This is a genomic window from Enterobacter sp. KB-221C9, from assembly GCF_041320715.1.
GTDB classification, from domain to species: Bacteria; Pseudomonadota; Gammaproteobacteria; order Enterobacterales; family Enterobacteriaceae; genus Enterobacter; species Enterobacter asburiae_D.
In genome coordinates this window covers 173,015-230,172 of record NZ_JBGIWG010000008.1, presented here as the reverse complement: position 1 = coordinate 230,172, position 57,158 = coordinate 173,015, and the positions used below count along the sequence as shown (strand labels likewise).

The 57,158-nt window shown below is 55.0% G+C and carries 51 protein-coding genes, 1 pseudogene and 1 riboswitch (2 of these 53 running past the window's edge); of the genes and pseudogenes, 21 read left to right on the top strand and 31 right to left on the bottom strand.

Annotated features, from left to right (window positions below; all coding sequences use genetic code 11):
* Window positions 1-519: the 5' portion of a hydroxyethylthiazole kinase gene (gene thiM / locus AB8846_RS14350; protein WP_370732989.1), read on the bottom strand. Its footprint begins 252 nt before the window's first position; 519 of the gene's 771 nt are visible here — the first part of the coding sequence; the start codon lies at window positions 517-519; its stop codon lies beyond the left edge, outside the window.
* 35 nt (window positions 520-554) lie between these two features.
* Window positions 555-651, bottom strand: a riboswitch (TPP riboswitch).
* Between the two features lie 677 nt (window positions 652-1,328).
* On the opposite strand from thiM, the gene AB8846_RS14345 reads away from it, so the two are divergent.
* The 4 genes from AB8846_RS14345 (at window position 1,329) to AB8846_RS14330 (ending at window position 4,189) form a co-directional block, all read left to right on the top strand.
* Complete coding sequence (locus tag AB8846_RS14345; protein WP_370732988.1) at window positions 1,329-2,405, top strand: YadA-like family protein; 1,077 nt, start codon at window positions 1,329-1,331, stop codon at window positions 2,403-2,405.
* Between the two features lie 532 nt (window positions 2,406-2,937).
* Window positions 2,938-3,363, top strand: a complete 426-nt coding sequence (locus tag AB8846_RS14340; protein ID WP_370732987.1) for a hypothetical protein — start codon at window positions 2,938-2,940, stop codon at window positions 3,361-3,363.
* A 147-nt stretch (window positions 3,364-3,510) separates the two neighbouring features.
* Window positions 3,511-3,774, top strand: coding sequence for a hypothetical protein (locus tag AB8846_RS14335; RefSeq protein ID WP_370732986.1), 264 nt, complete (start codon window positions 3,511-3,513; stop codon window positions 3,772-3,774).
* A gap of 160 nt (window positions 3,775-3,934) precedes the next feature.
* A complete protein-coding gene (locus AB8846_RS14330; RefSeq protein WP_370732985.1) occupies window positions 3,935-4,189 on the top strand; it encodes a hypothetical protein in 255 nt (84 codons plus the stop codon).
* Here the strand turns inward: AB8846_RS14330 and AB8846_RS14325 are convergent.
* Window positions 4,181-5,614, bottom strand: coding sequence for a glycoside hydrolase family 32 protein (locus tag AB8846_RS14325; protein ID WP_370732984.1), 1,434 nt, complete (start codon window positions 5,612-5,614; stop codon window positions 4,181-4,183). The two genes, AB8846_RS14330 and AB8846_RS14325, sit on opposite strands and share 9 nt — an antisense overlap.
* A gap of 17 nt (window positions 5,615-5,631) precedes the next feature.
* A complete protein-coding gene (locus AB8846_RS14320) occupies window positions 5,632-6,873 on the bottom strand; it encodes an MFS transporter (protein ID WP_370732983.1) in 1,242 nt (413 codons plus the stop codon).
* Between the two features lie 238 nt (window positions 6,874-7,111).
* Here AB8846_RS14320 and AB8846_RS14315 point away from each other — a divergent pair, with 238 nt between their 5' ends.
* From AB8846_RS14315 to AB8846_RS14305, 3 genes are all read left to right on the top strand, one after another.
* Window positions 7,112-8,119 (top strand): LacI family DNA-binding transcriptional regulator, encoded by a 1,008-nt coding sequence (locus AB8846_RS14315; RefSeq protein WP_370732982.1) that lies wholly within the window; start codon window positions 7,112-7,114, stop codon window positions 8,117-8,119.
* A gap of 332 nt (window positions 8,120-8,451) precedes the next feature.
* A complete protein-coding gene (locus tag AB8846_RS14310; protein WP_014884533.1) occupies window positions 8,452-9,828 on the top strand; it encodes a diaminobutyrate--2-oxoglutarate transaminase in 1,377 nt (458 codons plus the stop codon).
* 18 nt (window positions 9,829-9,846) lie between these two features.
* Complete coding sequence (locus AB8846_RS14305) at window positions 9,847-11,313, top strand: aspartate aminotransferase family protein (protein ID WP_023312433.1); 1,467 nt, start codon at window positions 9,847-9,849, stop codon at window positions 11,311-11,313.
* A 37-nt stretch (window positions 11,314-11,350) separates the two neighbouring features.
* Here AB8846_RS14305 and AB8846_RS14300 read toward each other — a convergent pair whose 3' ends face one another.
* The 4 genes from AB8846_RS14300 to AB8846_RS14285 all read right to left on the bottom strand — a co-directional run bounded on the left by AB8846_RS14300 (window position 11,351) and on the right by AB8846_RS14285 (window position 15,711).
* The gene (locus AB8846_RS14300) at window positions 11,351-11,866 is read right to left on the bottom strand and encodes a protein disulfide oxidoreductase (protein ID WP_370732981.1); all 516 of its coding nucleotides are present in this window, start codon (window positions 11,864-11,866) and stop codon (window positions 11,351-11,353) included.
* A 76-nt stretch (window positions 11,867-11,942) separates the two neighbouring features.
* Window positions 11,943-14,123, bottom strand: a complete 2,181-nt coding sequence (locus AB8846_RS14295) for a polysaccharide biosynthesis tyrosine autokinase (RefSeq protein ID WP_370732980.1) — start codon at window positions 14,121-14,123, stop codon at window positions 11,943-11,945.
* Window positions 14,123-14,572, bottom strand: coding sequence for a protein tyrosine phosphatase (locus AB8846_RS14290; protein ID WP_370732978.1), 450 nt, complete (start codon window positions 14,570-14,572; stop codon window positions 14,123-14,125). The genes AB8846_RS14295 and AB8846_RS14290 overlap by 1 nt, the downstream gene beginning before the upstream one ends.
* On the bottom strand, window positions 14,572-15,711 hold the full coding sequence (locus AB8846_RS14285) for a polysaccharide export protein (RefSeq protein WP_063143805.1): 1,140 nt from the start codon (window positions 15,709-15,711) through the stop codon (window positions 14,572-14,574). The genes AB8846_RS14290 and AB8846_RS14285 overlap by 1 nt, the downstream gene beginning before the upstream one ends.
* A gap of 476 nt (window positions 15,712-16,187) precedes the next feature.
* On the opposite strand from AB8846_RS14285, the gene AB8846_RS14280 reads away from it, so the two are divergent.
* Together AB8846_RS14280 and AB8846_RS14275 are read left to right on the top strand one after the other, a co-directional pair.
* Entirely contained in the window at window positions 16,188-16,520 is a 333-nt protein-coding gene (locus tag AB8846_RS14280; protein WP_023336316.1) for an RcnB family protein, read from the top strand.
* Complete coding sequence (locus AB8846_RS14275) at window positions 16,471-16,950, top strand: GNAT family N-acetyltransferase (RefSeq protein ID WP_370732977.1); 480 nt, start codon at window positions 16,471-16,473, stop codon at window positions 16,948-16,950. Before AB8846_RS14280 ends, AB8846_RS14275 begins: the two co-directional genes overlap by 50 nt.
* Before the next feature lie 95 nt (window positions 16,951-17,045).
* Here the strand turns inward: AB8846_RS14275 and apbC are convergent, their stop codons facing one another.
* Window positions 17,046-18,155 (bottom strand): iron-sulfur cluster carrier protein ApbC, encoded by a 1,110-nt coding sequence (apbC, locus tag AB8846_RS14270; protein ID WP_029740176.1) that lies wholly within the window; start codon window positions 18,153-18,155, stop codon window positions 17,046-17,048.
* A gap of 137 nt (window positions 18,156-18,292) precedes the next feature.
* On the opposite strand from apbC, the gene metG reads away from it, so the two are divergent.
* Entirely contained in the window at window positions 18,293-20,326 is a 2,034-nt protein-coding gene (gene metG / locus AB8846_RS14265) for a methionine--tRNA ligase (RefSeq protein WP_370732976.1), read from the top strand.
* Window positions 20,327-20,433: 107 nt separating this feature from the next.
* On the opposite strand, the gene AB8846_RS14260 is transcribed toward metG, so the two are convergent.
* The 3 genes from AB8846_RS14260 to AB8846_RS14250 are packed head-to-tail and all read right to left on the bottom strand — an operon-like array spanning window position 20,434 to window position 23,350.
* Window positions 20,434-20,904, bottom strand: coding sequence for a DUF1456 family protein (locus AB8846_RS14260; RefSeq protein WP_370732975.1), 471 nt, complete (start codon window positions 20,902-20,904; stop codon window positions 20,434-20,436).
* Window positions 20,905-20,951: 47 nt separating this feature from the next.
* Window positions 20,952-21,671, bottom strand: coding sequence for a two-component system response regulator BtsR (gene btsR / locus AB8846_RS14255; RefSeq protein ID WP_032658907.1), 720 nt, complete (start codon window positions 21,669-21,671; stop codon window positions 20,952-20,954).
* Window positions 21,665-23,350, bottom strand: a complete 1,686-nt coding sequence (locus AB8846_RS14250; RefSeq protein WP_370732974.1) for a LytS/YhcK type 5TM receptor domain-containing protein — start codon at window positions 23,348-23,350, stop codon at window positions 21,665-21,667. Before AB8846_RS14250 ends, btsR begins: the two co-directional genes overlap by 7 nt.
* Window positions 23,351-23,567: 217 nt before the next feature.
* Between AB8846_RS14250 and mlrA the strand changes: the two genes are divergently transcribed.
* Together mlrA and AB8846_RS14240 are read left to right on the top strand one after the other, a co-directional pair.
* A complete protein-coding gene (gene mlrA, locus AB8846_RS14245) occupies window positions 23,568-24,308 on the top strand; it encodes an HTH-type transcriptional regulator MlrA (RefSeq protein WP_063143802.1) in 741 nt (246 codons plus the stop codon).
* A 69-nt stretch (window positions 24,309-24,377) separates the two neighbouring features.
* Window positions 24,378-24,491 (top strand): protein YohO, encoded by a 114-nt coding sequence (locus AB8846_RS14240; RefSeq protein WP_008500895.1) that lies wholly within the window; start codon window positions 24,378-24,380, stop codon window positions 24,489-24,491.
* Here the strand turns inward: AB8846_RS14240 and AB8846_RS14235 are convergent.
* The 5 genes from AB8846_RS14235 to bglX form a co-directional block, all read right to left on the bottom strand.
* Window positions 24,466-25,203, bottom strand: coding sequence for an ABC transporter permease (locus AB8846_RS14235; RefSeq protein WP_370732973.1), 738 nt, complete (start codon window positions 25,201-25,203; stop codon window positions 24,466-24,468). The genes AB8846_RS14240 and AB8846_RS14235 overlap by 26 nt on opposite strands.
* Entirely contained in the window at window positions 25,187-26,137 is a 951-nt protein-coding gene (locus AB8846_RS14230) for an ABC transporter ATP-binding protein (RefSeq protein ID WP_370732972.1), read from the bottom strand. The genes AB8846_RS14235 and AB8846_RS14230 overlap by 17 nt, the downstream gene beginning before the upstream one ends.
* A complete protein-coding gene (locus tag AB8846_RS14225) occupies window positions 26,130-27,287 on the bottom strand; it encodes an ABC transporter permease (RefSeq protein WP_370732971.1) in 1,158 nt (385 codons plus the stop codon). The genes AB8846_RS14230 and AB8846_RS14225 overlap by 8 nt, the downstream gene beginning before the upstream one ends.
* Before the next feature lie 12 nt (window positions 27,288-27,299).
* Window positions 27,300-28,217, bottom strand: a complete 918-nt coding sequence (locus AB8846_RS14220; RefSeq protein WP_370732970.1) for an ABC transporter substrate-binding protein — start codon at window positions 28,215-28,217, stop codon at window positions 27,300-27,302.
* A 147-nt stretch (window positions 28,218-28,364) separates the two neighbouring features.
* Window positions 28,365-30,662 (bottom strand): beta-glucosidase BglX, encoded by a 2,298-nt coding sequence (gene bglX / locus AB8846_RS14215; protein ID WP_370732969.1) that lies wholly within the window; start codon window positions 30,660-30,662, stop codon window positions 28,365-28,367.
* A 189-nt stretch (window positions 30,663-30,851) separates the two neighbouring features.
* Between bglX and dld the strand changes: the two genes are divergently transcribed.
* A complete protein-coding gene (gene dld / locus AB8846_RS14210) occupies window positions 30,852-32,600 on the top strand; it encodes a D-lactate dehydrogenase (protein WP_370732968.1) in 1,749 nt (582 codons plus the stop codon).
* A gap of 112 nt (window positions 32,601-32,712) precedes the next feature.
* Complete coding sequence (locus AB8846_RS14205) at window positions 32,713-33,267, top strand: N-acetyltransferase family protein (protein WP_331411894.1); 555 nt, start codon at window positions 32,713-32,715, stop codon at window positions 33,265-33,267.
* Between the two features lie 97 nt (window positions 33,268-33,364).
* Here the strand turns inward: AB8846_RS14205 and pbpG are convergent, their stop codons facing one another.
* Together pbpG and AB8846_RS14195 are read right to left on the bottom strand one after the other, a co-directional pair.
* Window positions 33,365-34,288, bottom strand: a complete 924-nt coding sequence (gene pbpG, locus AB8846_RS14200; RefSeq protein WP_023312453.1) for a D-alanyl-D-alanine endopeptidase — start codon at window positions 34,286-34,288, stop codon at window positions 33,365-33,367.
* Between the two features lie 167 nt (window positions 34,289-34,455).
* On the bottom strand, window positions 34,456-35,043 hold the full coding sequence (locus AB8846_RS14195; protein WP_033146018.1) for a Yip1 family protein: 588 nt from the start codon (window positions 35,041-35,043) through the stop codon (window positions 34,456-34,458).
* Between the two features lie 157 nt (window positions 35,044-35,200).
* Here AB8846_RS14195 and AB8846_RS14190 point away from each other — a divergent pair, with 157 nt between their 5' ends.
* On the top strand, window positions 35,201-35,773 hold the full coding sequence (locus tag AB8846_RS14190; protein WP_063143794.1) for a DedA family protein: 573 nt from the start codon (window positions 35,201-35,203) through the stop codon (window positions 35,771-35,773).
* 60 nt (window positions 35,774-35,833) lie between these two features.
* On the opposite strand, the gene AB8846_RS14185 is transcribed toward AB8846_RS14190, so the two are convergent.
* The 8 genes and pseudogenes from AB8846_RS14185 to AB8846_RS14150 form a co-directional block, all read right to left on the bottom strand.
* Complete coding sequence (locus AB8846_RS14185; protein WP_074147240.1) at window positions 35,834-36,598, bottom strand: SDR family oxidoreductase; 765 nt, start codon at window positions 36,596-36,598, stop codon at window positions 35,834-35,836.
* Window positions 36,599-36,648: 50 nt separating this feature from the next.
* Window positions 36,649-38,067, bottom strand: a complete 1,419-nt coding sequence (gene mdtQ / locus AB8846_RS14180; protein ID WP_370732967.1) for a multidrug resistance outer membrane protein MdtQ — start codon at window positions 38,065-38,067, stop codon at window positions 36,649-36,651.
* A gap of 326 nt (window positions 38,068-38,393) precedes the next feature.
* A complete protein-coding gene (locus AB8846_RS14175) occupies window positions 38,394-39,788 on the bottom strand; it encodes a glycoside hydrolase family 1 protein (protein ID WP_370732966.1) in 1,395 nt (464 codons plus the stop codon).
* Window positions 39,789-39,800: 12 nt separating this feature from the next.
* Window positions 39,801-41,767, bottom strand: a pseudogene (bglF, locus tag AB8846_RS14170) (PTS beta-glucoside transporter subunit IIABC).
* A gap of 24 nt (window positions 41,768-41,791) precedes the next feature.
* Window positions 41,792-42,625: a BglG family transcription antiterminator LicT gene (gene licT / locus AB8846_RS14165; RefSeq protein WP_023336336.1), complete on the bottom strand. Its 834-nt coding sequence runs from the start codon at window positions 42,623-42,625 to the stop codon at window positions 41,792-41,794.
* A 166-nt stretch (window positions 42,626-42,791) separates the two neighbouring features.
* Complete coding sequence (locus AB8846_RS14160; RefSeq protein WP_331414101.1) at window positions 42,792-44,081, bottom strand: carbohydrate porin; 1,290 nt, start codon at window positions 44,079-44,081, stop codon at window positions 42,792-42,794.
* Between the two features lie 357 nt (window positions 44,082-44,438).
* Window positions 44,439-45,371, bottom strand: coding sequence for a tRNA dihydrouridine(16) synthase DusC (dusC, locus tag AB8846_RS14155; RefSeq protein WP_063143788.1), 933 nt, complete (start codon window positions 45,369-45,371; stop codon window positions 44,439-44,441).
* A gap of 41 nt (window positions 45,372-45,412) precedes the next feature.
* A complete protein-coding gene (locus tag AB8846_RS14150; RefSeq protein ID WP_063143787.1) occupies window positions 45,413-46,210 on the bottom strand; it encodes a helix-turn-helix domain-containing protein in 798 nt (265 codons plus the stop codon).
* Between the two features lie 59 nt (window positions 46,211-46,269).
* Between AB8846_RS14150 and AB8846_RS14145 the strand changes: the two genes are divergently transcribed.
* The 6 genes from AB8846_RS14145 (at window position 46,270) to AB8846_RS14120 (ending at window position 51,635) form a co-directional block, all read left to right on the top strand.
* Window positions 46,270-46,986 carry a type 1 glutamine amidotransferase gene (locus AB8846_RS14145; protein WP_370732965.1) on the top strand — a complete coding sequence of 239 codons (717 nt, stop codon included), beginning with the start codon at window positions 46,270-46,272 and terminating at the stop codon, window positions 46,984-46,986.
* A gap of 191 nt (window positions 46,987-47,177) precedes the next feature.
* Entirely contained in the window at window positions 47,178-47,573 is a 396-nt protein-coding gene (locus AB8846_RS14140) for a CidA/LrgA family protein (protein WP_023312463.1), read from the top strand.
* Window positions 47,570-48,265 carry a CidB/LrgB family autolysis modulator gene (locus AB8846_RS14135; protein WP_063143785.1) on the top strand — a complete coding sequence of 232 codons (696 nt, stop codon included), beginning with the start codon at window positions 47,570-47,572 and terminating at the stop codon, window positions 48,263-48,265. The genes AB8846_RS14140 and AB8846_RS14135 overlap by 4 nt, the downstream gene beginning before the upstream one ends.
* A 129-nt stretch (window positions 48,266-48,394) precedes the next feature.
* Complete coding sequence (gene cdd / locus AB8846_RS14130) at window positions 48,395-49,279, top strand: cytidine deaminase (protein ID WP_370732964.1); 885 nt, start codon at window positions 48,395-48,397, stop codon at window positions 49,277-49,279.
* Window positions 49,280-49,405: 126 nt separating this feature from the next.
* Complete coding sequence (gene sanA / locus AB8846_RS14125; RefSeq protein ID WP_008500918.1) at window positions 49,406-50,122, top strand: outer membrane permeability protein SanA; 717 nt, start codon at window positions 49,406-49,408, stop codon at window positions 50,120-50,122.
* Window positions 50,123-50,246: 124 nt separating this feature from the next.
* Window positions 50,247-51,635: a glutamine synthetase family protein gene (locus AB8846_RS14120; protein ID WP_370733000.1), complete on the top strand. Its 1,389-nt coding sequence runs from the start codon at window positions 50,247-50,249 to the stop codon at window positions 51,633-51,635.
* Between the two features lie 50 nt (window positions 51,636-51,685).
* Here AB8846_RS14120 and mglC read toward each other — a convergent pair whose 3' ends face one another.
* The 5 genes from mglC to yeiB all read right to left on the bottom strand — a co-directional run.
* Window positions 51,686-52,696, bottom strand: a complete 1,011-nt coding sequence (mglC, locus tag AB8846_RS14115; protein WP_029740401.1) for a galactose/methyl galactoside ABC transporter permease MglC — start codon at window positions 52,694-52,696, stop codon at window positions 51,686-51,688.
* 15 nt (window positions 52,697-52,711) lie between these two features.
* The gene (gene mglA / locus AB8846_RS14110) at window positions 52,712-54,232 is read right to left on the bottom strand and encodes a galactose/methyl galactoside ABC transporter ATP-binding protein MglA (protein WP_032658961.1); all 1,521 of its coding nucleotides are present in this window, start codon (window positions 54,230-54,232) and stop codon (window positions 52,712-52,714) included.
* A 79-nt stretch (window positions 54,233-54,311) separates the two neighbouring features.
* Window positions 54,312-55,310, bottom strand: coding sequence for a galactose/glucose ABC transporter substrate-binding protein MglB (mglB, locus tag AB8846_RS14105; RefSeq protein ID WP_063143782.1), 999 nt, complete (start codon window positions 55,308-55,310; stop codon window positions 54,312-54,314).
* 295 nt (window positions 55,311-55,605) lie between these two features.
* Window positions 55,606-56,628: an HTH-type transcriptional regulator GalS gene (gene galS, locus AB8846_RS14100; protein WP_331411885.1), complete on the bottom strand. Its 1,023-nt coding sequence runs from the start codon at window positions 56,626-56,628 to the stop codon at window positions 55,606-55,608.
* A 155-nt stretch (window positions 56,629-56,783) separates the two neighbouring features.
* Window positions 56,784-57,158: the final stretch of a DUF418 domain-containing protein YeiB gene (gene yeiB / locus AB8846_RS14095; RefSeq protein ID WP_370732963.1), read on the bottom strand. 783 nt of this gene lie beyond the right edge of the window; 375 of the gene's 1,158 nt are visible here — the last part of the coding sequence; the start codon falls outside the window, past its right edge; its stop codon occupies window positions 56,784-56,786.

The window sequence follows — 57,158 nt, the reverse complement described above, 5'->3', positions numbered from 1 at the left end:
GATGTAATCCACCTCGCCGGTGACGACCACAACGGCATTAGTCTGGCGAGCCAGCGCCTGTGCGGCGGGCACCGCGCTGGCTGCGGTATCGGTCGTATCGACGCCGCGCCCGCCCGCGCTCATTCCGGCAAGGGCAAGGATTTCGGAGGCATTGCCGCGAATGGCGGCCGGTTTCAGGGCAAGGATTTGATGGCAAAAGCGGGTGCGGAACGTCAGTGCGCCCACGGCAACCGGGTCCAGCGTCCAGGGCTTGCCTGCCGCCACCGCGCTTTCTATTGCCCGACGCATCGACTGGGCGCGCGGTGAAGTCAGCGTGCCAACGTTAATCAGCAGCGCATCGGCAATTCCGGCAAACTGTTCGGCCTCTTCGGCCTCAATCACCATCGCGGGGGATGCGCCAAGCGCCAGCAAAACGTTGGCCGTAAAGGTCTGTACGACATCGTTGGTCATACAGTGAGTCAGCGGAGAACGGGTTCGGAAGTGGTGTAAAACGTGTAAATCGAGCAGGTCAGGCTGCATGGGTTCGCTCCTGCCTTGCGTGAAGAAGCGATGACCGGGAAGGCATCTGACTTCCCTACGCTGGCATTATCCAGATCAGGTAATACGGGTATTTCTCAGCCTTCACAAAGAAGGGCACCCCGAGTCAAAGCTATATAAAACAATCATTTATACAGAAACAAATTGTAGGTGTTTAGTGTAACCGGGTGCATGGATCAGGCGCAAGGATTTTCGATTTATCACAGTATTTATCACACCTTGAAGAGTTTAATCACGTAATGGATTCATGCACCATCTGCCCGCTATGAGGCCAACTAAACCCAAGTCTGCCGCAAGAGTTTTAGGCTCTATATGAATTAATATTACAACTTTGTGAAATTTAGTCCCAGAATTGTTATGTGGTTGTTATTTTATAAAAAATAAGAGAAATTTTTCTGATTATTTTAATTCTGTTTCGATTCTTTTATTAAATACTCATACTTCTTTCACTCGAAACAAAAAGTATGTAACTACCCCTACCCCACTCATCAACCATCTACATCTATTTCAACGATTTAACCAACGAACAAGCATTAACCACATCTCTTATAAGTTAATGTATACATTGATAAAATACCTTGCATATCACATCCAACCACTGTTGCAATTCGTGCTTTATGTGATCTGGGTCAACAATTATTTAAGTGCAATACTAGATAGTTATTTCACGAAAACAAAAAAGATTTGAACAAGATTTAACCTCTCAAACTACCGGGTTAATCTGCGCTTCAACAAAACAAAGCAATGCTGCTTTCGTTAAATAGATCAATGTATTTGTGAGAAATTATCAAATGAAATCAATCAATAAATCTCTGGTTGCTGTTGCTGTTTTTGGTGCTTTGTTTGTTGGTGTTATCGGCAATACTCACGCCGTTACCCCTGCTTCTGATGTGCAATTTGCTAATGGTTGGGATCTGGAAACAGTAAACCAGCAACAAAACGCTGTAACTCAAGATCATGAATCACGTATTAGTGAAAACCATTCAGATATTATTAAGCTGAATCAAGAAAACCTGTTGCGTGATGATGCTATCCAAACTGCTGGAGACAAAGCAGATCAGGCGCTCCAACAAACCGCTAAAAATGGTAATGACATTATCAACCTTCAAAACCAGGCTAGCACCTTTGTTACTGCTCCTGAATTGGATCAGGTGAAGCAGGATCAGAAAGTTGTAGATGCAAACCAGAATCTTGACATTATCAATCATGAATCACGCATTCATGCGCTTGAAACAGCGCCAACACCTAAAGACGGGATTAACGGTAAAGATGGCGTAGATGGTAAAGACGGTGCTACAGGTGCAACGGGTGCGCAAGGCTTACAAGGTGTTGCGGGTGTAGCTGGTGCTAACGGCGCTGATGGTAAAGATGGTGCTAATGGGCGTGATGGTGTCGATGGTAAAGACGGGATTAACGGGAAAGATGGCTCTAATGGAGTTACTACCACCGTTAATAAAGTGCAAGTAGATACAGCTACACAAGATAAAGTAGCTGCTAACAGTCAGGCTATCACCGCTACAGCTACTCAATCTGCTAGCGTGGCTCAAGATCTGCAAGATGCTAAGAAGGTGTTTAGCCAACAACAAGCCAATACTAACGCACAATTCAAATCTCTTCGTGATGAAGTAGACGGTAACAAGAAAGAAGCCCGTTCAGGTGCTGCTAGCGCCGTTGCTATTGCTTCTATGCCACAAGTTGAAGCAGGTCAAAAAGTGATGTTCTCCGCTGGCGTAGGTAGCTTTAAAGACGAGCAAGCAATTAGTGTAGGGGCTTCTTTCCATGCTGGAGCGGCTACGGTGAAAGCGGGAGTATCATCAAGCACTAATAACGATTTCGCTATGGGCGCTGGTGTAGGTATCGGCTTTTAATTAAATAACAAAAGAGATAATAAAAAATTAAAAAATCAATATATGCTATGCTGCTTTGTTTATTGTCCACATCCGTTTTAGCTCAAACTTCATGTATGAGAGATCCGGCGGGCAATATCCAACACACTGTTTTTTATAACAATGGTGGAATGGTTCAAAGCACTACAACATAATTACCTAATGGCAATTATCAAACCAATGGCGTTTATGGTGATGGTAGTATGTATAGTGAAATGTGTTATACAACACCTAGCGGATCATTAATCTGTAATTAATACCTTTAATTCTGCTCCCTTCTCAACGGAGGGAGTTTTATTAAGAGTTTTGAAAAGAAGCCAGTTAACCGCAGTTAAAAGCAACAAACTCACCCTATGAATTTTAGTTAACTGGCTATGTTTGATTATACAGATGATAGCAAGTATGGCAAAAGTTATTGTTTTATCTACCGCTCTATACATCACCTTAATCATGATAGGTGTTTGGATCGGTATAATGTATGAATCTTATTATCTATGTGGTCTGAGGTGATTTAATGAAGAAAGTGATGCTAGTTATGATAGGTGTTGCTCTGCTTGCTGGATGTTCCTCACAAGCTGAACGTTTAGCAAAGTGTGAAGCTCAGGGTGTTAGCAGTGATGCTTGCTATGTTGCAGATCAGAACCGCCAATCAGCTATTAATGCCGCTGCTGAGAAACAGGCTCTTGAGAATACTGCTAACGCCGTACAACATGCACAAGCCGCTAAGAAAGAACGTCTTTACGATCTTGAAGGTGTTCAGGTAGCGATTAAAGCTGATGGTAACGTTACAGTTAACCAGCACTTAGCCGCATTAGATGAAAATACCCCGAAAGCTAAAGTTTATTCATCGGGGTTATATACCGTGATTGTGTATTCATCCGGTAGAGTGGCGCTTAACAAAAATGGAGTTTTTCAAGACTACATGAAGAAAGTTAAATAATTCTTCATCTAACAAAATAGATACAATTCCGTGATTAGAAGTCTTTAGTGTATTGCTAAAGCCGCCCTTTAACAGATAGGGCGTTTTTTCAATTATACTTGAAGTGATGAAATGTTTATACCTATGTGATTAATAGTGGTGCTTGTAGTGGTTGCTATAGGTTATGTAGTTGGCGAAAAGCATAAACATAATGAAAACGTTCAACGTGTAGATGCTCATTTAGAACGTTTGAAAAACGAGGCATCCTGGGCTGAAGCTAATCTAGCTAATGATTTATACCGTTTAACCTATCACTTTCTAAAGCACAAAGAAGAGCACGCTAAAGAAGTAATTTATCTTCTTAAACGATATAGAGATCAAACTTCTGTAGATCGTGCTGAATGGTTCCTTTATGAGCCAAACAGATTTTAAGAAGAATTTGATGAATGTATAAATGACATTCATAATATGACAGAATTTGATTTAACTGAAAGCCGTTATAATCAACAAGGGTATTAATGGTTTAAGAATGAAGAACAAAAATATGAAGATCTACAAGAAGAGATTAAACAGTTAGTAAGTGAAATTAAAGATGAACTTTATTGATAAGCAACATTTTATTACTTTGTTAGCTTCTATTGCTGGTTTATTATTTAGCAAATATGTATCACCTGAATTATGGACTTATACTAAGTTGTATTTTATTCAAATTTGGGGAGTTGGAGAGGTAAATAGATTGTACACACTAAGCATGAAAGAAAGATTAAATAATAATAAAGGCGACACCCGTCGCCTTTATTATTCCCGAACCTTACTGGATTTTTCTGATGTAACCCATTTACTCTAATAGCCACGCCCCGGCATCAATGAGCGACGCACTTCCCGTCCAGGCAAACAGCGCCAGCTCGCGAGCCCCTACTTCAGGATAAATGCGGCTGCTGAGGCACGCTTCCCCCTCATTGACAAACACCTCCACCGACGAGTTGTCAAAAAACAGGCGCAGGTTTAGCGTGTCGCTCAGGTTAAGCGCGACGCTTCGGGTCCCACACAAGCCATACTGCGGATAGTGACGCTCCAGCACCAGTCGCTGCATCTGCGCATCAACATAGACGCGTAGCCCGGCGCCAAGACGGATGCCGTATTGTTCCGCAGAGCTGTTGACGCAATCCCACTGCAGAATGACCTCCAGCGCGTCGCAGCTTTCCACCTGAGCGATCTGCTGATTGTTAAGCGTGCTCACCGGCCAGGGGAACCACGCCCTGCGCAGGCTTTCGACTTCTCTGGCCGGGCGCATTTGCAGACGGTTATTCGCACTCAGCGTCAGCTCGCGCGGTAAAGAGAGCATACCCGCCCAGCCATCCTGCTGTTCCGGCAGGGGCGATTCCCACATGTCCAGCCAGCCGAGAACGATGCGGCGGCCGTCGGGAGTCAGGAAGCTTTGTGGCGCGTAGAAATCATGCCCGCGATCCATCTCCACAAATTCCCCTTCACGCACGAAAGGCTGACCGGGCTGCCACTCGCCCAGCAGGTAGCCGCTCTGGAAAAGATTACGATTTTTGAATCCGTTTGCCGCCAACCCCTGTGGCGAAAACATCAGCACGCGTTTACCCTTGAGGGTGAAAAAGTCCGGGCATTCCCACATGTAGCCCATCTCTTTTTCAGCCACCGCAAGCACGCCCATATCCTGCCACGCGTGCAGATCGGCAGAACGGTATACGCGCACCTGGCCCGTCTCACCGTCCCGCGCGCCGACAACCATGTACCAGCTCTCCCCTTCACGCCACACTTTCGGATCGCGGAAGTGATGCAGGCCTGGCGGCGTGTCAACAATCATTCCCTGCCGGGCAAAATGAATACCGTCACGGCTGGTCGCCAGACACTGCACCTGGTAGAGATTAGCCTCATCATCAGGGTCGCCGTGGAATTTATGTCCGGTGTAAATCAGCGCCAGCGTATCGCCATCGACTACCGCCGATCCGGAAAAACAGCCATCCTTGTCTTCTGGCCCTTCCGGCGCCAGTGCAACCGGGAGGTGCTCCCAGTGAACTAAGTCCCTGCTGCGTGCATGGCCCCAGTGCATCGGCCCCCACTGGGTCGAGTATGGATGATGCTGGTAAAACGCGTGATACCAGCCGTCAAACCACACCAAGCCATTCGGGTCGTTCATCCAGCCGGCACGCGCGGCGAGGTGGTAACGCGGATACCAGCGCAGGTTAAGACTGCCTTCTCTGGCCTGCAGTTCCTGTTCAGCTTTGGCAATGGAATATGTCATTTGTCTACTCTTTTCAGTCAGATAGTGGAGGGTTGCGGCATTAACGGGTCAGAAGAGGACTTACCCGAGCGCAACAGGAAGATGGAGATGAGCGTGGTGCTGAAAACTAACAGCCCCATAATGAGATAGGACTGGGCAAAGCCGTATTTCTCATAGCTGTAACCGGCCAGCGGCGACAGAACCGAGGCAATCACCGAGCTTGTACAGGCAAAGCCCACCAGATAGAGGGTGGAAGAGAGCCGCTTATCAAAATGCAGGCTGTTGTATTTAAAGATTGAGACCAGCAAAACGGGCAGCTCTACCGCGTGCAATAGCTTGGTAATGGAGATCAATACCGGCCCCTCAACCAGGCCCGATGCCACCATACGCATCGCCATCACCATTCCCGCGAAAATCAGGCCATTTTTCGCACCGAGGCGATTCACCAGCCACGGGGCACAGAACATACCGGCCGCCTCCAGGAAAACCTGGAAGGAGTTGAGATAGCCATACATGGCGTTCCCTTCCTGTAACGTCGGGAACTGGGAGGAGAAATAGACCGGGAACTGCTGGTCATAAACGCCATAAATACAGGTGCCGATAACGAAAAACACCAGCGCCCAGAACCGCGGCAGCGTCAGCAGCCGCAAGGCATCTTCCAGCGTGACCTTACCGCCGGACACCGCTTCCTGCATGGCGTGCGGGGCGGAAGAGACCTTGAGACGCGCCAGCAAAACAAAAAACACCAGCCCTGCGCAGCTTGCGACTGCGAAGTTGAGTTTCGGGTTAATGTTAAACAGGAGTCCGGCGAAAAAGGTTGCCACCGCCCAGCCAAGCGATCCCCACATCCTCGCCTTGCCGAACTCAAACTGGCTCTGGCGGGCCACGCGCTCGGTATAGGACTCGAGCACTCCTATCCCGCCGTTAAAGGTCAGGCCAATAAAAATCCCGCCGAAAATGCTGCCGAGCAACACGTTAATCTGCAGCAGATAGCCAAACAGCAAAAAGGCAGGACCAGAGAGAACGAGCAGGCTGGTCAGAAACCAGAGCAGGTTTTTGCGCAGGCCGAGTTTATCCTGAATAAATCCATAGCAGATTTGAGCAAAAAGCGCGGAGACGGAAAGCACGGCATAGATAACGCCGGTATCCCCCGCTTTTAAGCCCACCTCCTGATGAAGCCAGATCGAGAGTAACGAGCCGGAAGATGACCAGGTGACAAAAAAGAAAAACAGTAATGCGCTCAGTAAAGGGTAGCTGTGAGAGCGATGCGTTTTCATCATGACATTCTCATGTTGGAGTAATGACGCAATGGTAACGTTAACATTGCTTCTTTCTCATGCTGTTTGGCTAAAATTTAAGATGTTAATCACGAAAGTTAACGTTAACATTGAGAAAGTGAGATCGCGATCAAATATTCATCACTGAGGTCAGCTTGACCTAATCCGGGCATCAGCCTTCCTTTTACATCAGCGACTTAGTTGTATACCCTCTCATACTGAGCATTAACGGAGTAACAAAATGGCTTCCCTGAAGGACGTCGCAAAACTGGCTAACGTATCGCTGATGACGGTTTCCCGCGCGCTTAACAGCCCGGAGCGCCTTAAACCGGAAACGCTGGCGCGCGTTCAGCTGGCTATCGAGCAGACCAGCTACGTTCCTGACCTGTCCGCCAAGAAAATACGCGGCGCGCATGCCTCGCCGAAAACCATAGGCGTACTGGCGCTCGATACGGTGACGACACCTTTCTCGGTGGACATCACGCTGTCTATTGAAGAGACGGCTAGAATGCACGGCTGGAACAGCTTCGTGATGAATATGTTTACCGATGACAACCCGGACGCCATTGTCGACCTTCTCCTCTCTCATCGGCCTGACGGAATTATCTACACCACCATGGGGTTACGTCAGGTGCCTCTCCCGGCCAAACTCCTCACCCTTCCCTGCGTGCTGGCCAACTGCGAAAGTGACGGTGAAAAGGTCGCCAGCTATATTCCCGATGATGAACAGGGGCAATATACCGCCGTGCGGGCGTTACTCGCACAGGGGTATCGACGAGCTCTCTGCCTGCATTTACCTGCGGGACACCTGGCCACAACCCGACGCCGTCAGGGGCTGGAACGCGCATGCCGTGAAGCGGGGCTCGACCCGCACAGCCTGGCGCACAGCTATATGGCGTTAGGGGACGAGCACTATCGTGATATCCCGTCAGTGCTGCTGGCGCACATGCAGGATGGTATTCCCCAGTTCGACTCCGTCATCTGCGGCAATGACCGTATTGCGTTTATGGTGTACCAGACGCTGCTGGCGCAAGGGCTTCGCATACCGGAGGATGTCGCGGTTATCGGCTATGACAATATGGTGGGTATTGGGGAGTTGTTCCTGCCTCCCCTCACTACGGTTCAACTGCCGCACTATGAAATTGGTCGCCTGAGCGCCTTGCATATAATTAACGGTGAAGAGCATCAGAACACCACGCGCGTTGAAAGCCCTTTTTTAATGCGTGATTCCATTGTGCATGCATCATGAGCACCGCTTTTTGCGCATGACAAAGGAATAGAGAGAGCCAGCCTCCTTTTTGCCATTCGATGGCACGTTTTGTCACACTCTTTTCTGCGACTTTACATACCGAACAAATAGCCTGTAACAGGCTGTTTTTATTTGGCATAAAACGCAATTTTCATTTTAAAAATGGGGATATTTTCTCCCCATAGCCCCGTGTCACAAAACAGTAAACAAATTAACCATTGAGCCCCGTGGCAAAAGGCTCTATATTGGCGGCGTTTTTTTCAGGCCCCCATCTGTTTTTTAACTTTTTATTCAATCGTGGCTCATAACGAAGCGGCGGTTGTAGGAGTGATATGATGACGGATAAAGTCCGTATTGACACCGTAGATGCCCACAAAAGCAACGAAACCTATCTGGCCCGTCAGGCCGAGTTTGAATCTAACGTCAGGAGTTATCCGCGCAAACTGCCTTTAGCCATCACTAAAGCAGAAGGCGTGTGGATCACCGATGCAGACAATAAAGAATACCTTGACTGTTTAGCAGGCGCAGGGACCCTTGCGCTTGGCCATAACCATCCTGATGTGCTGAAAAGCATCCAAAATGTCATTACCAGCGGCTTGCCGTTACATACTCTGGATCTGACTACGCCTCTGAAAGACGCGTTTTCCGAATACTTGCTCTCTCTGCTGCCTGGTCAGGGCAAAGAGTACTGCCTGCAGTTCACCGGTCCATCCGGTGCTGACGCCGTTGAAGCGGCGCTGAAGCTGGCGAAAAAAGTGACCGGTCGTAGCGGTATCATCAGCTTCTCTGGTGGTTACCACGGTATGACCCACGGCGCACTGTCCGTGACCGGCAACCTGTCTCCGAAAGAAGCGGTTGACGGTATGATGCCAGAAGTGCAGTTCATGCCTTACCCGCACGAGTACCGTTGCCCGCTGGGTATCGGTGGTGAAGCGGGCGTGAAAGCGCTGACTTACTACTTCGATAACCTGATCAACGACGTTGAAAGCGGCGTGCGTAAACCTGCTGCGGTGATTCTGGAAGCGGTTCAGGGCGAAGGCGGCGTGAATCCGGCTCCGGCTGAGTGGCTGCAGCGCATCCGTAAAGTGACTCAGGAACACGGCATTCTGCTGATCCTGGACGAAGTTCAGGCTGGCTTTGCCCGTACCGGTAAATTCTTCGCCTTCGAACACGCTGGTATTGAGCCAGACATCATCGTGATGTCTAAAGCAGTGGGCGGCGGTCTGCCGCTGGCCGTGCTCGGTATCAAAAAGCAGTTCGATGCATGGGCGCCAGGTCACCACACCGGCACCTTCCGCGGCAACCAGCTGGCGATGGCAACCGGTCTGACGACGCTGAAAATCCTGAAAGACCAGAACATCGCAGGAAAAGTGGCAGCTCAAGGCGAATGGCTGAAAGGCCAGCTCAAAGAGATGGCGAAACGTTATCCAGTTATCGGCCACGTGCGCGGTCTGGGCATGATGATCGGTATTGAGATCGTTAAGCCACACGAAGCCGCTGACCACATGGGCTGCTTCCCGGGCGACGGCGAGCTGTCTGCACTGATTCAGAAGAAGTGCTTCGAAGCCGGTCTGATTCTGGAGCGCGGTGGCCGTAACGGTATCGTTCTGCGTCTGCTGCCGTCTCTGCTGATCAGCGACGAAGAGCTGAAAATCTTCCTGGATAAATTTGAGCAGGCGCTGCTTGCTGCGGGCGTTCGCCCGGCGTAACCGGAGTTATTGATTACGATGTCTGATTCAAACCCAATTTTGTTCTCCTCTGCGCAGAGCATTGAAGCTTACCAGCAGGCGATTGAGCAAAGCACTCAGGCTGTGATGCAGTGGCTGAAACAGCCTGAGATGTACCAGGGCAAAACGGTCGCGGAACTGCGCGACCGTATTAAGCTGGATTTCAACCCGAAAGGGCTGGGCAACGAAGCGGCGATTGAACGCGCCGTGGAGTTCTTCCTGAAAGACAGCTTGTCCGTTCATCACCCACAGTGTGTGGCGCACCTGCACTGCCCAAGCCTGGTGGTAAGCCAGGCGGCGGAAGTGCTGATTAACGCCACTAACCAGAGTATGGACTCCTGGGATCAAAGCCCGTCCGCAACCATCATCGAGATCAAACTGATTGAGTGGCTGCGTACCCGCGTGGGTTATCAGGCCGGCGACGCAGGTGTCTTCACCAGCGGCGGTACTCAGAGCAACCTGATGGGCCTGATGCTGGCTCGCGATGCGTTCTTCGCGCGTCAGGGTCACTCCGTTCAGCAGGACGGTCTGGTGGGCGATCTGCGTAAGATCCGCGTACTGTGCTCCGAAAACGCCCACTTCTCCGTGCAGAAAAACATGGCGCTGATGGGTCTGGGCTACCAGTCCGTGGTGCAGGTGAAAACGGACGAATTCTCCCGCATGGATCTCACCGATCTGGCGGCGAAAATTGAGCAGTGCAATGCGAACGGCGAGCAGATTCTGGCGATCGTCGCGACGGCAGGTACCACCGATGCCGGTGCTATCGACCCGCTGCGTGCCATTGCAGAGCTGGCCGCGAAGCAGAACATCTGGGTACACGTTGATGCGGCCTGGGGCGGCGCGCTGCTGATGTCTGAGCAGTATCGTCACTACCTGGACGGCATCGAGCTGGTGGATTCCGTCACCCTGGACTTCCACAAGCAGTTCTTCCAGACCATCAGCTGCGGCGCGTTCCTGCTGAAAGAAGCGCGCCACTATGAGCTGATGCGCTATCAGGCGGCCTATCTGAACTCTGAGTTCGACGAAGAAGCGGGCGTGCCTAACCTGGTGTCCAAATCTCTGCAGACCACCCGTCGTTTCGACGCGCTGAAGCTGTGGATGAGCCTGGAAGCGCTGGGTCAGGAGCAGTACGCGGCAATCATCGATCACGGCGTGACGCTAGCGCAGCAGGTTGCGGCCTACGTGAAAGAGCAGCCTGCTCTGGAACTGGTTATGCAGCCACAGCTGGCAAGCGTTCTGTTCCGCTTCCGTGGTCAGGTCCAGATGGACGACGCGGGCATTGCCCTTCTGAACCAGAAAATTGGTGATGCGCTGCTGGAATCCGGCCGTGCGAACGTCGGCGTGACCGAGCATAACGGCGTCACCTGCCTGAAGCTGACGCTGCTGAACCCAACCGTGACGCTGGAGGATATTAAAATCCTGCTGTCGCTGGTTGAGCGCACCGCGCAGGAAGTTCTGGCTAAGTAATACAAAACCCCTCTTCCGCCGGAAGAGGGGTTTATCTTTATACGCCTGCCCACCACATCCTGATTTTTAATCCCCAGTAGCTCGTCCAGCCCGTCGTGGTACTGACCACCTTTCCCTTCGACACAACCACAAGCGTTGGCGTGACGCTCACCTGCCACTGTTGCGACAAGTCACCGTTTGCATCGTTAATCACTGGCATACTCAGCTTTTTCTTTTCAACCCAGCGCGCAAGCTTTGCGTTATCTCCGGAACGCATGGCAATACTCACCACGTTTCCACCCTCTTCTGCCAGCTGATTAACCGAAGGCGTCGTATAACGGCATATGCTGCACCAGGTGGCCCAGACGTATATCAGCAGCGGGCGCTCCTGGCTGAGCGCCGCGATATCGTGAATAGTGCCGTCGATGCTCTGCATCGGTGTTGCAATAAAGCTGGCGGGGAGTTGCGGTTTTCGGTACTGATCAACACCCCACACCACGGCCAGCGTCAGCAGAATGAGTATGATCCCTTCCCTCGCCCAGCGACGCAGTCGACTGATTTTGCGGTTATCCATTGTGACCTCATGTTTTAACGAAGGTCATCTTAACGGGCAATACGCCATCACGCTGTAAAGAAGTGTCGCGCCAGGTTTACTCCTGGGTATAGCCGTAGTCGTAATGGCTATATCCCGAGTTGTAATAGAGCGCAGCCGATTTCAGGATATCATTGAGGATCGCGCCATTTACCTTCACGCCCATCCGTTCCATACGCTTCAGGCTAGTCGCGATCTCTTTAACGCTGGTTTTACCAAAGCGGGCGACCAGCAGCGTGGTGGCTGCAGCTCTGGCTATCAGCAAGGCATCCGTCACGGCAAGCACAGGCGGAGTGTCGACAATCACGATGTCATACTGCTTTTCAATCTGCGATATCACCCCCTGGAAGCGTTCACTCATGAGCAGCTCAACGGGATGCGAAGGTTGGGGTCCGCAGGTCAGTACATCAATTCCACCTTTCTCGAAGCGTTGAATCGCCTCCTGCCACTCAACGGCGCCTCCGAGCACGCTGGATAATCCCCGATGATTGCTCAGTTTGAAAACATTGTGGACATAGCCCTTGCGCATATCCGCATCAATAAACAGCACTCGCTGTCCGGCCTGAGCGGCAATCGACGCCAGTGAAGTACTGACCAGCGTCTTTCCGCAGTCCTGCGTGGGGCCAGACACCACGACGATCCGGTTTGTGGCATCCATCATGGTAAAATGCAGACTGGTGCGCAGCCCGCGTACCGCCTCGACGAACATATCTGCCGGACGGTGAACGGGCAGAAAAGGTATGTTCGACGTCCTGTGCTTCCAGTGGGAAGCAAACAGGTTTTTCCTGCGCAGGTGCGTTTTTTTCCAGAGCCACACCGAGCGCGGGAGCGTCGCCAGAAGCGGTATCCCCTGCGCTTCCAGTTGTTCAGACGAGGTAATACCCCGCTTAAAGGCTGAACGCACCAGGACCGTCCCTGCAGAGAGCATCAACCCCATCAGCATACCAAATGCGATAATGAGCCCTTTGCGCGGTTTGATTGGGTCTGGCTGCGTCACCGCTGGATCAATAATCCGCACGTTTCCAATAGCGCTGGAGCGCGAGATACTCAGCTCTTGCTGACGCGTCAGCAACTGTAGATATATGGTACGCCCGGATTCAACGTCACGACTCAGGCGTAATATTTCCTGCTGCGTGGAAGGCATAGATGAGACGCGGTTATTCAGACGCGCGCGCTCCCGCTCAAGCGTTTGTTTCTTCTCGCGTAAAGCACGGTAGGTGGGATGGTCCTTTTTGAAAAGCTGGGAAACCTCCGCTTCGCGGAACGTCAGCTCGTTAAGCTGATTCTCCACGTTAACCACCTGATCAAGGACTGACTTCGCCTCGAGAGATAAATCGACAGAATCACGCTGCTCTCTATAGGCATTCAGTCGCGCTTCGGCTTCATCCAGTTCATGGCTGATCTTAGGTAGTTGATCCTGTAAGAACGTAAGGCTGCGCGAATCTTTCGCTTCCTGGCGCGCAATATTCTGACTGAGATAATATTCAGCAATCGTATTAAGCACCGCGGCGATCTTGCCGGGATCTTCACCCGTTAACGTTAATGCGATCATACCGCTCTGTTTCGCCGACTCAACTACCGTAAGCCTGTTCTGAATGGCGTTGATCGCATCAAGCCTGGTGACGGTTTCGAGGGTAAACTGGGTGCCGGGTTCTGCGCTGAGGGATGTCACCAGAAGCGATATTCCATCTTTAACCAGCGTTTTCCCCACAACGCCGTCGGCTTCAAACGTATTTCCCTCAAGACGATACCGCCCTTGCTCCCGTACGGTGAGTAAAAGCGTTTGCGGCTTACCTTCCAGAAGAGGAATAGCCAACGCGCCAATCGTTATTTTATCGGATTTACGTCCCAGCACGTTTTCCCATAACGCCCCGATGACAGGGAACACGCGCCGCTTAACGCGGTACGTCATCCCTAACCGATCGACGGTTTCTCCCAGGATCATCCGTGATTTAAGGAGTAAAAGTTCTGGCGCAACATCTGGTGAGAGATCGGACCCGAAAGAGGCCAGGTCCTTGAGCAGCGAGTTATTCTGTTTCGCTTCAACCTGAACCAGAGCATCAGCCTGATAAACTGGCGTGGCGCTGAAGGCGTAGATCCCCGCACATAACGTGATCAGGAGCGTGACGCACGCGATCATCATCCGGTGATCAAACATCTCAGCAAGCAGCTGAAGTAGATCGATCTCATTATTCTGCGGCGTCGCAGCACTATATTTTTCTAATTTTGAAGACGACATTACTGCTTCATTCCTTGTTGACTCAAACGACGAGCCCATTCCTGACTGGCTTTTCCCAATTGCTCGAAAACATATTCGAAGGCTTCACGACTTTTATGATACGGGTCGGGAATATCCCTGGTTTCCAGCCATTGTCCAAAGAGCAGCGATTTACCCCGGTTCTCGGGGGACATAGTGGCAATGAAACGGAGGTGTTCTGGCTCCATCACCAGAATCAAATCGGACTTTTGCAACAGGCTGCGCGTCACCTTGCGGGCAACATGCCCTTCCAGCGAAACGCCATGACGCCTGGCGACAGCCTGCGCAGCCGCATCCGCCGGGCGTCCTTCCAGTCCAAAAATACCAGCCGAGGTCACCTGCTTGCCGGGTAATAACTGCCGCAACAGCCGCTCACCAATCGGTGAACGACAAATATTGGCGGTGCACACCACTAAGATTGACTGGAACATTACTGCGGCCACGATCTGATGTAACGAACGGTTTCGGTCAGGTCATGGACGCCGCTGATGGTAGGCACCAGCTGGGTGATCACGCGATTCCAGCGCGATAACGGTGCAGTGGTGACGTAGACAATGTCATACGGTTCCAGCTGGAATTCCGTCCCCAGCACCATGGCTGACGCATCTTCCGCATTCAGTTGATAGATATTGGCAATTTTGTCCGTGTCGCCTTTTTTAGATACCTGCCGAATAACAAAAATGCCGGTTGCATCGGCCATGTTTTGGTTAAGCCCTCCGGCATTCCCCAGGGCTTCGGCCAGCGTCATGCCGCTGCGATCCATCTTAAGCGTGCTTTGCTTAACTACCTCGCCCATCACGAACACTTTCAGGGCGTCGTTACGGGGAATAAACAGGATATCGCCCGGATAAAGCAGCTTGTTTTGAGTCAAATCGCCATGCTGCATCAGCGCATAGAGCGAAAGGCGGGAGTCCTGGCCACCATGCGTCAGCACAACGTTACGCCAGTCGGCATCCGCAGAAAGACCGCCAGCGGCGTTGACCGCATCCATCACCGTCAGCGGAATATTAGTGATGGGCTGCTGGCCCGATTTTTCGACCTCTCCGGTGACATAGGCTTTTTGGGAACGGAAGGCGGCAATGCTGACGTCCACCTGCGGGCTCTCAATGACCTTATCCAGCCGAGCTGTAATTTCTTCACGGACCTGTGAAACCGTTTTACCCGCCACCCGCAGTTTACCAACGTAGGGATAGAAGAGCGTACCATCGGCGTTGACCCAGTTGCCGGCATCGCTCGCACTACGATATTGTCCCGCGGGCGTCGTTAATTCTGGGTGATCCCATACGGTGACCGTAAGGATGTCGCCTGTGCCAATACGGTATTCCCAGTTTTTGATCTGCTCATCCAGATTAGGATTTGCCTGAGATTTCGATACGGTCGGGCGTAGCTTTTCAATCAACCCCGGCGTCAGAGGAAAAATTTCGACGCGCTTATCAAGCTGATAATTAGCGTCTTCCACAGCAATGACTTTTTTTCCGGATACACTCAAACTCTGGCCGGGGGAAAATACACACCCTGTCAACTGACTGACAGTAAGAAATAATAGCGAAAATGCAGTTGTAGTTTTCATTTATATAAATATTTCTTTTTAACGTTGCGTTTATCGTCAAGCCTGCAAAGAGGATCAACATAAATCATTGAAATTTAATTAATTATTATTCTGCAATATTGAGTTCTGGCATGATAAAACGCACCCTATCCGGTCTCTTAAAAAACAACGGTCTTGTAAAAAACGGAAGTAAGCGCGCTTCATCCGAAGACGATATTAAATCTTCTTAAGTGGGAAAGCATTCGCATAGCAGTGTAATTTTGACGCGGGAAGTTATTTTCAGAATTGATTAATGAAATTATAAATTTTAAAAATATAAAACACATACAATATTCACCATGCCGATAAATATCATCCCATTCGACTACACAAAACCGTCCACTTTTGTTACATTTTTTTTCAAACATCACCTGCGTTGATACTTAAAATGGACTGTCTGCTCCGCTTTGCACGACCCGCAGACGAAAAGTATCTGTAACGATATCACTGGAGAAAAAATGGCTAAGCGTAAATTGCTGCTTCTGGGTGTATTACTGTCTCTGGCGGGATCCGCATTCGCAGCCCCGCAAACGGCCGCTGCGCCATCTGGCATCAAGGCCTATGAAGAACAAGAGTTCATCGCTGACTTTACGAAATTCAAGATTGGCGACACGGCACCGGCGCAGTATCAAACGCCGGAGTACACTATCAAACAGTACCAGCTGCGTAACCTGCCGGCTCCGGATGCCGGAACCCACTGGACCTACATGGGTGAGAACTACGTGCTGATTGGCGATGCTGATGGCAAGATCTACAAAGCCTACAATGGAGATATTTTCTATCACCGCTAACGCAATTCTGATTCGCCCCTGGCAGGAAAGTGACCGCCCTTTCCTGCGCACGCTCTACCTCCACGCCCGGCGCGTTGCCTGGCCATGGCTGGACAGTTCTGACTGGCAGCTTGAAGATTTTGACGCGGCAACCCGTGACGAAGTGATTTGGGTTGCTGTTCAGAACGGCCATCGCCTGGGGTTTGCCTCCGTCTGGGCGAACGATAATTTCCTGCACAACCTGTTTGTTGACCCGGGGTATCAAAGCCTCGGAGTCGGGCATGTGCTCCTGGAGCAGGTTCAGAAAACGTTTACCAGTACGGGCTCGCTTAAGTGTCTGGTGAAGAATGCGCGGGCTATTGCGTTTTACCAGCGACACGGCTGGCACATTGAGGCGACGGGTAATTCTCCGGACGGAGAGTATTATCTGATGCACTATCGGTTGGGTTAAAGTCGGGTGGCGGCTTCGCCTTACCCGACCTACGTGACGGTGCCATTTGTAGGCCGGGTAAGCGAAGCGCCACCCGGCAATTCGGAGCTGAGGAATTACACCGCGCGGAACGCGATTTCACCTGGGATGATTTCGCCCTGCCAGTAGAGCTGCGCCGCAACGCGACCCGCCAGCTGGCGATACATTTCTGCAAATTCGCTGTCCGGACGGCTGACCACCGTCGGCTTTCCGCTGTCCAGATCTTCACGCAGGGTAATGTGCAGCGGCATCTGTCCCAGCAGTTGGGTATGATACTTCGCGGCCAGTTTTTCTGCGCCACCCGTACCGAAGATAGGTTCGTGGTGACCGCAGTTGCTGCAGATGTGCATGCTCATGTTCTCGACGATACCGAGCACCGGCACTTCCACCTTCTCGAACATCACGATGCCCTTTTTGGCGTCGATCAGCGCGATATCCTGCGGCGTGGTCACGACGACCGCCCCCGTGACCGGAATGTTTTGCGCCAGCGTCAGCTGAATGTCACCGGTGCCCGGCGGCATGTCCAGCACCAGATAATCCAGATCCGGCCACATCGTCTCCTGCAGCATCTGCAGCAGCGCCTTGCTGGCCATCGGACCGCGCCAGACCATGGCGTTATCGTCGGTCACCAGATAACCAATGGAGTTGGTCGCCAGACCGTGCGCCATGATTGGCGCCATGTGCGTGCCGTCCGGCGAGGTTGGGCGCTGGTTTTCCGCGCCCAGCATGTTCGGAATAGACGGGCCGTAGATATCCGCATCCAGAATACCGACCTTTGCCCCTTCCGCCGCCAGCGCGAGCGCCAGGTTTACGGCGGTAGAGGATTTCCCTACCCCGCCCTTGCCCGAACTCACGGCGATGATGTTTTTCACGCCGTTCACGCCCGGCTGGTTTTTCACGCGCTTCAGCGTAGCGATGCTGTGGCTCAGCTTCCAGTCAATGGCTTTTGCGCCGGTAATGCGCAGCAGCTCAGAGCTGGTCTGCTCTTTCAGCGCGTCAAAGGCGCTGGTCCAGACGAACGGCATCTGCAGCTCAATGTGCAGCGTATCGTCCAGCCAGGCAACGTGGTGTAACGCTTTCAGCGTAGTGAGATTGTGCTTCAGGGTTGGATGCTGAAAGTTAGCCAGCGTCCCGGCGACCATTGCTCGTAAGGCTTCCGGTGATTTGGCCTGGGATTGAGAACTCATCCCGACTCCTTTGTTCTTGTGAATAAGACCTTAGAAGAACAAGTTTACCTGAAAGGCCGTGGTTTGTGCTTACTTAATAATGCCCCTTTTGGTAATATCAAAAACCCTTTTCACAGTTAAAAGAAGTAATGCCTACTATGACTCAAGTCGCGAAGAAAATTCTGGTAACGTGCGCACTGCCGTACGCCAACGGCTCAATCCACCTCGGCCACATGCTGGAGCATATCCAGGCTGATGTCTGGGTCCGTTACCAGCGAATGCGCGGCCACGAGGTTAATTTCATCTGTGCGGACGATGCCCACGGCACGCCGATCATGCTGAAAGCGCAGCAGCTGGGGATTTCCCCGGAGCAGATGATTGCCGAAATGAGTCAGGAGCATCAGACTGATTTTGCTGGCTTTGACATCAGCTATGACAACTATCACTCCACGCACAGCGACGAAAACCGCGAGCTGTCGGAGCTGATCTACACCCGTCTGAAAGAGAACGGTTTTATCAAAAACCGCACCATCTCTCAGCTGTACGATCCGGAAAAAGGCATGTTCCTGCCGGACCGTTTCGTCAAAGGCACCTGTCCAAAATGTAAATCCCCGGACCAGTACGGCGATAACTGCGAAGTGTGCGGCGCGACCTACAGCCCGACCGAGCTTATCGAGCCGAAATCCGTGGTTTCCGGCGCCACGCCTGTGATGCGTGACTCCGAGCACTTCTTCTTCGACCTGCCGTCCTTCAGCGAAATGCTGCAGGCGTGGACCCGCAGCGGCGCCCTGCAGGAGCAGGTAGCGAACAAAATGCAGGAGTGGTTCGAATCCGGCCTGCAGCAGTGGGATATCTCCCGCGATGCGCCGTACTTCGGCTTCGAAATCCCGAACGCACCGGGCAAATATTTCTACGTCTGGCTGGACGCGCCAATCGGCTACATGGGCTCCTTCAAGAACCTGTGCGACAAGCGTGGCGACACCGTCAGCTTCGACGAATACTGGAAGAAAGATTCCACGGCCGAGCTGTATCACTTCATCGGTAAAGATATCGTTTACTTCCACAGCCTGTTCTGGCCGGCGATGCTGGAAGGCAGCAACTTCCGCAAGCCAACCAATCTGTTCGTACACGGCTACGTGACGGTGAACGGCGCGAAGATGTCCAAGTCCCGCGGAACGTTCATCAAAGCCAGCACCTGGCTGAACCACTTCGATGCGGACAGCCTGCGCTACTACTACACCGCGAAGCTCTCTTCCCGCATCGACGATATCGACCTGAACCTGGAAGATTTCGTGCAGCGCGTGAACGCGGACATCGTCAACAAGGTGGTGAACCTGGCGTCCCGTAACGCGGGCTTTATTGCCAAGCGTTTTGACGGCGTGATGGCGGCTGAACTGGCTGACCCTGCCCTGTATAAAACCTTTACCGACGCGGCAGCCACCATTGGCGAAGCGTGGGAAACCCGTGAATTCGGTAAAGCCGTGCGCGAAATCATGGCGCTGGCCGACCTGGCAAACCGCTATGTGGACGAGCAGGCACCGTGGGTGGTGGCGAAACAGGAAGGTCGCGATGCCGATCTCCAGGCCATCTGCTCCATGGGCATCAACCTGTTCCGCGTGCTGATGACCTACCTGAAGCCGGTTCTGCCGCAGCTGGCAGCGCGTGCTGAAGCGTTCCTGAACACTGAACTGACCTGGGATGCAATGGCGCAGCCGCTGCTCGGCCACAAGGTGAACACCTTTAAAGCGCTGTACAACCGCATCGAGATGAAGCAGGTTGAAGCCCTGGTGGAAGCATCTAAAGAAGAGGTGAAGGCGGCTGCGGCACCGGTTACCGGCCCGCTGGCAGACGACCCGATTCAGGAAACCATTACCTTTGACGATTTCGCCAAAGTCGACCTGCGCGTGGCGCTGATCGAAAACGCGGAATTCGTGGAGGGTTCTGACAAACTGCTGCGCCTGACGCTGGATCTGGGCGGCGAGAAGCGTAACGTCTTATCCGGCATCCGTTCTGCGTATCCGGACCCGCAGGTGCTAATTGGTCGTCAGACCGTGATGGTCGCCAACCTGGCACCGCGCAAAATGCGCTTCGGCATCTCTGAGGGGATGGTGATGGCCGCGGGCCCTGGCGGGAAAGATATCTTCCTGTTAAGCCCTGACGAAGGCGCGAAGCCTGGCCAGCAGGTGAAATAACAAAAAAGCCGGAGAGTGTCTCCGGCTTTTTTTATGGCATTTTGTTTTCTCCCTCTCCCCGTGGGAGAGGGTCGGGGTGAGGGCATCAGGCCGCCCCCATTCCGCAATCACCCCTTCGGGTGATGCACCCGGTGGGTCAGCCCGCGCAGGAAATTACGCAGGAACTGGTCGCCGCACTCGCGGTAATTTTTGTGGTCCGGCGCGCGCATCATGGCGGTCACTTCCGGCACGGATACGCGGTATTTTTGCTCCGTCATGATCGCCACAATGTCGTCCGTTTTCAGCGAGAACGCGATGCGCAGCTTTTTCAGCACCGTGTTGTTGTTCACGCGACGCTCCAGCGCCAGCTCTGGCGCAGACTCATCTTTGCCACGCTTGTCGTAAATCAAACCGTTCAGGAACCCCGACAGAATAATGTCCGGGCAGCGAACAAAGCCCTCTTCATCTTCTTTGGTCATCCAGGTATCGAAACCTGCAGACGTGGCTTCCATATCGGACAACGCAAGAATGCGCACCATGTCGTTATTGTTTGCTTTCAGGGTGTAGCGCAGGCTACGAAGAATGTCATTACTAATCATGAGTGCCTTTAACTGTCGATGTTGCAATGGCGCGCAGTGTACCAGCTTTACAGGCCAATCGCCTCTTTCAAACTCTTCAGATAGCGACGGCTGACGGGTACCGTTTGCCCGGCACGCAGCACCAGCTCGGCCTGGCCGTTATCTTCCAGGCGGATCTCCTTCAGGTGCGCCATGTTCACCAGATACTGGCGATGGCAGCGGATAAGCGGCGTACGGCTCTCCAGCGTGCGCAGGGTCAGTTCGGTAAACCCTTCGTTCCCTTCCGCGCTGGTGACAAACACCCCGCTCAGGCGGCTGCTGACGAACGCCACATCATCCATCTGCAAAAGATAGATCCGGCTGTGCCCGGTGCAGGGGATAAACTTCAGCGGCTGCTGGTTTTCCGGCAGCAGCGTAACGTCCTGTACGGTTCGCTCCTGGCGTAAACGGGTGAGCGTTTTTTCCAGACGCGTCTCTTCAATCGGCTTGAGTAAATAGTCAAACGCGTGCTCCTCGAAGGCCTTAACGGCATATTCGTCGAACGCCGTCAGAAACACGATGTAGGGGCGATGCGCCGGGTCGAGCATGCCGACCATCTCCAGCCCGCTGATGCGGGGCATCTGAATATCAAGGAACAGCACGTCCGGGCGCAGTTTGTGCACCGCGCCGATGGCCTCAATCGCGTTCGCGCACTCCCCCACAATCTCAATATCAGGCTGCTCCTGCAGCAGAACGCGCAGGTTTTCCCGTGCCAGCGGCTCGTCATCCACAATCAGCACTCTTAACATGCGTTTTCCTCCAGCGGCAGTCGTACGGTAATACGGGTAAATCGGTCTGGCTCGCAGGCGACGGTAATACCGCAGTCGTCGCCAAAATGCGCGCGCAGGCGTTTATCCACCAGGCTCATCCCTAAACCGCCGGAGGCGGAAGGCTGGTAAAGCCCGGCATTATCTTCAATATCCAGCACCAGATGGTGATTAAAACGGCTGGCGGCAATGGTTATCTCCCCTGTCCCCAGAAGCTGTGACGTGCCGTGTTTAATGGCGTTTTCGACAATAGGCTGCAGGGTAAAGGCCGGAAGATGCTGATGCGCCAGCTCGTCCGGAACGGAGAGCGTCACCTGCAGGCGCGACTGGAAACGCGCCTGCTCGATCTGGAGGTACGCATTCACGTGCTCAATCTCATCGGCGAGGGTGACGATCTCCGACGGCCGTTTCAGGTTCTTGCGGAAAAAGGTCGACAGAAACTGCACCAGCTGCGCGGCCTGATCGCTGTCGCGGCGGATCACCGCTTTAAGCGTGTTGAGGGCATTGAACAGGAAATGCGGGTTGACCTGGGCATGCAGCAGCTTAATTTCGGACTGCGTCAGCAGCGCTTTCTGCCGTTCATACTGCCCGGCGAGAATTTGCGCTGACAGCAGCTGGGCGATCCCCTCCCCCAGGGTGCGGTTGATCGAGCTGAACAGACGGTTTTTCGCCTCATACAGCTTGATGGTGCCCATCACACGCTGATTTTCCCCGCGCAGCGGAATCACCAGCGTGGAGCCCAGCTTGCACTGCGGATGCAGCGAACAGCGGTAAGGCACTTCGTTACCGTCGGCATACACCACTTCACCGGTTTCAATGGCGCGCAGCGTGTAGGCTGAGGAGATCGGTTTACCCGGCAGATGATGATCGTCCCCTGTGCCGGTAAAGGCCAGCAGCCGCTCGCGGTCGGTTATGGCCACCGCGCCGATATCCAGCTCCTTGTAGAGCACCTGCGCGACCTTCATGCTGTTCTCTTCGTTAAATCCCTGCCGCAAGATCCCTTCGGTCGAGGCAGCGACCTTTAGCGCCGTGGCGGAAAACGCCGAGGTGTACTTCTCAAACATGGCGCGCTTGTCGAGCAGAATACGCATAAACAGCGCCGCGCCCACGGTGTTGGTTACCATCATCGGGGCGGCAATGCTGCTGACCAGGTGCAGCGCATCCTCAAACGGACGGGCAATGAGCAGAATGATCGCCATCTGCGCCATTTCGGCCACAAAGGTAATCGCACCAGCGGTGAGCGGGCTGAAGACTTTATCCGGGCGGCCGCGTTTGATCATGTAGCTGTGCACCAGCCCGCCGAGCAGCCCTTCCACGATCGTGGAGATCATGCAGCTGAGCGCCGTCATCCCGCCCATGGAATAGCGATGCAGTCCCCCGGTTAAACCGACAAGGCCACCGACGACGGGACCACCCAGCAGTCCGCCCATCACCGCGCCGATCGCGCGCGTATTGGCAATAGAGTCTTCGATATGAAGACCAAAATAGGTCCCCATGATGCAGAAAATAGAGAAGGTGACGTAGCAGAGCAGCTTATGCGGCAGACGTACGGTGACCTGCATCAGCGGGATAAACAGGCGCGTTTTGCTCATCAGCCAGGCAATGACAAGAAACACGCACATCTGCTGAAGCAACAGCAGCACCAGATTAAACTCGTACATACTCAAAACCGCACACGCTAAAAACGCGTAACATACACTGATGCGGGTTTACTTTCTTTGAAGCATCCCAAAAAAGCGCAAAATCGTGTCCGTTATCACACCTTTTTCAGAATATCGCACATGCTTCGCATTGTTTGTTCAAAAATCAACCAATCCTTCCTGGTTCGCCAAAGTGAGTCTACAGTTAAGCTGGGGACGCGTAAGCCAGGGGGCGAATATGGCGCTTTACACAATAGGTGAAGTGGCACTCCTTTGTGATATCAATCCCGTTACCCTACGGGCGTGGCAGAGACGGTATGGATTACTCAAACCGCAGAGGACCGACGGTGGGCATCGCCTTTTCAATGAGGCCGATATCGACCGCATTCGTGAAATTAAAAGCTGGATCGACAACGGGGTGCAGGTCGGCAAGGTGAAGTCCCTGCTGAGCCACGACGATCCGGACACGCATCACCTCTGGCGCGAACAGCAGGAAACCCTGCTGCGACTCCTGCAGGCGGGCAATCTTCAGCGCCTGCGCGCATGGATAAAAGAACAAGGCCGTGATTATCCGGCACAGACGCTGATCAACCACCTTTTCATTCCGCTCCGTCGACGCCTGCAGTGCCAGCAGTCCACCCTGCAGGCGCTGCTCAGCATGCTCGACGGGGTGCTGATCAACTACATTGCCGTCTGCCTTGCCTCGGCGAAGAACAAAGCCGGAAAAGATGCGCTGGTGGTCGGCTGGAACGTGCACGATACCACCCGCCTGTGGCTGGAAGCGTGGATTGCGACCCAGAAGGGCTGGCGCGTGGATGTCCTGGCGCACTCGCTGGCGCAGCTTAAGCCCGAGTTTTTCGACGGCCAGACCCTGCTGGTCTGGTGTGGTGAAGTGCCCTCCGCCACGCAGCAACAGCTGCTGACGGAATGGCGCGAGAATGGTTACCCGGTTTATTCCCTTGGCCCGGATGAGCCATAACGGCATTTAATGGTTCATTAACAGCTGCGCTTCACCGTATAATTGTTCCGTTAACAACAGGAGCACATGATGAAGGCAACCAAACTGGCCATTATTACCCTTTTTGTCCTGATGGCCGTGAGCGGTATCGGCGGCGTGATGCTGGCAGGATATTCGTTTATTGTTCGCGGCGGTGTCGGCTGAGGTACAGCGCCAGCCGCTCAAAAAGGCGATCGACGACGATTGCCGCCAGCGCGACCAGCACCGCCCCCTGCACAATATAAGCCGTATTAAACCCGCTCAGGCCGATAATAATCGGCGTTCCCAGCGTATTGGCACCTACAGTTGACGCAATGGTTGCCGTCCCGATGTTAATAATGACCGACGTGCGGATCCCGGCAATGATAACCGGTGCCGCAAGCGGCAGTTCAACCTTGCGCAGCCGCTGGCCTCGACTCATCCCCATCCCTTCAGCCACGCTCAGCACCGACGCCGGTACCGCCGCGAGGCCCGCCAGCGTGCCCTGCAGCACCGGCAATACGCCGTATAAAATCAGCGCAATAATGGCGGGCTGCTGGCCAAAGCCCATCACCGGAACCGCTATCGCCAGCACCGCCACCGGGGGAAACGTCTGACCAATGGCCGCTATCGTCTCCACCAGCGGACGAAACTCCTTGCCCGCAGGCCGCGTGACGGCGATACCTGCCCCCACCCCCAACACAACCGCGATGGCGCTTGAGAGCGCCACCAGCCAGAGATGCGCCAGGGCGAGATTAATAAAGCTCTCCTGCTGATAGACCGGCCGCGGCAGCCCGGGAAAAAGGGTATTAAACAGCGCCGCGCTGTGAGGCATCAGAAGCAGTAAGGCGATAAAGAGCGCTACCAGCCAGAGGAGCGGATCACGCAGTGCCTTCACGCGTCACCTCCCCGGCCAGCAGATCGCGAAAATGTAAGGTTCCGCACGGCGCCCCGCCGGAGTCCGAGACGGGCAATACCTCGCACTGGCGCGCGACAAATGCGGAGAGAGCATCCCGCAGGCTCATCTGCGCCTGCAGCGGTTCGCCGCTCACCGATGCCTCCTCCCGACGCATATAGTCGCTGACCGTCCGCAGGGAGAGCAGCCTCACGCCCAGCTCGCTGCGGCCAAAAAACTCGCGCACAAAGTCGTTCTTCGGCCATGTTAATAGCTCAAGCGGCGAGCCCTGCTGCACCACTTCGCCATGATCCATCAGCACCAGATGGTCGGCCAGGCGCAGCGCTTCATCAATATCGTGCGTCACGAGAACGATCGTGCGTCCGAGAATGCGGTGAATGCGGGTCATCTCTGCCTGTAGCGCCCCGCGCGTGACCGGGTCCAGCGCACCGAAGGGTTCATCCATCAGCAGCACCTGGGGGTTGGCCGCCAGCGCGCGCGCCACGCCCACGCGCTGCTGCTGGCCTCCGGATAACTGATGAGGATAGCGGTCGCGCAGCGCGGGCTCTAACCCCAGCAGAGACATCAGTTCATCCACCCGGTCAGCGATTTTTGCCCGCGACCATTTCTCCAGCTGCAGCACGGTGGCGATGTTCTGCGCCACCGTCCAGTGGGGAAAGAGACCGATAGACTGAATGGCATAGCCCATCCGACGGCGCAGCTCCAGCACCGGCAGGCTGCGGATCTCTTCTCCCGCAAAGCGGATCAACCCGCTGTCATGCTCAACCAGCCGGTTGATCATCTTCAGGGTGGTGGATTTTCCCGAGCCCGAGGTGCCAATCAGCACGGAAAACGCGCCCTCGGCAAAGTTGAGGTTCAGGTGGCTCGCCGCCGGGCGACCTGCAAAGGTTTTACTGACATCATGAAATTCAATCATTGGCTCTTCTCCTGAGCAGCGCGAGCCATAAGGCAAACAGCGCGTCGACGACAACCGCCAGCGCAATCGTGGGAACCACGCCCAATAACACCAGATCGAGCGCACTGCTCAGCAGCCCCTGGAACACCAGCGCGCCAAAGCCGCCCGCACCAATCAGCGCCGCAATCACCGCCATGCCGACGGTTTGTACCGCCACCACCCGCAGGCTGCGCAGCAGCAGGGGCAGCGCCAGCGGGAGCTGAATTTTCCAGAAACACTGCCGTGTGCTCATCCCCATCGCATGGGCGCTTTCAAGCACATCCGGCGCGACCTGGCCCAGGCCCGCGACCACGCCGCGCACCAGCGGCAACAGCGCATACAGCACCAGCGCGATGAGCGCGGGCGTTAACCCCGTTCCGGCTATGCCGAGCGTTCCCAGCGCCGGAAATGACTTCACCAGCCCGGCCAGCGGGGCAATCAGCAGGCCAAACAGCGCAACGGAAGGAATGGTCTGGATAACGTTGAGTACGGCAAAAACCCCGCCCTGGCGTGAAGGATGACGATAGCACCACATGCCCAGGGGTATCCCGAGCAGGAGCGCCGGAAAGAGCGTGCCGAAGAGGATCGTCAGGTGTTGCGCCAGGGCATCATCAAATACCTCCTGACGGTTGGCGTACTCTTTTAACAGCGAGAGATTGTTCAGCTCACCGCTGAACAGCAGGAAAAGTGGAATGCACCATATCTGCGCGTTGAGCACCCAGCGCCAGACGGCGCTGGAGATGAGTCGACGAATGGCATCGCTGCTTGCCAGCAGGCACAGCGCCAGCCACAGCCAGAGGCCGCTGCCCACCGTGGTTCTCGCCAGCGGACTTTCCGCCGACGCCATATGCGTCGCCGCCTGTCCGGCCCCCCAGAACAGGATGATAAACAGCCCTTCCGCGAGGAGCAGCGTCAGCCACTGCGCCGTACGCCCTTGCCAGAGCGATAGCGCCACCCACGCGCCCAGCGCCGCCGCCAGCCACCACGGCGTGAACGCCCACACTTCCCAGAGATAGCGCCCTTCCCCTGACATCAGGCGGTTAGGGGCGACATTCACAAACGGCAGCGCGACTGCCGCGATGGCCACGCAGGCCAACAGCAGCAGTACGCGGTTATGACATTTTATTGGCACAGCCCTTTCCCGTTACTTCACAAGCCCTTGTTGTTTCAGGAAGTCAGCGGCCACTTTCTTGGCATCCAGCCCCTCGACGGCAATGCTGGCATTCAGCTGCTGCAGCGTTTTTTCATCCAGCTTTTCGAAGACCGGCTTAAGCCAGTCGGCAATCTCCGGATAGGCTTTCAGCACCGACTCACGCACAACCGGAGTCGGGGCGTAAATCGGCTGTACGCCCTTAGGATCGGTCAGGGTTTGCAGACCGAGCGCCGCAACCGGGCCGTCGGTACCGTAGGCCATGGCCGCGTTAACGCCAGAGGTTTGCTGCGCCGCCGCCTTGATGGTCACCGCAGTATCCCCGCCCGCCAGAGAGAGCAGCTGCGGCTGGTCGAGCTTGAAGCCATAGGCTTTTTCAAACGCGGGCAGCGCGTCAGGACGCTCGATAAACTCCGCGGACGCCGCAAGCTTAAAGTCGCCCTTCTCTTTCAGGTAGCGGCTGAGATCCGCCAGCGAGGTCAGCTTACCTTTCTCCGCCACGTCCTTACGCACCGCGATAGTCCAGGTGTTGTTGGCCGGGGCCGGGGTCAGCCAGACCAGTTTGTTCTGTTCCGCGTCGAGTTTTTTGACTTTTTCATACCCGGCGTTAGCGTTTTTCCAAGCCGGATCGTTTTCATCTTTGAAGAAAAACGCGCCGTTGCCGGTGTATTCCGGATAGATATCCAGCTCGCCGGAGGTGATCGCGCCGCGCACGACGGGCGTGGTGCCAAGCTGGACTTTATTGACGGTTTTCACGCCGTGGCTTTCCAGCACCTGCAAAATAATATTGCCGAGCAGCGCCCCTTCGGTATCGATCTTTGAGCCCACTTTTACCGGCTCCGCCGCCTGTAGCGGCAGACTCAGCGCCGCCAGCAGCATCGCAGATCCCAACATCCCCTTTGCCATCGTCATTCTACTATCCTCATTTATTTTGCTGCCTTTTTCAGAGGCTTGAGAGAAAAGCGTAGCTTAAAACGGCCGAATTAACCGTCAAAATGCCTTTTTAGCATAAGGTAAGACGCATCCCCCGCAGAACGGGGGATGCAAAGGAGAGAAAGGTTACAGCAGCTCGAACTCGCCTTTATTCACGCGGGCGGAATCCACGCCGATAAAGACGTTAAACTTGCCGGGTTCCGCATCGTATTTCATCTGCTGGTTCCAGAACTTCAGCGCATCCACGTCAATCGGGAAGCTGACGGTTTGGGTTTCGCCAGGCTTCAGGTTGACCTTCTCGAAGCCGCGCAGCTGCTTCACGGGACGGCTCATCGACGCGGTGACATCCTGAACGTACATCTGAATCACCGTCGCCCCTTCGCGCTTGCCGGTGTTGGTCACCTCAACGCTGGCGGTAACTTTGCCGTCACGCTTCAGGCTCGGTGCCGACATTTTCACGTCAGAGACCTTGAAGGTGGTGTAGCTCAGGCCGTAACCAAACGGATACAGCGGGCCGTTAGCTTCGTCGAAGTAACGAGACGTGTACTTGTTCGGCTTGTCGGCGTTGTACGGACGACCGGTGTTCAGGTGGCTGTAGTAGACCGGGATCTGCCCGACGGAGCGCGGGAAGGACATCGGCAGCTTGCCAGACGGGTTGTAATCACCAAACAGCACGTCGGCGATGGCGTTACCGCCTTCGGTACCGGCGAACCAGGTTTCCAGAATAGCGTCAGCCTGCTGATCCTCTTTCACCAGCGCCAGCGGACGCCCGTTCATCAGTACCAGCACCAGCGGCTTGCCGGTGGCTTTCAGGGCGGCGATCAGATCGCGCTGGCTCTGCGGAAGGGTGATATCGGTACGGCTGGAGGCCTCGTGCGCCATACCCTGCGCTTCGCCCACAACCGCCACAACCACGTCAGACTGCTTCGCGGTATTCACCGCCTCGTCGATCATCTCCTTCGGCGTGCGCGGATCGACCTTCACCGCCTCCTCGTACTGGTTGAGGAAGGTGACGATGTCTTTATCGTTGGTGACGTTCGCCCCTTTGGCGTACACCACCTTCGCGTTATCACCCACGGCACTCTTGATCCCGGTTAGCACGGTCACGGACTGATCGGCCACGCCCGCGGCAGACCAGCTGCCCATCACGTCGCGCTTGCTGTCGGCCAGCGGGCCCACCACGGCAATGGTGCCGGATTTTTTCAGCGGCAGCGTGTCGAGGCGGTTTTTCAGCAGCACCAGACTTTCGCGCGCCACTTCACGCGCCTCTTTGCGGTGCAGACGGCTTTCGGCGTTGGTATCTGCCGGGTCAGAATCCTTCGGCCCCAGGTGGCTGTATGGATCGTTAAACAGCCCCATGTCGTATTTCACGTTCAGCACGTGGCGCGCGGCATCGTCCAACTCCGCCATCGTGACCTTGCCGCTCTTCACCAGCCCCGGCAGGTATTTGCTGTAGTACTCGTCGCTCATGCTCATGTTGATGCCGGACTTGAGCGCCACGCGCACGGCGTCTTCCGGATCGGAGGCGGTACCGTGTTTGATCAGCTCTTTAATCGCGCCGTGGTCAGAAACGGTGATGCCTTTAAAGCCCCACTGGTCGCGCAGCACGTCTTTCAGCAGCCAGGAATCGGACGTCGCAGGCGTGCCGTTCAGCGAGTTCAGCGCGACCATCACCGCACCGCTGCCCGCATCCAGCCCTGCCTTGTACGGCGGCATGTAGTCGTTGAACAGGCGCTGCGGGCTCATGTCGACGGTGTTGTACTCTTTGCCGCCCTCCACTGCGCCATAGGCCGCGAAGTGTTTGACGCTGGTCATCACCGAGTAGCGGTCTGCCGGGCTTTTGCCCTGCATCGCTTCCACCATGGTTTTCCCCATCGTGGCCGTTAAATACGTATCTTCGCCAAAGCCTTCCGACGCACGGCCCCAGCGCGGATCGCGCGAGACGTCCACCATTGGCGCCCAGGTCATGTTCAGGCCGTCGTCCGCCGCTTCATAGGCCGACACGCGCCCGACGGTTTTCACCGCGTCGAGGTTAAAGGAGGAGGCTAAGCCGAGGCTGATGGGGAAGACGGTTCGCTGGCCGTGCAGCACGTCATAGGCGAAGAATAACGGAATTTTCAGGCGGCTGAGTTCCATCGCCTGATCCTGCATTTTGCGGATATCCTGACGGGTGACGGTGTTAAAAATCGCCCCCACCTGGCTCTCTTTAATCATGTCACGGATGGCCTCTTTCGGGTTATCCGGGCCGACGCTGATAAGACGCAGCTGGCCGATTTTCTCATCGACCGTCATTTTCTTGAGCAATTCCGTGACAAACGCGTCCCGTGCTTCAGGCGTGAGCGGGTGATTGCCAAACAAATCCTCTGCCAGCGCAGGTTGCAGCGCCAGGCTGACGGCGACACCTACAGAACATAGCCATTTCATGTCGTTTTACTCTCTCATCAATAACCGCCGGACGATCTCGGCCATACCGTGCGAAAAGCGCAGTGTGCCATAAACCCTCAGAACGTTGCAGGGTTATTCTCTGATTTTTCTCGTGAATACTCGACCGCTTAACAGTTAATCGCGCTATGCTTTAAAACGAGAAATTTGCCCCACCACAAGGAGTGGAAGATGTCTTCTGTTCGAACAAACGATAACACGACTTTTATTAACGAACTGTCGCGCCTGGTTGGCTCCTCTCACCTGCTTACCGACCCGGCCAAAACCGCCCGCTACCGTAAGGGCTTCCGCTCCGGTCAGGGCGAGGCGCTGGCCGTGGTGTTCCCCGGCACGCTGCTGGATCTGTGGCGCGTCCTGAGCGCCTGCGTCACCGCCGACAAGATTATTTTAATGCAGGCCGCCAATACCGGCCTGACCGAAGGCTCTACGCCGAACGGCAACGATTACGATCGCGACATCGTGATTATCAGCACCCTGCGCCTCGACAAGCTTCACCTGCTGGATAAAGGCGAGCAGGTGCTCGCGTTCCCCGGCACGACGCTCTACTCCCTGGAAAAAGCGCTTAAGCCGCTGGGCCGTGAGCCGCACTCGGTGATTGGCTCCTCCTGTATTGGCGCCTCGGTGGTCGGCGGGATCTGCAACAACTCCGGCGGCTCGCTGGTGCAGCGCGGCCCGGCCTACACCGAGATGTCGCTGTTTGCCCGTATTGACGAAAACGGCAAGCTGACGCTGGTGAACCACCTGGGGATTGATCTCGGCGTGACGCCAGAGCAGATCCTCAGCAAGCTTGATGACGATCGCGTGAAGGACGAAGACGTGCAGCACGATGGCCGTCATGCGCACGATCACGACTACGTGACCCGCGTGCGGGATATCGACGCGGATACGCCTGCGCGCTATAACGCCGACCCGGACCGCCTGTTTGAATCCTCCGGCTGCGCCGGGAAGCTTGCCGTTTTTGCCGTGCGTCTGGATACCTTCCCGGCAGAGAAAAAGCAGCAGGTGTTTTACATCGGTACCAATCAGCCTGAGGTTCTGACGGAGATCCGCCGTCATATTCTGGGGGAATTTACCCATCTGCCGGTAGCGGGCGAGTACATGCACCGGGACATTTACGACATCGCCGAGCGTTACGGCAAAGATACGTTCCTGATGATCGACAAGCTCGGCACCGACAAAATGCCGTTCTTCTTCACCATGAAGGGCCGCACCGACGCGATGCTCGAAAAAGTGTCGCTGTTCAAACCCCACTTCACCGACCGCTTTATGCAGAAGCTGGGCAACGTTTTCCCGGCGCATTTACCGGAGCGAATGAAAGCCTGGCGTGACAAGTATGAGCACCATCTGCTGCTGAAGATGGCCGGAGACGGGATTGCCGAAGCGCAGACCTGGCTGACTGAATTTTTCAAAACCGCCGAAGGCGATTTCTTTGCCTGTACGCCGGAAGAAGGCAGCAAAGCCTTCCTGCACCGTTTTGCCGCCGCAGGCGCCGCCATCCGCTATCAGGCGGTGCATTCCGAAGAGGTGGAAGATATTCTGGCGCTGGATATCGCCCTGCGCCGTAACGACACCGAGTGGTTTGAGCACCTCCCACCGGAAATCGACAGCAAGCTGGTGCATAAGCTCTATTACGGCCACTTTATGTGTTATGTCTTCCATCAGGATTACATCGTCAAGAAAGGGGTCGATGCACACGAACTGAAGGAGCAGATGCTCGCCTTGCTGCATGAACGCGGCGCACAATATCCTGCGGAACACAACGTCGGGCATCTTTATAAAGCCCCTGACGCACTTAAGCAGTTTTATCGCGAGAATGACCCTACAAACAGCATGAATCCCGGGATTGGTAAAACAACGCGGAAGAAATACTGGAAAGAGAGCGAAGATGCGGAGCAGCGCATAACGCAAGCGTCTGATTAATTCCTACAGCCAAATTTGAGAGATTGTTTCGCGCGCCTTAATCGTAATAGAGTGACTCTCTGACGCCGGAGTAACGTTTCTCCGGCATTCTATAACGAGGAGCAGGCACATCATGTCGGCTGTTGATGTTTTATCCGAGACCGAACTGGAAGTGCGCGATGCCCTTCCCGATGATGTGCATGCCATCGCCGCGATCTATGCCTGGCATGTGCTTCACGGGCGCGCGTCATTTGAAGAAGTTCCCCCCACCGTTGATGAAATGCGTCAGCGTATGAAAAGCGTGGCTGAGAGCGGTTTACCGTGGCTTATCGCGCTGTATCGCGGCATCGTGGTGGGCTACTGTTACGCCACGCCTTACCGTCCGCGACACGCCTACCGCTATACCCTGGAAGAGTCGATTTACGTGGATGCCAGCATTACCGGGCGCGGTTTTGGCTCGGCGTTAATGTCTGCGCTGATTGAACGCTGCGAACAAGGCCCGTGGCGGCAGATGATTGCCGTTGTGGGAGATGGCAACAATAATTCAGGCTCGCTGCGGCTGCATAAAAAGCACGGCTTCGAGATTGTCGGCCAGCTGCGCAGCGTGGGGTATAAGAAAGGCGACTGGCGGGATACGGTGATTATGCAGCGCCCGCTCAACGATGGAGACTGGACGCTGCCGGAGTAGGCGCTTTCGCCCGGTGGCGCTTCGCTTACCGGGCCTACGTGTCGAGGTCTTTGTAGGCCGGGTAAGGCGAAGCCGCCACCCGGCGCTGACAAACGGCTCAGTCGTTCTGCGCCGTCGCCATCTGTTCCGCTTTCTGCTTTTTATACGTCAATGCTGCGGCCGGAACGGGCTGCACTTTCCCGGTCTCAATCCAGGTTCGCAGGCGGCTCGCGTCCGCAAAGTGCGTATATTTGCCGAAGGCATCCATTACCACCAGCGCCACCGGCTTACCGTTAAACACCGTGCGCATCACCAGACAGTGTCCTGCCGCGTTGGTAAAGCCGGTTTTCGTTAACTGAATATTCCAGTTATCGCGGTATACCAGATGGTTAGTGTTGCGGAACGGCAGCGTATAGGCCGGGTTAGCAAAGGTCGCCATCTCTTCACGGGTGGTACTGAGCTGACCAATCAGCGGATACTGTTTGCTGGCAATCAGCAGTTTCGTCAGATCGCGGGCCGTTGAGACGTTGTTGATCGACAGACCCGTCGGTTCAACATAATGCGTATTGGTCATCCCCAGCGCTTTGGCTTTCGCGTTCATCGCGCGGATAAAGGCGTCGTAGCCGCCCGGATAGTGGTGCGCCAGGCTCGCCGCCGCACGGTTTTCAGACGACATCAGCGCCAGCAGCAGCATATTTTTACGGCTGATTTCACTGTTCAGACGCACGCGAGAGTAGATCCCTTTCATCTCCGGCGTGTGGCTGATATCCACTTTCAGCTTTTCATCCAGCGGCAGATGGGCATCAAGCACCACCATCGCGGTCATTAATTTGGTAATCGAGGCGATCGGGCGCACCAGGTCCGGGTGGCTGGCGTAGATCACCTTATTGGTGTTGAGATCAACAATCATCGCGCTACCGGACGCAATTTGCGGTTGGGCAGCGGCGGCGGTCACCGCGGGCGTTTTAGCGACGGCCGGCACGGCAGCGGACGCGCCCAGCAGCAGCGCCAGGCTAAGTAAAGAGACTCGGAATTTCAGCATGGTGAGACTTCTGATAATTATTCACGCACGTCATGACGTACACCGCCTGTATCAACGGATAAACACAGGCTGGCTTCGGCATCATAGCGGTCACCGGACGTTGTCGCCAGCGGATAATCGTGAACAGATGCTGCATTGCTGGCATTTACGCCAGCAATGCAGTGAACTCAGAAGAGACGGTATCCATAACCCCAAAGAATAACCGTCAGCGCCAGTAGTGCCTCCAGCACCAGCACCCCGATAGCGAGCGTTGAACTGGAAAAACTCAGGCCCTCTTCTTTATTGATATTCAGGAAGGTTGGAACCCCCAGATACAGCAGATAACCGGTGTAAAAGAGGGCAATGGTACCGATCAGCGCGCACAGCCAGACCAGTGGATAGAGCGCAACAATACCGCTTAAGAACAGCGGGGTCGCGACGTATCCGGCAAAGACCATACAGTGCGCCAGCGATGGACGCTGTGGGTAGTTACGCGCCATCCAGTGAATGACGCGCCCCATTATCGCCACGCCCGCCAGCATCAGGCCATAAAAAACGATGGCAAGATAGAGCCCGGTAAACCAGGAAAGCTGAACCACGGTGCCGTCACCGAAGTTCCAGCCGATTTGTGTTGTTCCGATAAAAGCGCATATTACCGGCACCGCAGCCATCAGCAGCACATGATGCGTGTAATGATGCGAGACCGTTTCGTTCTCACTTTTAATGACATGCATTTCACGATCGGGATGGGAGAAAAGTCCCCAGACATGGTTCATAGCGCCCCCTTGTTGTCGGCCCGTCAGCGATACCTTAAGTATAATGCAGGCTTTAGATTATTTTCTGTACAGTGGGAAATTTCCGTTGATTTCCCCGCTGTTGATTCATGGGGTATATGATTAAACGAGGTATGCAGAGGGAGATAACATTTACGTAATGGATATTAACGCACTCATTGAACAATATGGCTATGCCGCGCTGGTCATCGGCAGCGTGGCAGAAGGTGAAACCATCACGCTGTTAGGCGGCGTCGCCGCGCATCAGGGATTGCTGAAATTCCCGCTGGTCGTTGCCGCGGTCGCGCTGGGCGGGATGATTGGCGATCAGCTGCTCTACTTTCTCGGGCTGCGCTTCGGGCCAACGCTGCTTAAGCGTTTCGCAAAGCACCAGAAGAAAATCCGCCGCGCTCAACGGCTCATTCAGCGTCATCCCTATCTGTTCGTCATCGGCACGCGCTTTATGTATGGCTTTCGCATCATCGGGCCGATACTGATTGGCGCCAGCCATCTGCCGCCCAAAATTTTCCTGCCGCTCAATATTGCGGGTGCGATTGCCTGGGCGCTGATCTTTACGACGCTCGGCTACGTGGGGGGCGAAGTGATTGCGCCATGGCTGCATAATCTCGACCAGCACCTGAAGCACTGGGCGTGGTTGATTCTGGTGGTTGTGGCGGTGATTGGGGTCAGGCTGTGGCTGAAGCATCGGGAAAAGGCGCGGGATGATGAGTAGCCGGGTGCGGCCTGATGCCCTCACCCTACCCCTCTCCCACAGGGAGAGGGAATAAGGTATCTACCCCTCCGGCTTAAACTGCGGGTTCGCCAGCATAAAACCCCCGTCGACAATAAACGATTGCCCCGTCGTGTAGCTGGCGTCGCTGTCGCACAGCCACGCGACCAGGCTGGCAATCTCTCTGGTGTGACCCGGCCTTGCCAGCGGGATTTCCGGCATTGAACCGTCCCTCACTTCGCTGTCGTCCATGTCGTTCATCGGTGTGGCAATGGCACCCGGCGCGACGGCGTTCACCAGAATATTGTGCTTAACCAGTTCCATCGCCATGGATTTGGTTAACCCGCCGAGCGCGTGTTTTGCCGCCGTGTAGGCGCTGGCCTCCGGCAGCGGCGTGTGCTCATGCACCGAGGTAATGTTCACGATTCGCCCCCCTTCCCCCTGCTTCACCATCTGCCGGGCGGCAATTTGTGAACAGAGAAAGGCGCCGTCCACGTCGACGGTGAAAATCGTCCGCCAGTCGTCAAACGGCATATCAAGGAACGGCGCTTTGGTCATCGCCCCCGCATTATTGACCAGCACGTCCAGCCGACCAAAACGCGCAATCAGCGTTTCAATGGCCTCTGCGCCTTCCGGCAGCGTGCTTAAATCAAGATGGATAGCCTCTGCGCGCTGCCCCTGTGCTTCGACTTCGCGGCAGGTTTCCAGCGCGCCTTTTTCATCCGAGTGCCAGGTGACGCCAATATCAAACCCGCGCCCGGCGAGCATCAGGGCCGTGGTTTTACCAATCCCGGAATCGGATGCGGTCACAATCGCTACTCTGGTCATACTCACCTCCTGAAAAACTGCGAAGAGGTAAGTATAGATAATGACCTTTTTTAGCCGTGGTGATAGCCACCGCCCAGCGCCGACGTCAGCTGCAGCGTGGCGTCAACATACTGGCCTTTCAGCAGCACTCCGGCGAGCTGTTCCCTGAGGGCCGGTATTCTGGCTTCACTGACCCGGGAGCCCGCAACGATCCCCGCGCTGAAACGCGCCTGCGCCAGCGCCACAACCCGCGCCGCATCTTTTTCAACCAGCTGCTGATGGCGGTTCTTCGCCGTCAGCGTTTCGACTTCACTGGCCGTGCGTGCCACCTGATTGACGGCTTCGACCACCGCTTTGTTGTAGTTTGCCACCGAGAGATTATTCTGCGCCTGGGCGATATCAAGGCTGGCGTTCAGCCTGCCGCTGTCAAAAATCGGCAGCGTCAATCCGGCGGTCACGCCCATCTGCTGCGCTGACGAGCGAAACAGATCGCTCAGATGGAGGGCATCCTGCTGTAAGAACGCCATCAGGTTTACGTCAGGATAGAACGCCGCTCTGGCCGCCTCCACCTCGCTCATGGAGGCTTCGATGTACCAGTGCGCTTCTTGAAGATCCGGACGGCGTGCCAGCAGTTCATAACCGAGCGTCGACGGTAACGAAGCGTCTACCGTTGGCAGCACATGGCGCGTAAGCGTCACGGAGGAAGAGTTCGTCAGCGCGACCAGACGCGCCTCGACGGCTTTCATCTTCCCGTTGACTTCTGCCAGCTGCTCTTCGGTTTTGTTGGCGTCGATATCGGTTTCCACCCCCTCCACGGAGGAGGTGATCCCGTGCTGATACAGCTCGCGGTCGGCGCCGATAATGTTGTCCTGCTCATGTTTGATCTGCGCGAGAACCTCCCCCGCGGCGGCCTGAGTTTGCCACTCCCAGTAGAGCCGCGCCACGCTGCCGGCCAGCAGCTGGCGGGTCTGCTCTAGCTCCGCTTTTTGCGCATTCACTTTGCCAATCCGGGCCTCGACCCGGGCGCGATTTTTGCCCCACAGATCGAGATCCCAGCCTGCGGTCAGGCCAAAGGTGCCGTTGGTGTACCACGGGCCGGTGGTGCCTGCAGCCGGGTCGGTAACGGCGAAGGGCCCCATCAGCCCTTCGGCGGACATTTTCTGCCGTTCCGCATCGGCGGAAAAATCAATTTGTGGACCATCGGCCGCCATAACGGCTTTGGCCTGGGCTTCGGCAAGCGTAATACGCTGGCGGGCAATCTGCATATCCGGCGCATCGCTTAATGCTTTCGCAATCAGCCCGTTAAGCTGGGGATCGTTATACGCTTTCCACCACTCATTTTTCGGCCAGTCCTGATGATTCAGAACCGTATTCACCGACGCCGCAGTGGTTTGCGCTTTAAGGGGAGATACCGTGGCATGTTCAGGCGCACAGGCGGCCAGAATAAAAAAGAAGGGAGCACTCAGAGATAAAATAAGAGAACGTTTCATGACGCCATAAACTCAAAAAATAAAGGCGCACGTTACGCTCGATGTCGTTCGTTGTTTTAGTAACGCGTGGCAATCCGCAAATTGTCATACATTTTAATACTCGGAAATTTATTCCCAAAGATAATGATTAAGTTGAATACATTCATGCCAAATATAAATACGCTGCTACACTTATTCAGGACATACATGAGCAGGAGAAGGGAATGAAAATATTACTGTGGGTTATTTTGATTATATTTCTGATAGGGCTCTTAGTGGTCACCGGCGTATTCAAGATGATTTTCTGATTTATTTGCCCGGCGCATTGCCGGGCAACGGCCTTGATATCACGCTTTCAGCGAAGCGCCTTTCGTGGCAATAACCTCTTTATACCAGTAGAAACTTTTCTTACGGCTGCGCGCCAGCGTGCCGTTACCGCTATCATCGCGATCGACGTAAATAAAGCCGTAGCGCTTAGAGAGTTCAGCTTTAGACGCGCTCACCAGGTCAATAGGCCCCCAGCTGGTATACCCCATCACCTCAACACCGTCTTCAATCGCTTCACGCACCTGTACCAGATGGTCGTTGAGGTAGCTGATGCGATAGTCATCCTGCACCACGCCGTCCGCATCCGGTTTATCCTTCGCCCCGAGGCCATTTTCCACGATAAACAACGGCTTCTGATAGCGATCCCAAAGCACGTTTAACAGGGTGCGCAGACCGATGGGGTCAATCTGCCAGCCCCATTCGGAACTGGCCAGATGCGGGTTTGGCACCATGCTCAGGATGTTGCCGCGCGCCTGCTGGTTGAGAGCGTCATCCGCGGTGACGCAGCCCGTCATGTAGTAGCTGAACGAGATAAAATCGACGGTCGATTTCAGCGCCTCGCGGTCGGCATCCGTGACCTCAAGCTGGATCCCGCTGTCGCGGAAGAAGCGCTGCATATACCCTGGATACGACCCGCGGCACTGTACGTCACCAAAGAATTGCCACGCGCGGTTTTCCTGCAGCGTCTCCAGGACATCCTCCGGCTTGCAGGTCAGCGGATACATCAGGCCGCCCAGTAGCATGTTGCCGATTCTGGCGTCCGGGATAATCTCATGGCAGGCCTTCACCGCCAGCGCGCTGGCCACCAGCTGGTGGTGGATCGCCTGGTACACCTCCCCTTTGCTGCTGGTTTCCGGCAGGCCCACGCCGGTCATCGGCGCGTGCAGGGACATATTGATCTCGTTGAAGGTCAGCCAGAGCTTCACCTTCTCTTTGTAGCGCGTAAACACGGTACGGGCGTAGCGCTCGAAGAAGCCAATAGTCTGGCGGCTGCCCCAGCCGCCGTACTGTTTCACCAGCCCCCACGGCATCTCGTAATGCGATAGCGTCACCAGCGGGGTAATGTCGTGCGCGGCCAGCTCGTCAAACAGCCGGTCGTAAAACGCCAGCCCCGCTTCGTTCGGCTGCTGCTCGTCGCCGTTCGGAAAAATGCGGGTCCAGGCAATGGAGACGCGCAGGCAGCTAAAGCCCATCTCGGCGAACAGCTTGATGTCTTCCGGGTAGCGGTGATAGAAGTCGATGGCGACATCCTTGATGCCGCTGTCGCCCGCCACGCGCTCAACCACCGGGCCGAAAACACCCTGCGGCTGAACGTCTGAGGTGGACAGCCCTTTGCCATCCTCCAGATACGCGCCTTCTACCTGATTCGCGGCAACCGCGCCGCCCCATAAAAAATCGTCCGGGAAAGTTTTCATCACGTTCTCCTGTTATTGATGGCTTACGCTGAGTAACGGCGCACCGGCGTTGACGGACGTTGCCGCCACGGTCACCACGTCACGATACTCATCGCTGTTACTGATAATAATCGGGGTCGCCAGGTCGTATCCGGCGTCGATAATCGCCTGTCGGTCAAACTCCAGCAGCAGGTCGCCCGGCTGCACCCTGTCGCCCACCTTCACGTGGGCGGTAAACGGCTTGCCGTCGAGCTTCACGGTGTCGATACCCACGTGGATCAACACTTCAATCCCGCTGTCGCTGAGCAGGCCGATGGCGTGTTTGGTCTGGAAAAGCGAAGCCACCACGCCGGCAAACGGGGCAACCACCCTGTTGTCGGAGGGAATAATCGCGGCACCGCTGCCCAGCAGGCCGCTGGCAAAGGTGGTATCCGGCACCTGGTCGAGCGCCAGAACGGTGCCGGTCATCGGCGCCAGCACATCGTTTTCACCCGCTGGCGCAACCGCCTCGGGCGCTGAGCGTGCCGGCATGCCCGCCACCAGCGTCAGGGCGCAGCTCAGCACCAGCGCCACCACGGTGCCGATAATGCCGCCCCACAGCGTGGCGTCTACCCCACCCGGCGGGATCATCTGGGCGATAGTAAAGACGTTGGCAAAGCCAAAGGAGTACACGTGGGTGTCGCTGAAGCCGACAATCGCGCCGCCGATTGCCCCCGCCACGCAGCCGAAAATAAACGGTCTGCGCAGCGGCAGGTTAACGCCATAGACCGCTGGCTCGGTGATGCCGAAGATCCCTGCCGTCACGGACGACCCGGCCAGCATTTTCTGACGTGCGTCGCGGGTACGCAGGAAGATCCCCAGCGCAGCCCCCACCTGGCCGAACACCGCAGGCAGCAGCATTGGCAGCATGGAGTCATGCCCCAGCACCGCGAGGTTGTTAATCATCAGCGGCACCAGCCCCCAGTGCAGGCCAAAGATGACGCAGACCTGCCACAGCGCGCCCATCGCCGCGCCCGCCAGCCACGGTGCCAGGACGTAAATCCACTGGTAGCCGTTGGCCAGCAGCTGGCTCAGCCAGGTTGCCAGCGGGCCAATCACCAGGAAGGTCAGCGGCACGGTTAATCCTAAGCAGATCAGCGGCGCGAAGAAGTTTTTCATCGAGGACGGCAGCAGCCTGGTGCTCTGTTTTTCCAGCCAGCAGCTAACCCACGCGGCGAGAATGATTGGGATCACCGACGAGCTGTAGTTAAACCAGGTCACCGGGATGCCGAGAAACGCCTCGGAAACCGCCCCCGGCTGCTGGCTGGCATTAAAGGCGGCGATCATCATCGGGTGAGTGAGCGCCCCGCCGATCACCATGGTAATAAACGGGTTGCCGCCGAATTTTTTCCCGGCGGTATAGCCCAACACCAGCGGGAAGAAGAAGAACAGCGCGTCGCTGGCGGCAAACCAGATTTTATAGGTGCCGCTCTCGGTGCTGAGCCAGCCGCAGACAACCGCCAGCGCCAGCAGCCCTTTCAGAATACCGGACGCGGCCAGAATGCCGATAAACGGGGTGAAGATCCCGGAGACGATATCAATCAGGCGGCCCAGCAGATTACCCTTTTCGCCCTTCTCTTCCGCCACGGGCGCGTCATCGGCAAGGCCTGCTTCATTGCGCACTGCCTGCCAGACGTCGTGAACGTGGTTGCCAATCACCACCTGAAACTGGCCGCCGCTTTCGACCACCATGATGACGCCCGGGTTTTTCTTAAGCCCTTCCGCATCCGCTTTCTGGTTCTCTTTCAGTTTGAAGCGAAGCCGGGTCGCGCAGTGCACGAGGCTGACGATGTTCTCTTTTCCGCCAACGTGGCCGAGAATATCCTTCGCTAAAGCCTGGTATTCCATCTCGATTTCCTTACATCCGATGCCCGCAGGCACCTGTTGACTGAGTACAAAAAATAAAAAAACCCGAGAACGACCTTCTTACGAAGGCCGCGCTCAGGTTTTGCCTGCGTGATGCAGTAACAATCCTGTTTTGAGGCTTAACGCCCCTCTTTTCTCACCCGCTCGATATGAATGGCGAGGAACATAATTTCTTCGGTTGTCAGCTCACGCTGATAGCTTTTGTTCAGGTGCTGCGCGATTTTCTCGGCGCATTTCCACGCTTTCGCGTAGTTGTCTTTTACTGCCGTATGCAGCGAGACGTCGTCATCTTCCACCACGGTGCGGGTCAGCATCCGCTGGGCAAAAAACTTCAGGTGGGTGACAAAACGCTGATAGCTGAGCGACTCTTCATCGTACTCAAGCTGCAGCTGATACTTCACCAGCTGCAGGATCTCCTGCATCACCCGCGTCACGTGCATCACTTCCGGCATTTCGCTGTTCAGCTGCGCGGTGACCAGATGCAGCGCGATAAACCCGGCCTCATCCTCCTCCAGTTCGACGTTAAGGCGTCTGGCGATAATGGCCCGCGCCTCCTGCCCTAATTCGAACTCCTTCGGATACAGCCGTTTAATATCCCACAGCAGCACGTTTTTGATGGCCAGCCCTTTCTTCTGCCGCTCAATAGCAAAGTAGCAGTGATCGGTTAGGGTGATATACAAACTCTCCTGCAACTTGCCCAGCCGCTGCGCCGCCAGCCCGATGATGCGGTCGCAGGTGGTCATCACCTCCAGCGGAATTTGACTCAGCAGCTCCCCAAGTCGACGCACCAGCTCATCGCTTTGTAACGCAAACACCTTTTCAACCAACGCGGTATCCAGCGCTTCACCGACGCGCTTCTGAAAGGCCAGCCCACGGCCCATCACCACCTGTTCGCGCCCGCGCTCATCCTGAACAACCACCACGTTATTATTGAGTATCTTGGCGATTTTCATCTGAACCCCAGAAACAAAAAAACCTGACCTCCGGCAGATGCCAGAAAATCAGGTTTTGCCTGCCTAAGCAGTAACAATCCAGTTCTGGCACTCTATCAGTTTCATTCGTAGCCTCAATGCGTCACGCATCAGAAACGTGACGCGGATCGAACTTGCTACGCTGATATCAGAAGCTCACCACCGTTTTCAGCTCGGTGACCCAGGCATCCTGGGTGCGACTGACCCCGCCGGGATGGTGCCAGTACTGAATGCCCGGCTGCAGTTCAAGCCACGGCACGGGACGAAAACGGTAGTAAAACTCGCCGTTCAGGGAATGGCCCGGCACCGGGTGATATGCCGGATTGTTGTAATCGCTCACGCCGCTCAGGCTGTTCAGGTAACGCTGATTGCGGGCGTACTGGCTGCTCATATCAATCCAGGTTAAGCCAAAGCCAATCCAGTCCTCCGGTCGCGCATCAAACAGCCCCCGGTAGCGCAGCGAGGCGGCGTAAACCTGGTGCATGTAGTTAGTGCTCTGATCCGCAAGGCTCATGCTGAAAGAGGTGCTCAACCCGCGATTCGGGTCATCCTGATGTTGCGTTATCTGCTGGTTCAGACCGGCGTACATGAACCAGGTCCGGCTGTGGGTATCAAAGCCGTTAGGGTCCGTCGCGCCCGCACCGCCGGATTTGCCGCGATAGAGATCGGTTTGCGGCGCGTTGGTAAACACCACGCCCAGGTTGTACGCGCCCGGCAGGCCGTTAATCAGCGGACGCGCTTCGATTTCAACCGGCAGTAAGACCCCTTTGCTGCCCTTCGTCGACCAGCTCCAGGCGTGGCTGCGGCTGGAGGCCTCCGGATTTTGCTCCATCACGCCGCCCTTCAGGGTCAGCGTCGGCGTTAATTTATAGGCAAGCGTGGTGCCCCAGGTGTGAACGTTCCAGTTGTTCCAGGTCAGCGAGTTGGCTGACTTCCCGCCGCACTGCGACAGCAGCTGGAAATCACAGGGGATAATTTGATCGAAGGTTTGCACCTTGTTCATCATCCCGATGCGCCAGGTCAGACGCCGGTCGTCAAAGCTGCGGGCAAAGGTCAGCCAGCCGAGACGAGTAATCGACTGCCCGCCCCAGCTCTCCTGGGTCAGGTCGTTAAAGTTGACGCGCGGATCCTGCACGCGTTTGGTGGTGAGGTCGTCATTGTGGTTACGGTTGACGATGTTCCCCTCGATACGCGCATCCGGGATACCGGTCCAGCGCTCCAGGTCCTGGTTGAAGGTCAGCGCAAACTGGTCAATATAGGCCACGTGGGAGTCGTGGTTATATCCGCCACCGCCGTTCCAGCCAATTTCATTCAGGTATCCGAGGTTATAGGTAAATCCGTTATCGTTAAGGATTTTACGTATTCCGAGCATTTCGCCCAGAACAGGCTCCGGCGGAGCTTCAAACCCTAATACCGTTCCGTTCCAGTCTTGCGCCATCGACAGCGGGGATATCGTCAATAAGGCGAGCGCATAGAGTTTATTTTTATATGCCATGATAACAACCTGTGATTGAGTATTGAGTGCGTAACCGGCCGCAGGAAATTTTTCTATTTCCTGTCGATATTTCATTTTTTAAAATCAGTAAAAAGCGCTAAGCCAAATGTCACTCCTGCGTAAACGACAGGCAAAAAAAAACCTAAGCGCTCCACAGCGAAATGCTGTGAAACGCTTAGGTTTTGCCTGTTAACCAGTAACAATCCTGCGTTGAAAACAGTGGCACCTTAACACCGTCGCGCCACGTTGAAAACCTAAACTGTTTTCTGGTTTAAAAAAGTGTGAGCAATTTAACGCTTATTATTTAGACTGAATCACCCGGGCAATATCAGACGAAGTCTGTAATGTCCGAATCTCCTGAAATAACCCCAGCGCTTCATCGTACTCTTTGCGTAAATAACTCAGCCACTGTTTAATTCGCGCGACGTGATACAAACCGGTGTCGCCCTGCTTTTCCAGACGGCTGTATTTTTGCAGCAGCGTGACGACGTCTGCCCACGGCATCCGCGGCTCGTTATATTTCACCACCCGGCTGAGGTTGGGCACATTCAGCGCGCCGCGACCGATCATTACCGCATCGCAGCCGGTGGCGTTCAGACAGGCCTGCGCGCTCTCGTAATCCCAGATTTCGCCGTTGGCGATCACCGGAATGGTGAGGCGTTTGCGGATCTCACCGATCGCCTGCCAGTTAATGCGCTCGGCTTTGTAGCCATCTTCTTTGGTGCGGCCATGCACCACCAGCTCGGTGGCCCCGGCCTGCTGCACCGCATCGGCGATTTCAAACTGCCGCGCATCGCTGTCCCATCCCAGGCGCACCTTCACCGTCACCGGCAAATGCGAGGGCACGGCTTCACGCATCGCTTTCGCGCCGCGGTAAATCAGCTCAGGATCTTTCAGCAACGTCGCCCCGCCGCCGCTGCCGTTCACCAGCTTCGACGGGCAGCCGCAGTTGAGATCCACCCCGTAAGAGCCCAGCTCAACCGCGCGGGCGGCGTTTTCCGCCAGCCATTCCGGATACTGGCCGAGCAGCTGAATACGCACCAGCGTGCCGGAAGAGGTCCGGCTCTGGTTGTGCAGCTCGGGGCACAGGCGGAAGAAGGATTTTACCGGCAACAACATATCGACCACGCGCAGAAATTCCGTCACGCAGAGATCGTAATCGTTCACCTCGGTCAGAAGCTCGCGCACGAGGGAGTCGAGCACGCCTTCCATTGGGGCCAGTAAAACACGCATAGCAGTACCTGTGAAAAAAGACGCGCTATAGTAGCCGCTCTCTATATCGCTGGGAAGCGCTTCTGTTCAGGGAAAAAGTCAGCCGGCGTTGCCCCGACAATGGCGCGAAACGCCGCCGCAAATGCCGCCGGGCCAGAAAACCCCAGCATCCAGGCCACCTGCTTAGCCGGGTATCCGTTTGCGAGCAGGTCCAGCGAGGCACAAATCCTTGCGCGCTGTCGCCAGGCCCGGAAGCTAAACCCTGTATCTTTGATAAACGCGCGTGAAAATGTGCGTTCAGACATCGCGGCCTGTTCCGCCAGTCTTTCCATAGAAACATCCCAGAGATTGTTGGCAATGATGTCACAGGCGACGCGATGTAACCGTTCATCAACGGGCATCGGTAATTCGGCCGAAATCTGCTGCGTCTCGCTGAGGATGTCGAGCAGCAAAACGGCCATGCTGCGCTGAGTGGCTGGCCGGTATTCCGCGCTGAACAGCCCGGCAATCAGCTCTTTGAACAACGCTGTCGCCATAATCACGTGAACCTCTTCTTTTCGTTTAAAAGGTTCACATTGTGATATCAGCGCCGGGCTAAACCAGACCGCCCGGAGCTCCGTTGCGGATAACACGCTGTAGGTGTGTTCCTGAAAGGGAGGGATCCACAGCGCGCGCTGAGGCGGTATGACCCAACGCTTATTGCCGGTTTCGACCAGCATCACCCCTTTGATGGCAAACAAAAGTTGCCCCTGCGAATGCCGGTGAGGCGGATCCACTTCGCCGCGCGTATAGCTAATTGCCCCTCTGGACCATCCGATGGCATCGTCGTGAATTGGCGTTTTATCGATAACGGTTGGCATTTCACATTCCTCCCTTCCTCTTATGATGCTGCTTGTACACGTAACCGGAGAGAGACGCAATGCACATTCATTTTATCATTCATGAACATTTCGAAGCGCCAGGCGCCTATGAAATCTGGGGGAAAAATCGCGGCTGTAGCCTGAGCTACTCCAGAGTTTATCAGGGCGATCCGCTACCCGAAGACCTGGAGAGCACAGACCTGCTTATCATCATGGGAGGCCCGCAGTCGCCTGCCACCACGCTTCAGGAGTGCCCCTGGTTTGATGCGCAGGCGGAAATGCGGCTCATCGGCCGCGCGATAGAGGCGGGTAAAGCGGTAATTGGCGTTTGTCTGGGCTCGCAGCTTATCGGTGAAGCGCTGGGCGCAGCGTTTTGCCATAGCCCGGAAAAAGAGATCGGCAAATTTCCCGTCAGGCTCACTGAGGCAGGCAAGGCCAACCCGCTCTTTGAGGACTTTGGCAGCGTGCTGAACGTCGGTCACTGGCATAACGACATGCCAGGGTTAACGCCGCAGGCTAAGGTGCTCGCTTACAGCGAGGGCTGTCCCCGTCAGATCGTGCAATATGGCGAACGGGTTTACGGTTTTCAGTGCCATATGGAGCTGACGCCGGAGGTCGTTGAGCTGCTGATTGAACATTCGCAGAACGATCTCCGCCGCGCGGCTGAATTTCGTTTTGTCGAAACGGCGGAAAAACTTCGCTCGCATGATTATCGCGAAATGAATCAGGTGCTGTTTTCCTTTCTGGATAAACTCACCGCCCAACACCATGCCTGACTCAGAGGCATTTCACTGGCTCCTCACTTCGCCACCGCACGCCCTTTCCTCTAAACTGTAGCCTGGCCCTGTGCGGAGATACCGGACGTTCCATTCTGGAATGTCTGGTATGCTCAAATTTCATGATGTGATCCGTGGCACATTTTTAGGTTTAATTGTATGATGAATGCGTTTCAGCAAGGACTAACACCATGAGCAAATCATTGAACATTATCTGGCAATATCTGCGCGCATTCGTCCTGATTTACGCCTGCCTGTATGCCGGGATTTTCATCGCGTCGCTGCTGCCCATCGTCATTCCCGGCAGCATTATCGGCATGCTGATCCTCTTTGTTTTGCTGGCGCTGCAAATCCTGCCCGCAAAATGGGTCAACCCCGGCTGCTTCGTCCTCATTCGCTATATGGCGCTGCTTTTCGTGCCTATCGGCGTCGGGGTCATGCAGTATTTTGATTTGCTCAAAGCCCAGTTCGGCCCGATTGTGGTCTCCTGCGCGGTCAGCACGCTGGTGGTTTTCCTGGTGGTGAGCTGGAGTTCGCATCTGGTGCATGGCGAACGTAACGTGGTCGGGGAGAAAACAAAAAAATGATGGCCAATATCTGGTGGTCGCTGCCGTTAACCCTGGTGGTATTCTTCGCCGCGCGCAAGCTTGCCGCACGTTTCAAAATGCCGTTGCTGAACCCGCTGCTGGTGGCGATGGTGGTCATTATTCCGTTCCTGCTGCTCACCGGCATTCCTTACGAACGTTACTTTGCCGGCAGCAAAATTTTAAACGACCTGCTGCAGCCTGCCGTTGTGGCGCTCGCCTTTCCTTTATATGAGCAGCTCCACCAGATCCGCGCCCGCTGGAAATCCATCATCACCATCTGTTTTGTGGGCAGCCTGGTGGCGATGATCACCGGCACGTCGGTGGCCCTATTGATGGGGGCCTCCCCGCAGATTGCCGCCTCTATTCTGCCTAAATCGGTGACCACGCCTATCGCGATGGCGGTCGGTGGCAGCCTTGGCGGGATCCCGGCCATCAGCGCGATGTGCGTCATTTTCGTCGGTATTCTCGGTGCGGTGTTTGGTCATACCCTGCTGAACGGCATGCGTATTCATACTAAAGCGGCACGGGGACTGTCGATGGGGACCGCCTCCCACGCCCTGGGCACTGCACGCTGTGCGGAGCTGGATTATCAGGAAGGGGCGTTTAGCTCGCTGGCGCTGGTGATCTGCGGGATTATCACCTCTCTGCTGGCCCCGTTCATTTTCCCGCTGATTCTGGCGGTGATGGGCTAAAATTTGCGATGCGTCGCGCAAATTTCATTTTGATTTCATAAGTTGCATACATAATGAGAAGTGGATCACATATAAAGCCCTGACGGCTCCGTAAACTACCGATCCATTAACCTTTATGAGGCAAACGCCATGCACCCACGTTTTCAAGCTGCTTTCGCCCAGCTTGCAGAGAATTTGCAGTCAGCCCTGGCTCCCGTTCTGGCAGATGCACACTTCCCCGCCCTGCTGACCGCGGAGCAGGTCACGATGCTGAAACAGGCAACGGGACTGGACGAAGACGCGCTGGCTTTCGCACTGCTTCCCCTGGCTGCCGCCTGCGCGCGCGCCGATCTCTCCCACTTTAACGTCGGGGCGATTGCGCGCGGCGGCAGTGGAACCTGGTACTTCGGCGGCAACATGGAGTTCCTGGGCGCGACCATGCAGCAGACCGTTCACGCCGAGCAGAGCGCCATCAGCCACGCCTGGCTGCGCGGTGAAAAAGCCCTGAGCGCCATTACCGTTAACTACACCCCCTGCGGCCACTGCCGTCAGTTCATGAACGAGCTGAACAGCGGGCTGCAGCTGCGCATCAACCTGCCGGGCCGCGCGCCGCACACGCTGGCTGATTACCTTCCAGACGCGTTTGGCCCGAAAGATCTGGAGATCAAAACGCTGCTGATGGACGAACAGGACCACGGTTTCGCCCTGTCCGGCGATGACCTGAACCAGGCGGCCATTGCCGCGGCCAACAAGAGCCATACGCCGTACAGCAAGTCCCCGAGCGGCGTGGCGCTGCAGTGCCGCGATGGCCGAATCTTTAGCGGCAGCTATGCGGAAAACGCCGCGTTTAACCCAACGCTGCCACCGCTGCAGGGCGCGCTTAACCTGCTGAGCCTGAACGGCTATGACTATCCGGACATTCAGCGCGCCGTTCTGGCTGAGATTGCCGATGCGCCACTGATCCAGTGGGATGCCACCGCCGCAACGCTCAAAGCGTTAGGCTGTACGACAATTGACCGCGTACTGCTTGCGTAATCCTTCCGGCGGGCAGAAATGCCCGCCAGTTTGCTGAAAAACCCCTCAGTTGAGTCGCTGTTTCTTGCGCTAACCAGGCGGGTAAAGTAGCCTGAGTTAAATTTCATCCACGAACGAGCCATCTCCATGTTAAAGCGCGTTTTTTACAGCCTGTCTGTCCTGGTCGGCATACTGCTGTTGATCGTGCTGGGCCTCGACCGCTGGATGAGCTGGAAAACCGCCCCCTACATCTTTGATGACCTGCAGGACCTGCCCTATCGTCAGGTTGGCGTGGTGCTCGGCACCGCCAAGTATTACCGCACCGGCGTCATTAACCAGTATTACCGTTACCGCATTCAGGGCGCACTGAACGCCTACAACAGCGGCAAGGTGAACTACCTGCTGTTAAGCGGGGATAACGCCCTGCAAAGCTACAATGAACCGGTGACGATGCGAAAGGACCTGATTGCGGCGGGCGTGGATCCTGCCGACATCGTGCTCGACTACGCCGGATTCCGCACCCTGGACTCCATCGTGCGCACGCGCAAAGTCTTCGACACCAATGACTTCATCATCATCACCCAGCGCTTCCACTGCGAACGCGCGCTGTTTATCGCGCTGCATATGGGCATTCAGGCGCAGTGCTACGCGGTGCCGTCGCCAAAAGATATGCTGAGCGTGCGCGTTCGCGAGTTTGGCGCCCGTTTTGGCGCGCTGGCTGACCTGTATATTTTCAAACGCGAACCGCGCTTTTTAGGCCCGCTGGTGCCCATTCCGGCGATGCATGAAGTACCGGAAGATGCCCAGGGTTACCCGGCCGTCACGCCCGAACAGCTGCTTGATATGCAGAAAAAAGAGAAATAACAGGACCGCCTTTATGCTTTCTTTACGCCGGGCCTGACGCTTTTTATCCCCCCTTTACGCCGCCCCCTTTAAGCTGAGTTCACTGCCGCTACGGCTTCATTGAAGAATGACTATGAACTCAATAATGAATGCGTTTTTCCTCAAAAGTCTCCGTCCGTATTTTAACTTTCCCGGTTTATCACTTCCCGGCGCTCTCAATTCCGGTCTCTGGCTTGATGAAAAAATTGACGCCCTGCAGCACAACATTTCAGTGGAAGTGGCAGATTATCTGGAACGTTACCCGCAGACGAAACATGTTGACGTTTACCTGAACGATATCAACGGCACGATGCGCGGCAAGCGTCTGTCGGTGGAGAGCATGCTGACCCTGGAAAAAGGCTGTTATTTTCCCCTTTCGGTCTACTCGATGGATCAGAAAGGAAAAATTGCCGCCCCGCTTCATGATGAGCCGGACCGACTCTGCGTTCCGGTCGTAGGCTCCCTGCGCCCCTGTCCGCAAGATCCGCAGCACAACGCGCAGATCCTGCTGACGATGAAAGATAGCGACGACACCCCCTGCCCGCTTGAGCCGCGCGTGATACTGCAGAACGTGCTGGCCCGCTTCCACCAGCACGGCCTCTTCCCGGTGATTGCCCCGGAAATCGAGTTCTATCTGACGGGGAATGACGATCGGGATCAGCAAAATCAGGGCTGTTTTCACATGGATACTACGACAGCCCACGCGGCGCTGTTTGACGAGCTGGAACAGCTGGCGCACCTGCAGCGCATCCCGCTGTCCGGGATCGTGGCGGAGGCCGAGTCCGGTCAGTACGAATTAAACCTGAAGCACGGCCATCGCGTCGTTGAGGTCTGCGATAATGTGCTGGCGCTTCGTCGCCTGACCCGATACGTTGCCGAAAAGCACGGCCTGCAGGCCAACTTTATGGCTAAGCCTTTCAGCCAGCTGTCCGGCAGCGGCTTGCACTTCCATTTCAGCCTGAATAACAGTCGCGGCGAAAACGTCTTTGCTTCTCCGGTGAACGCGCTTAACAGCATGATGCGTTTGTGCATCGCGGGCCAGCTGGCGCTGATGCCCGCCTCAATCGCCATTCTTGCGCCGGGCGTCAACGCGTTTCGTCGCCTGCGTAAAAACCTGACGGAACCCGTATTTAACTCCTGGGGCTATAACACCCGCTCCGCCGCTTTGCGTATTCCCTGCTCGGATGACAGCAACCGTCGTATCGAATACCGGCTGGCCGGGGCTGATGCCAATCCGTATCTGGTGGCAGCCACTATCCTTACCGGCATGCTGTACGGGCTGGAAAACATCGACGAGGAGGAGTTGCCCGAACCGCAGGATGAGCAGCCCGAACTGCCGCTGTTTCAGCAGGAGGCGATTGAGACCTTTGCCCGCTGTCAATACCTCACCGACAGCCTGGGCGACGCCTTTTCCGAACAGTGGGTCGCCTGCAAGCTCTCTGAACTCGACTGGTTTGAACGCATTGTGACCCGAGAGGAGTCACAGCTGGCATAAGGCATAAAAAAAGCCCGCTCGATGAGCGGGCCGGATAACGCGAGGAGCAATTACTTCTTACGCGCGTACTTCAGTGAATCCAGCGCAACCGCGAAGATAATGATGGCGCCTTTGATGATGTACTGCCAGTACGGGTTCACGCCGATGTAGGTCAACCCGTAGTTGATGACGGTGAAGATGATCACACCGGTCACCACGCCCAGTACCGTACCCACACCGCCGCTGAAGGAGACGCCGCCCACCACGCAGGCTGCGATCGCATCCAGCTCGTACATGAAGCCGAGGTTATTGGTTGCAGAGCCGATACGGCCCGCTTCCAGCATCCCGCCGAAGGCGTAGAATACGCCGGACAGCGCATAGATGAAGAGCAGGTTCAGGGCAACGTTTACGCCGGAGACTTTCGCCGCTTCCGGGTTACCGCCGATTGCGAAGATGTTTTTACCAAAGCGCGTTTTGTTCCACAGGATCCAGACGAAGGCTACCGCAATCAGCGCATAGAAGGTGATATACGACAGGCGGAAGCTGCCCAGCGCGATAAACCCTTGCGTAAAGGTCGAGAAGCCGCTGTCAAAGCCCGAGATAGGTGAAGCACCGACAAAGTCGTAGTACAGGGAGTTGATACCGTAAACGATGATCATCGTACCCAGCGTGGTGATAAACGGCGTCACGTTCAGGTAGGCGATGATAATACCGTTGATCAGACCAATCACCGCGCCGATAGCGCAGACAATCAGGATCACGACGAAAATCGGCATGGTGGCCATTTCCGGGAAGACCTTGTTGGCGTTTTCCATCGACTGCAGAAGGGTTGCCGCGATAACCGCCGCCAGACCCACCTGGCGACCGGCAGAAAGGTCCGTCCCCTGGGTCACGATCAGGCCCGCCACGCCCAGCGCAATGATAATACGCACGGAGGACTGGGTCAGAATGTTACTCAGGTTCAGCAGGCTTAAGAACGTAGGGTCCTGGAAAATAATGATAGCCAGCAGTACTAAAAGAACAACGTAAATACCGCCTTCTTTCAGGTAAGTGAGAAAACTTTTTTTATTTAACGCACTCATGAGGAGCCCCTGATCTTAAAGGTGCAAAGACGCAAGACGCAAAATTTCGTTTTGCGTTGTCGTTTTGGTGTCAACAATACCGGCGACGAGACCATTGCTCATAACCAGAATACGATCCGTGATCCCTAACAATTCCGGCATTTCGGAAGAAATAATAATGATCCCTTTATTCTTTTTCGCCAGCTCGGCAATCAGCTGATAAATTTCAAACTTCGCGCCGACGTCAATACCGCGGGTCGGTTCATCCAGCATCAGAATTTCTGGCTGGGTTAATAACCAACGTCCGATAATGACTTTCTGCTGGTTACCGCCTGACAGCGAACCAATCTGGGTGCGGTGTCCTGGCGTTTTCACGCGCATGGAGTCAATAACCCACTGGGTATCGCTCTTCATGCGGGAGTTATCCAGCAGTCCGACTTTGTTTTTGTAATTGCGAATGTTAGAAATTAACGAGTTAAAGTTAATATCCAGATAGGCATAAATACCGGTCGAACGACGCTCTTCCGTCACCAGCGCAAAACCATTATTAATGGCTTCGTTGGCGTTGTGGTTGTTAATTTTCTTTCCGTGCAGCGTAATGGTGCCCTGAGCTTTCTCACGGATGCCAAACAGGGTTTCCACGATATCGGTGCGTTTTGCACCGACCAGACCGGCAATCCCCAGGATTTCACCCTTGTGCAGGTCGAAGGAGACATCGCGGATGGACGGCTGGCGTAACGAGGTCAGATTGCGCACTTCCAGGATGACTTCACCCGGCTTGTTCTCTTTATCCGGGAAGCGCTGGTTCAGGGAACGGCCTACCATCATGGCGATGATCTTGTCCATGTCCAGCCCTTCCAGCGGCTGCGTGGCAATCCACTGACCGTCGCGCAGGATGGTGATCTCATCGCACAGCTGGAAGATCTCTTCCATTTTGTGGGAGATATACACAATGCCGCAGCCGCGATCTTTTAGCTTACGAATAATGGTAAAAAGGTGATTAACCTCTTTTTCCGTTAATGAAGATGTTGGTTCGTCCATGATGACAATTTTCGCATCATAGGAGAACGCTTTGGCGATTTCGATCATCTGCATCTGGGAGACGGATAATGTTCCCACGCGGGCGCGCGGATCGATATCAATATCCAGCTCATCGAAAATCGCTTTGGTGTCGCGATACATTTTTTCCTGATCGACAAAGACACCCTTGGTTGGATAACGCCCCAACCACATGTTATCCATGACTGAACGCTGCAGCACCAGGTTTAATTCCTGGTGAACCATCGAGATACCGTTTTCCAGCGCTTCTTTCGCTGAATGGAAATCGATCTCTTTCCCCTGAAAAAGAATGCTGCCAGAATCTTTTTGATAGATCCCAAAAAGACATTTTAATAATGTTGATTTACCCGCACCGTTCTCACCCATTAAGGCGTGAATAGAGTGAGGACGCACTTTTAAATTAACATTATCGAGTGCCTTAACACCGGGAAAGGACTTGTTGATCCCGCTCATTTCCAACAAGTATTCACCGGACGACTGAGTATTTGTGCTGACCATAATTATACCTTGTTGGCCTCGCATATCGCGTTATAAATGGGCGCAACGAATTGCGCCCAGTGGAGACATAACAACTAACTTATTTACCGATAAACTCAGCCAGGTTGGACTGGTCTACGCCCACGTAAGGTACGCGAACGATTTTGTTTTCAATTTTCCAGTTGGTGCCATCAGCCGCACCTTTACCGTCGGCCAGGTTTTTCGCCAGATCGAAGGTCGCTTTCGCCTGGTTGTTGGCATCGTTCAGCACGGTACCGGCCATTGCACCGGATTTAACCAGCGCCAGTGCTTCCGGCAGCGCATCGACGCCGAACACAGGAATGGAGGATTTGTTGTGCGCTTTCAGCGCTTCTACCGCACCCATTGCCATCGCATCGTTGTTGGCAATAACCACTTCGATTTTGTTCGCGTTAGGGCCGGACAGCCACGCGTCCATCTTATCTTTCGCCTGAGCGGTATCCCACATCGCGGTATCTAACGCCAGCTGCTGGGTTTTCAGACCCTTGTCGTTCAGCTCTTTGATAACGTAAGTGGTACGGGCTTCAGCATCCGGGTGGCCAGGTTCGCCTTTCAGCAGCACGAACTGAATTTGACCGTCTTTGTTCAGGTCCCAGTTCGGGTTCGCCGCCCAGTGTTTGGCGATCAGATCGCCCTGAATAATACCGGACTCTTTGGAGTCGGTACCGACGTAGAACGCTTTGTCGTAGCTATCCAGCGCTTTACGGGAAGGTTCTTTGTTGAAGAAGACGATTGGCACGTTCTGGCCGCGCGCTTTTTCAATAACCGTGCCTGCTGCAGCCGGGTCAACCAGGTTGATGGCCAGGGCCTTCACGCCTTTCGCCAGCAGAACGTCGATCTGGTCGTTCTGTTTGGACTGGTCGTTCTGGGAGTCGTTCATCAGCAGCTGAACGTCTGGCGCTGCTTTCGCATCTTTCTCAATCGCTTTACGCACAACAGACATGAAGTTGTCGTCGTATTTATAGATGGTCACACCAATACGGGTATCCGCAGCGTGCGCTGCTGCACCAAAAAGCATGCTTGCCATTACAGCAGACAGGGTCAACACCTTCTTATTCATGGTATCTCCGGTTTTTTTTATGCAGGGTAGTTCTTGTGAATAACGATCGGCGGGCAGGTGTTAATAAAACGTTACTGACAGCCGAAGTTCACTTATAAAATTTCTATCTTCCGTGTTCGGTAACGCTCCAGAAATGCGTTTTATTCGTTGTTTGCGGCACGTTGGCTATAGTGAAAGTGAATAATCACCGTTACATAGCGTTTCAGCTCCTAAAACGCTGACATCATAGTCAGCGCCTTGTTAAGATACTGTGAATTTACTCACAGATTGAAAACGGTTACATCACATCATGTAATCAGTTAGTGATCGGAACCACAATTTGTCGAGCCGCGACGGAGTGCCGACGCACTAAAGTCGGCATGAAACAATGCGTTGCACCCGGGTCCAGCAGCCCTGCCGCCCCCTGTAACGCCAGCTCAGTCGCCAGTTTCGCCATAGAAGCAATGGGGTAGCGCACCGTTGTCAGCTGCGGGTCGGTGTAACGGGCAATCGGGATATCATCAAAGCCAATGAGTGACAAATGCTGTGGCACTGCAATGCCGTTATCTTTCAGCGCCGTCAGGGCCCCTGCCGCCATGCTGTCGTTATAGGCAAACACCGCAGAAAGCTGCAGGTTGCGGCCCAGCAGCTCGACCATAGCCGCCTCACCGCCCTGCATGTCCGGCGTACCGGTGCCTGTCCAGCTTTCTGACGGCGTTATGCCGTGCTCCTTCAGGGCGTTTTGCCACCCCTCGCGCCGCATATCGTCATCTTCAATATGATGGCTGGAGGCCAGATAACCGATCCGCTGATGCCCGTTGTTGATGAGCATTTTCGTGGCCATCATGGCGCCGCTGACGTTATCCAGCCCGACGCAGCGATGGGCATAGCCGGGAACGATGCGGTTGATCAACACCATGCCTGGTATCTGATCCATAAAGCCGGTTAGCTCTTCATCACTCAAGGCTTTTGAGTGGACAATCAAGGCGTTACAGCGCTGGCGAATCAGCACTTCGATGGCATGGCGCTCTTTTTCCGCCTCATGATAGCTGTTGCCGATCAGGACGTATTTCTGATGCTGCTGGGCGACCACGTCGACCGCTTTCACCAGCGCGCCGAAAAAGGCATCTGATACATCCATCACCACCACGCCGATAGTGTCGCTGACCTGCGTCGCAAGCGCCTGCGCATTGGCATTTGGCCGGTACCCGAGCTGGGTCACGGCTTTCATTACGGTTTCACGGGTATCAGGGCTGACCAGCGCGCTATTGTTAAGAACGCGTGACACGGTAGCCACAGAAACGCCCGCCTGACGGGCGACGTCACGAATGGTGATCATATTCACCATCCTTCAAAGGATTGCAGCAACTCACAGACACCCCCTGTGTTTAGCAAGGTGGCTATTTTGGCAGCGAGAGGAAGGGGACTACGTGAAGAAGCTCACACTCATGAAAACGCTTACATCCGTTTTGTTAATGATTGTGATCCAGATCGTTATCTGAATGTGTTTCTCAATGATACCCCTGAAGCATGTGCGGTTAACTGACGCCACACCCACTCCAGCGGTCCCTGACGGAAATAGCGTAGCCAGAGAACAGAAAACGCCAGGTTAATCACCCAGACAGGGATAACAAACGCCAGCAGCGCGAGGCGGTCGAATTTCATAAACAGGCCAAAGCGATAGAAAAGCGTGGTGCAGAGAAGCGTTTGCAGGAGGTAATTGCTTAAGGCCATGCGGCCCACGCAGGCGATAGCGCTGACGATCCACAGGCGGGAAAGCGATGGCCAGAAGCCATAGATCAGCGCCGCGTAGCCGATGGTCTGGAACGGTGCGCTCAGTTCGCGCGGCACCTGGAGCAGGAATGCGCA

Excerpts from the sequence above, each read along its gene's own strand:
- AB8846_RS14275 (WP_370732977.1), top strand. The coding sequence starts at position 16,471 with ATGGCAAGATCTACAAAGCCTACAATGGAGATATTTTCTATCACCGCT.
- AB8846_RS14120 (WP_370733000.1), top strand. The coding sequence starts at position 50,247 with ATGAATGCGTTTTTCCTCAAAAGTCTCCGTCCGTATTTTAACTTTCCC.
- AB8846_RS14160 (WP_331414101.1), bottom strand. The coding sequence starts at position 44,081 with ATGGCGCAAGACTGGAACGGAACGGTATTAGGGTTTGAAGCTCCGCCG.
- dusC (WP_063143788.1), bottom strand. The coding sequence starts at position 45,371 with ATGCGTGTTTTACTGGCCCCAATGGAAGGCGTGCTCGACTCCCTCGTG.
- AB8846_RS14300 (WP_370732981.1), bottom strand. The coding sequence starts at position 11,866 with ATGGATAACCGCAAAATCAGTCGACTGCGTCGCTGGGCGAGGGAAGGG.
- sanA (WP_008500918.1), top strand. The coding sequence starts at position 49,406 with ATGTTAAAGCGCGTTTTTTACAGCCTGTCTGTCCTGGTCGGCATACTG.
- AB8846_RS14305 (WP_023312433.1), top strand. The coding sequence starts at position 9,847 with ATGTCTGATTCAAACCCAATTTTGTTCTCCTCTGCGCAGAGCATTGAA.
- AB8846_RS14285 (WP_063143805.1), bottom strand. The coding sequence starts at position 15,711 with ATGAAAACTACAACTGCATTTTCGCTATTATTTCTTACTGTCAGTCAG.
- licT (WP_023336336.1), bottom strand. The coding sequence starts at position 42,625 with ATGAAAATCGCCAAGATACTCAATAATAACGTGGTGGTTGTTCAGGAT.
- AB8846_RS14145 (WP_370732965.1), top strand. The coding sequence starts at position 46,270 with ATGCACATTCATTTTATCATTCATGAACATTTCGAAGCGCCAGGCGCC.
- AB8846_RS14220 (WP_370732970.1), bottom strand. The coding sequence starts at position 28,217 with ATGACGATGGCAAAGGGGATGTTGGGATCTGCGATGCTGCTGGCGGCG.
- AB8846_RS14330 (WP_370732985.1), top strand. The coding sequence starts at position 3,935 with ATGAACTTTATTGATAAGCAACATTTTATTACTTTGTTAGCTTCTATT.
- AB8846_RS14135 (WP_063143785.1), top strand. The coding sequence starts at position 47,570 with ATGATGGCCAATATCTGGTGGTCGCTGCCGTTAACCCTGGTGGTATTC.
- AB8846_RS14150 (WP_063143787.1), bottom strand. The coding sequence starts at position 46,210 with ATGCCAACCGTTATCGATAAAACGCCAATTCACGACGATGCCATCGGA.
- cdd (WP_370732964.1), top strand. The coding sequence starts at position 48,395 with ATGCACCCACGTTTTCAAGCTGCTTTCGCCCAGCTTGCAGAGAATTTG.
- bglX (WP_370732969.1), bottom strand. The coding sequence starts at position 30,662 with ATGAAATGGCTATGTTCTGTAGGTGTCGCCGTCAGCCTGGCGCTGCAA.
- AB8846_RS14250 (WP_370732974.1), bottom strand. The coding sequence starts at position 23,350 with ATGTACGAGTTTAATCTGGTGCTGCTGTTGCTTCAGCAGATGTGCGTG.
- AB8846_RS14205 (WP_331411894.1), top strand. The coding sequence starts at position 32,713 with ATGTCGGCTGTTGATGTTTTATCCGAGACCGAACTGGAAGTGCGCGAT.
- mdtQ (WP_370732967.1), bottom strand. The coding sequence starts at position 38,067 with ATGAAACGTTCTCTTATTTTATCTCTGAGTGCTCCCTTCTTTTTTATT.
- AB8846_RS14295 (WP_370732980.1), bottom strand. The coding sequence starts at position 14,123 with ATGTCGTCTTCAAAATTAGAAAAATATAGTGCTGCGACGCCGCAGAAT.
- AB8846_RS14290 (WP_370732978.1), bottom strand. The coding sequence starts at position 14,572 with ATGTTCCAGTCAATCTTAGTGGTGTGCACCGCCAATATTTGTCGTTCA.
- btsR (WP_032658907.1), bottom strand. The coding sequence starts at position 21,671 with ATGTTAAGAGTGCTGATTGTGGATGACGAGCCGCTGGCACGGGAAAAC.
- AB8846_RS14185 (WP_074147240.1), bottom strand. The coding sequence starts at position 36,598 with ATGACCAGAGTAGCGATTGTGACCGCATCCGATTCCGGGATTGGTAAA.
- mglA (WP_032658961.1), bottom strand. The coding sequence starts at position 54,232 with ATGGTCAGCACAAATACTCAGTCGTCCGGTGAATACTTGTTGGAAATG.
- AB8846_RS14260 (WP_370732975.1), bottom strand. The coding sequence starts at position 20,904 with ATGATTAGTAATGACATTCTTCGTAGCCTGCGCTACACCCTGAAAGCA.
- mglC (WP_029740401.1), bottom strand. The coding sequence starts at position 52,696 with ATGAGTGCGTTAAATAAAAAAAGTTTTCTCACTTACCTGAAAGAAGGC.
- pbpG (WP_023312453.1), bottom strand. The coding sequence starts at position 34,288 with ATGCTGAAATTCCGAGTCTCTTTACTTAGCCTGGCGCTGCTGCTGGGC.
- AB8846_RS14340 (WP_370732987.1), top strand. The coding sequence starts at position 2,938 with ATGAAGAAAGTGATGCTAGTTATGATAGGTGTTGCTCTGCTTGCTGGA.
- AB8846_RS14190 (WP_063143794.1), top strand. The coding sequence starts at position 35,201 with ATGGATATTAACGCACTCATTGAACAATATGGCTATGCCGCGCTGGTC.
- AB8846_RS14140 (WP_023312463.1), top strand. The coding sequence starts at position 47,178 with ATGAGCAAATCATTGAACATTATCTGGCAATATCTGCGCGCATTCGTC.
- AB8846_RS14240 (WP_008500895.1), top strand. The coding sequence starts at position 24,378 with ATGAAGGCAACCAAACTGGCCATTATTACCCTTTTTGTCCTGATGGCC.
- mglB (WP_063143782.1), bottom strand. The coding sequence starts at position 55,310 with ATGAATAAGAAGGTGTTGACCCTGTCTGCTGTAATGGCAAGCATGCTT.
- AB8846_RS14325 (WP_370732984.1), bottom strand. The coding sequence starts at position 5,614 with ATGACATATTCCATTGCCAAAGCTGAACAGGAACTGCAGGCCAGAGAA.
- AB8846_RS14175 (WP_370732966.1), bottom strand. The coding sequence starts at position 39,788 with ATGAAAACTTTCCCGGACGATTTTTTATGGGGCGGCGCGGTTGCCGCG.
- AB8846_RS14230 (WP_370732972.1), bottom strand. The coding sequence starts at position 26,137 with ATGATTGAATTTCATGATGTCAGTAAAACCTTTGCAGGTCGCCCGGCG.
- AB8846_RS14320 (WP_370732983.1), bottom strand. The coding sequence starts at position 6,873 with ATGATGAAAACGCATCGCTCTCACAGCTACCCTTTACTGAGCGCATTA.
- AB8846_RS14310 (WP_014884533.1), top strand. The coding sequence starts at position 8,452 with ATGATGACGGATAAAGTCCGTATTGACACCGTAGATGCCCACAAAAGC.
- mlrA (WP_063143802.1), top strand. The coding sequence starts at position 23,568 with ATGGCGCTTTACACAATAGGTGAAGTGGCACTCCTTTGTGATATCAAT.
- metG (WP_370732976.1), top strand. The coding sequence starts at position 18,293 with ATGACTCAAGTCGCGAAGAAAATTCTGGTAACGTGCGCACTGCCGTAC.
- apbC (WP_029740176.1), bottom strand. The coding sequence starts at position 18,155 with ATGAGTTCTCAATCCCAGGCCAAATCACCGGAAGCCTTACGAGCAATG.
- dld (WP_370732968.1), top strand. The coding sequence starts at position 30,852 with ATGTCTTCTGTTCGAACAAACGATAACACGACTTTTATTAACGAACTG.
- AB8846_RS14195 (WP_033146018.1), bottom strand. The coding sequence starts at position 35,043 with ATGAACCATGTCTGGGGACTTTTCTCCCATCCCGATCGTGAAATGCAT.
- AB8846_RS14345 (WP_370732988.1), top strand. The coding sequence starts at position 1,329 with ATGAAATCAATCAATAAATCTCTGGTTGCTGTTGCTGTTTTTGGTGCT.
- AB8846_RS14315 (WP_370732982.1), top strand. The coding sequence starts at position 7,112 with ATGGCTTCCCTGAAGGACGTCGCAAAACTGGCTAACGTATCGCTGATG.
- AB8846_RS14280 (WP_023336316.1), top strand. The coding sequence starts at position 16,188 with ATGGCTAAGCGTAAATTGCTGCTTCTGGGTGTATTACTGTCTCTGGCG.
- galS (WP_331411885.1), bottom strand. The coding sequence starts at position 56,628 with ATGATCACCATTCGTGACGTCGCCCGTCAGGCGGGCGTTTCTGTGGCT.